Origin of the sequence: Ferrovibrio sp. (assembly GCF_002796975.1) — a bacterium.
GTDB lineage: Bacteria > Pseudomonadota > Alphaproteobacteria > Ferrovibrionales > Ferrovibrionaceae > Ferrovibrio.
Genome location: NZ_PEKV01000013.1, coordinates 13,577 through 69,141 on the forward strand (window position 1 = coordinate 13,577; position 55,565 = coordinate 69,141).

The 55,565-nt window shown below is 64.5% G+C and carries 58 protein-coding genes (3 of these 58 only partly in view); 26 read left to right on the forward strand and 32 right to left on the reverse strand.

The window, feature by feature from the left end:
- A protein-coding gene (locus CTR53_RS15470; RefSeq protein ID WP_367158984.1) for a Crp/Fnr family transcriptional regulator crosses the window boundary here: on the reverse strand, nt 1–50 show its start. It extends 628 nt beyond the left edge of the window; 50 of the gene's 678 nt are visible here — the first part of the coding sequence; its start codon is at nt 48–50; its stop codon lies beyond the left edge, outside the window.
- Nucleotides 1–369, reverse strand: the 5' portion of a protein-coding gene (locus CTR53_RS15475; RefSeq protein WP_290815269.1) for a nucleoside deaminase. It extends 42 nt beyond the left edge of the window; the window shows 369 of its 411 coding nt (coding positions 1–369); its start codon is at nt 367–369; the stop codon falls past the left edge of the window. The genes CTR53_RS15470 and CTR53_RS15475 overlap by 92 nt, the downstream gene beginning before the upstream one ends.
- Before the next feature lie 14 nt (nt 370–383).
- Nucleotides 384–740, reverse strand: a complete 357-nt coding sequence (uraH, locus tag CTR53_RS15480; protein ID WP_290815272.1) for a hydroxyisourate hydrolase — start codon at nt 738–740, stop codon at nt 384–386.
- A 10-nt stretch (nt 741–750) separates the two neighbouring features.
- The gene (gene uraD / locus CTR53_RS15485; RefSeq protein ID WP_290815273.1) at nt 751–1,272 is read right to left on the reverse strand and encodes a 2-oxo-4-hydroxy-4-carboxy-5-ureidoimidazoline decarboxylase; all 522 of its coding nucleotides are present in this window, start codon (nt 1,270–1,272) and stop codon (nt 751–753) included.
- A gap of 34 nt (nt 1,273–1,306) precedes the next feature.
- Nucleotides 1,307–2,590 carry a serine hydrolase gene (locus tag CTR53_RS15490; protein WP_290815276.1) on the reverse strand — a complete coding sequence of 428 codons (1,284 nt, stop codon included), beginning with the start codon at nt 2,588–2,590 and terminating at the stop codon, nt 1,307–1,309.
- Between the two features lie 175 nt (nt 2,591–2,765).
- Entirely contained in the window at nt 2,766–4,034 is a 1,269-nt protein-coding gene (locus CTR53_RS15495; protein ID WP_290815278.1) for a glycerate kinase, read from the reverse strand.
- Nucleotides 4,035–4,047: 13 nt separating this feature from the next.
- On the reverse strand, nt 4,048–5,322 hold the full coding sequence (locus CTR53_RS15500) for an AGE family epimerase/isomerase (RefSeq protein WP_290815280.1): 1,275 nt from the start codon (nt 5,320–5,322) through the stop codon (nt 4,048–4,050).
- Between the two features lie 134 nt (nt 5,323–5,456).
- On the opposite strand from CTR53_RS15500, the gene CTR53_RS15505 reads away from it, so the two are divergent.
- The 3 genes from CTR53_RS15505 (at nt 5,457) to puuE (ending at nt 8,909) form a co-directional block, all read left to right on the forward strand.
- Entirely contained in the window at nt 5,457–6,692 is a 1,236-nt protein-coding gene (locus CTR53_RS15505; RefSeq protein ID WP_290815282.1) for an allantoate amidohydrolase, read from the forward strand.
- 76 nt (nt 6,693–6,768) lie between these two features.
- A complete protein-coding gene (locus CTR53_RS15510) occupies nt 6,769–7,941 on the forward strand; it encodes an ArgE/DapE family deacylase (RefSeq protein ID WP_290815752.1) in 1,173 nt (390 codons plus the stop codon).
- A 2-nt stretch (nt 7,942–7,943) separates the two neighbouring features.
- The gene (gene puuE, locus CTR53_RS15515) at nt 7,944–8,909 is read left to right on the forward strand and encodes an allantoinase PuuE (protein WP_290815284.1); all 966 of its coding nucleotides are present in this window, start codon (nt 7,944–7,946) and stop codon (nt 8,907–8,909) included.
- 77 nt (nt 8,910–8,986) lie between these two features.
- Here the strand turns inward: puuE and CTR53_RS15520 are convergent, their stop codons facing one another.
- Nucleotides 8,987–9,625, reverse strand: coding sequence for a TetR/AcrR family transcriptional regulator (locus CTR53_RS15520; RefSeq protein ID WP_290815287.1), 639 nt, complete (start codon nt 9,623–9,625; stop codon nt 8,987–8,989).
- 128 nt (nt 9,626–9,753) lie between these two features.
- Here CTR53_RS15520 and CTR53_RS15525 point away from each other — a divergent pair, with 128 nt between their 5' ends.
- Nucleotides 9,754–10,479: an SDR family oxidoreductase gene (locus CTR53_RS15525; protein WP_290815289.1), complete on the forward strand. Its 726-nt coding sequence runs from the start codon at nt 9,754–9,756 to the stop codon at nt 10,477–10,479.
- Between the two features lie 21 nt (nt 10,480–10,500).
- Here CTR53_RS15525 and CTR53_RS15530 read toward each other — a convergent pair whose 3' ends face one another.
- Nucleotides 10,501–11,298 (reverse strand): GntR family transcriptional regulator, encoded by a 798-nt coding sequence (locus CTR53_RS15530; RefSeq protein WP_290815291.1) that lies wholly within the window; start codon nt 11,296–11,298, stop codon nt 10,501–10,503.
- Between the two features lie 209 nt (nt 11,299–11,507).
- On the opposite strand from CTR53_RS15530, the gene CTR53_RS15535 reads away from it, so the two are divergent.
- From CTR53_RS15535 to CTR53_RS15555, 5 genes are all read left to right on the forward strand, one after another.
- Complete coding sequence (locus tag CTR53_RS15535; RefSeq protein WP_290815293.1) at nt 11,508–12,527, forward strand: NAD-dependent epimerase/dehydratase family protein; 1,020 nt, start codon at nt 11,508–11,510, stop codon at nt 12,525–12,527.
- A 241-nt stretch (nt 12,528–12,768) separates the two neighbouring features.
- Nucleotides 12,769–13,056, forward strand: a complete 288-nt coding sequence (locus CTR53_RS15540) for a GIY-YIG nuclease family protein (protein ID WP_290815295.1) — start codon at nt 12,769–12,771, stop codon at nt 13,054–13,056.
- Between the two features lie 80 nt (nt 13,057–13,136).
- On the forward strand, nt 13,137–14,327 hold the full coding sequence (locus CTR53_RS15545) for a benzoate/H(+) symporter BenE family transporter (RefSeq protein WP_290815297.1): 1,191 nt from the start codon (nt 13,137–13,139) through the stop codon (nt 14,325–14,327).
- Nucleotides 14,328–14,377: 50 nt separating this feature from the next.
- Entirely contained in the window at nt 14,378–14,680 is a 303-nt protein-coding gene (locus CTR53_RS15550; protein ID WP_290815300.1) for a hypothetical protein, read from the forward strand.
- 619 nt (nt 14,681–15,299) lie between these two features.
- Entirely contained in the window at nt 15,300–16,091 is a 792-nt protein-coding gene (locus CTR53_RS15555; protein ID WP_290815303.1) for a hypothetical protein, read from the forward strand.
- Between the two features lie 54 nt (nt 16,092–16,145).
- Here the strand turns inward: CTR53_RS15555 and CTR53_RS15560 are convergent, their stop codons facing one another.
- The 4 genes from CTR53_RS15560 to CTR53_RS15575 all read right to left on the reverse strand — a co-directional run bounded on the left by CTR53_RS15560 (nt 16,146) and on the right by CTR53_RS15575 (nt 18,854).
- Entirely contained in the window at nt 16,146–16,787 is a 642-nt protein-coding gene (locus CTR53_RS15560; protein WP_290815306.1) for a glutathione S-transferase family protein, read from the reverse strand.
- Nucleotide 16,788: 1 nt separating this feature from the next.
- Nucleotides 16,789–17,421: a LysE family translocator gene (locus CTR53_RS15565; protein WP_290815309.1), complete on the reverse strand. Its 633-nt coding sequence runs from the start codon at nt 17,419–17,421 to the stop codon at nt 16,789–16,791.
- 249 nt (nt 17,422–17,670) lie between these two features.
- The gene (locus tag CTR53_RS15570) at nt 17,671–18,150 is read right to left on the reverse strand and encodes a GNAT family N-acetyltransferase (RefSeq protein ID WP_290815313.1); all 480 of its coding nucleotides are present in this window, start codon (nt 18,148–18,150) and stop codon (nt 17,671–17,673) included.
- A 116-nt stretch (nt 18,151–18,266) separates the two neighbouring features.
- Nucleotides 18,267–18,854, reverse strand: a complete 588-nt coding sequence (locus tag CTR53_RS15575; RefSeq protein WP_290815316.1) for a PRC-barrel domain-containing protein — start codon at nt 18,852–18,854, stop codon at nt 18,267–18,269.
- 446 nt (nt 18,855–19,300) lie between these two features.
- Between CTR53_RS15575 and purB the strand changes: the two genes are divergently transcribed.
- Nucleotides 19,301–20,689, forward strand: a complete 1,389-nt coding sequence (gene purB, locus CTR53_RS15580) for an adenylosuccinate lyase (protein WP_290815320.1) — start codon at nt 19,301–19,303, stop codon at nt 20,687–20,689.
- Between the two features lie 47 nt (nt 20,690–20,736).
- Entirely contained in the window at nt 20,737–21,618 is an 882-nt protein-coding gene (locus CTR53_RS15585) for a haloalkane dehalogenase (RefSeq protein WP_290815323.1), read from the forward strand.
- Here CTR53_RS15585 and CTR53_RS15590 read toward each other — a convergent pair whose 3' ends face one another.
- Nucleotides 21,619–22,074, reverse strand: coding sequence for a VOC family protein (locus CTR53_RS15590; protein WP_290815326.1), 456 nt, complete (start codon nt 22,072–22,074; stop codon nt 21,619–21,621).
- A gap of 87 nt (nt 22,075–22,161) precedes the next feature.
- Between CTR53_RS15590 and gcvA the strand changes: the two genes are divergently transcribed.
- Nucleotides 22,162–23,064, forward strand: coding sequence for a transcriptional regulator GcvA (gene gcvA, locus CTR53_RS15595; RefSeq protein ID WP_290815329.1), 903 nt, complete (start codon nt 22,162–22,164; stop codon nt 23,062–23,064).
- A 69-nt stretch (nt 23,065–23,133) separates the two neighbouring features.
- Nucleotides 23,134–24,018, forward strand: coding sequence for a DMT family transporter (locus CTR53_RS15600; RefSeq protein WP_290815332.1), 885 nt, complete (start codon nt 23,134–23,136; stop codon nt 24,016–24,018).
- Nucleotides 24,019–24,069: 51 nt separating this feature from the next.
- On the opposite strand, the gene argB is transcribed toward CTR53_RS15600, so the two are convergent.
- From argB to rpmH, 6 genes are read right to left on the reverse strand one after another with little or no spacing between them, the layout of a single operon-like run.
- Nucleotides 24,070–24,984: an acetylglutamate kinase gene (argB, locus tag CTR53_RS15605; RefSeq protein WP_290815336.1), complete on the reverse strand. Its 915-nt coding sequence runs from the start codon at nt 24,982–24,984 to the stop codon at nt 24,070–24,072.
- A 48-nt stretch (nt 24,985–25,032) separates the two neighbouring features.
- On the reverse strand, nt 25,033–25,683 hold the full coding sequence (yihA, locus tag CTR53_RS15610) for a ribosome biogenesis GTP-binding protein YihA/YsxC (RefSeq protein ID WP_290815339.1): 651 nt from the start codon (nt 25,681–25,683) through the stop codon (nt 25,033–25,035).
- 6 nt (nt 25,684–25,689) lie between these two features.
- Entirely contained in the window at nt 25,690–27,522 is a 1,833-nt protein-coding gene (gene yidC / locus CTR53_RS15615; RefSeq protein ID WP_290815342.1) for a membrane protein insertase YidC, read from the reverse strand.
- Nucleotides 27,522–27,779, reverse strand: coding sequence for a membrane protein insertion efficiency factor YidD (yidD, locus tag CTR53_RS15620; RefSeq protein ID WP_290815345.1), 258 nt, complete (start codon nt 27,777–27,779; stop codon nt 27,522–27,524). Before yidD ends, yidC begins: the two co-directional genes overlap by 1 nt.
- Nucleotides 27,776–28,153: a ribonuclease P protein component gene (gene rnpA / locus CTR53_RS15625; RefSeq protein WP_290815348.1), complete on the reverse strand. Its 378-nt coding sequence runs from the start codon at nt 28,151–28,153 to the stop codon at nt 27,776–27,778. Before rnpA ends, yidD begins: the two co-directional genes overlap by 4 nt.
- A 10-nt stretch (nt 28,154–28,163) precedes the next feature.
- The gene (gene rpmH, locus CTR53_RS15630; protein ID WP_290815352.1) at nt 28,164–28,301 is read right to left on the reverse strand and encodes a 50S ribosomal protein L34; all 138 of its coding nucleotides are present in this window, start codon (nt 28,299–28,301) and stop codon (nt 28,164–28,166) included.
- A gap of 318 nt (nt 28,302–28,619) precedes the next feature.
- Between rpmH and rpmB the strand changes: the two genes are divergently transcribed.
- The gene (gene rpmB, locus CTR53_RS15635; RefSeq protein WP_290815355.1) at nt 28,620–28,913 is read left to right on the forward strand and encodes a 50S ribosomal protein L28; all 294 of its coding nucleotides are present in this window, start codon (nt 28,620–28,622) and stop codon (nt 28,911–28,913) included.
- Between the two features lie 61 nt (nt 28,914–28,974).
- On the opposite strand, the gene CTR53_RS15640 is transcribed toward rpmB, so the two are convergent.
- On the reverse strand, nt 28,975–29,946 hold the full coding sequence (locus CTR53_RS15640) for an esterase-like activity of phytase family protein (protein ID WP_290815358.1): 972 nt from the start codon (nt 29,944–29,946) through the stop codon (nt 28,975–28,977).
- A gap of 67 nt (nt 29,947–30,013) precedes the next feature.
- On the opposite strand from CTR53_RS15640, the gene CTR53_RS15645 reads away from it, so the two are divergent.
- Nucleotides 30,014–35,284 (forward strand): PAS-domain containing protein, encoded by a 5,271-nt coding sequence (locus CTR53_RS15645; RefSeq protein ID WP_290815361.1) that lies wholly within the window; start codon nt 30,014–30,016, stop codon nt 35,282–35,284.
- 19 nt (nt 35,285–35,303) lie between these two features.
- Here CTR53_RS15645 and cobT read toward each other — a convergent pair whose 3' ends face one another.
- Genes cobT through CTR53_RS15660 form a run of 3 tightly spaced genes read right to left on the reverse strand, consistent with a single transcriptional unit; the run spans nt 35,304 to nt 38,891 of the window.
- Nucleotides 35,304–37,202 (reverse strand): cobaltochelatase subunit CobT, encoded by a 1,899-nt coding sequence (cobT, locus tag CTR53_RS15650; protein ID WP_290815363.1) that lies wholly within the window; start codon nt 37,200–37,202, stop codon nt 35,304–35,306.
- A 21-nt stretch (nt 37,203–37,223) separates the two neighbouring features.
- The gene (gene cobS, locus CTR53_RS15655; RefSeq protein WP_290815366.1) at nt 37,224–38,225 is read right to left on the reverse strand and encodes a cobaltochelatase subunit CobS; all 1,002 of its coding nucleotides are present in this window, start codon (nt 38,223–38,225) and stop codon (nt 37,224–37,226) included.
- A 54-nt stretch (nt 38,226–38,279) separates the two neighbouring features.
- Nucleotides 38,280–38,891 (reverse strand): DnaJ domain-containing protein, encoded by a 612-nt coding sequence (locus tag CTR53_RS15660; RefSeq protein WP_290815369.1) that lies wholly within the window; start codon nt 38,889–38,891, stop codon nt 38,280–38,282.
- A 106-nt stretch (nt 38,892–38,997) separates the two neighbouring features.
- On the opposite strand from CTR53_RS15660, the gene CTR53_RS15665 reads away from it, so the two are divergent.
- Nucleotides 38,998–39,270, forward strand: coding sequence for a BolA family transcriptional regulator (locus CTR53_RS15665; RefSeq protein ID WP_290815372.1), 273 nt, complete (start codon nt 38,998–39,000; stop codon nt 39,268–39,270).
- Between the two features lie 135 nt (nt 39,271–39,405).
- Nucleotides 39,406–39,753, forward strand: a complete 348-nt coding sequence (locus CTR53_RS15670; RefSeq protein ID WP_290815375.1) for a ribbon-helix-helix domain-containing protein — start codon at nt 39,406–39,408, stop codon at nt 39,751–39,753.
- On the opposite strand, the gene CTR53_RS15675 is transcribed toward CTR53_RS15670, so the two are convergent.
- From CTR53_RS15675 to CTR53_RS15685, 3 genes are read right to left on the reverse strand one after another with little or no spacing between them, the layout of a single operon-like run.
- A complete protein-coding gene (locus CTR53_RS15675) occupies nt 39,707–40,597 on the reverse strand; it encodes an AEC family transporter (RefSeq protein ID WP_290815378.1) in 891 nt (296 codons plus the stop codon). The genes CTR53_RS15670 and CTR53_RS15675 overlap by 47 nt on opposite strands.
- Nucleotides 40,598–40,611: 14 nt before the next feature.
- A complete protein-coding gene (aroB, locus tag CTR53_RS15680) occupies nt 40,612–41,736 on the reverse strand; it encodes a 3-dehydroquinate synthase (protein WP_290815381.1) in 1,125 nt (374 codons plus the stop codon).
- On the reverse strand, nt 41,733–42,377 hold the full coding sequence (locus CTR53_RS15685; protein ID WP_367158987.1) for a shikimate kinase: 645 nt from the start codon (nt 42,375–42,377) through the stop codon (nt 41,733–41,735). Before CTR53_RS15685 ends, aroB begins: the two co-directional genes overlap by 4 nt.
- Before the next feature lie 187 nt (nt 42,378–42,564).
- On the opposite strand from CTR53_RS15685, the gene CTR53_RS15690 reads away from it, so the two are divergent.
- The 4 genes from CTR53_RS15690 (at nt 42,565) to CTR53_RS15705 (ending at nt 46,618) form a co-directional block, all read left to right on the forward strand.
- Nucleotides 42,565–42,705, forward strand: coding sequence for a hypothetical protein (locus CTR53_RS15690; protein ID WP_290815384.1), 141 nt, complete (start codon nt 42,565–42,567; stop codon nt 42,703–42,705).
- A 2-nt stretch (nt 42,706–42,707) separates the two neighbouring features.
- A complete protein-coding gene (locus tag CTR53_RS15695; RefSeq protein ID WP_290815387.1) occupies nt 42,708–44,615 on the forward strand; it encodes a hypothetical protein in 1,908 nt (635 codons plus the stop codon).
- An 11-nt stretch (nt 44,616–44,626) separates the two neighbouring features.
- On the forward strand, nt 44,627–45,538 hold the full coding sequence (locus tag CTR53_RS15700; RefSeq protein ID WP_290815390.1) for a site-specific tyrosine recombinase XerD: 912 nt from the start codon (nt 44,627–44,629) through the stop codon (nt 45,536–45,538).
- A gap of 102 nt (nt 45,539–45,640) precedes the next feature.
- Complete coding sequence (locus tag CTR53_RS15705) at nt 45,641–46,618, forward strand: CoA ester lyase (protein WP_290815394.1); 978 nt, start codon at nt 45,641–45,643, stop codon at nt 46,616–46,618.
- A 4-nt stretch (nt 46,619–46,622) separates the two neighbouring features.
- Here CTR53_RS15705 and CTR53_RS15710 read toward each other — a convergent pair whose 3' ends face one another.
- The 3 genes from CTR53_RS15710 to CTR53_RS15720 all read right to left on the reverse strand — a co-directional run bounded on the left by CTR53_RS15710 (nt 46,623) and on the right by CTR53_RS15720 (nt 50,778).
- Entirely contained in the window at nt 46,623–48,503 is a 1,881-nt protein-coding gene (locus CTR53_RS15710) for a nucleoside-diphosphate sugar epimerase/dehydratase (protein WP_290815398.1), read from the reverse strand.
- Nucleotides 48,504–48,601: 98 nt separating this feature from the next.
- Nucleotides 48,602–49,612, reverse strand: coding sequence for a glycosyltransferase family 4 protein (locus CTR53_RS15715; RefSeq protein WP_290815401.1), 1,011 nt, complete (start codon nt 49,610–49,612; stop codon nt 48,602–48,604).
- Nucleotides 49,609–50,778: a glycosyltransferase family 4 protein gene (locus CTR53_RS15720; protein WP_290815404.1), complete on the reverse strand. Its 1,170-nt coding sequence runs from the start codon at nt 50,776–50,778 to the stop codon at nt 49,609–49,611. Before CTR53_RS15720 ends, CTR53_RS15715 begins: the two co-directional genes overlap by 4 nt.
- Nucleotides 50,779–50,934: 156 nt before the next feature.
- Between CTR53_RS15720 and CTR53_RS15725 the strand changes: the two genes are divergently transcribed.
- The 5 genes from CTR53_RS15725 to CTR53_RS15740 all read left to right on the forward strand — a co-directional run bounded on the left by CTR53_RS15725 (nt 50,935) and on the right by CTR53_RS15740 (nt 54,495).
- Complete coding sequence (locus tag CTR53_RS15725; protein ID WP_367158989.1) at nt 50,935–51,864, forward strand: nucleotide sugar dehydrogenase; 930 nt, start codon at nt 50,935–50,937, stop codon at nt 51,862–51,864.
- Complete coding sequence (locus CTR53_RS21310) at nt 51,788–52,078, forward strand: UDP binding domain-containing protein (protein ID WP_367158991.1); 291 nt, start codon at nt 51,788–51,790, stop codon at nt 52,076–52,078. Before CTR53_RS15725 ends, CTR53_RS21310 begins: the two co-directional genes overlap by 77 nt.
- Before the next feature lie 71 nt (nt 52,079–52,149).
- A complete protein-coding gene (locus tag CTR53_RS15730; RefSeq protein WP_290815407.1) occupies nt 52,150–53,259 on the forward strand; it encodes a GTP-binding protein in 1,110 nt (369 codons plus the stop codon).
- A 1-nt stretch (nt 53,260) separates the two neighbouring features.
- On the forward strand, nt 53,261–53,674 hold the full coding sequence (locus CTR53_RS15735; protein WP_290815411.1) for a hypothetical protein: 414 nt from the start codon (nt 53,261–53,263) through the stop codon (nt 53,672–53,674).
- Nucleotides 53,671–54,495, forward strand: coding sequence for a hypothetical protein (locus CTR53_RS15740; RefSeq protein WP_290815414.1), 825 nt, complete (start codon nt 53,671–53,673; stop codon nt 54,493–54,495). The genes CTR53_RS15735 and CTR53_RS15740 overlap by 4 nt, the downstream gene beginning before the upstream one ends.
- Here CTR53_RS15740 and CTR53_RS15745 read toward each other — a convergent pair whose 3' ends face one another.
- Both CTR53_RS15745 and CTR53_RS15750 read right to left on the reverse strand, forming a co-directional pair.
- Nucleotides 54,496–54,678, reverse strand: a complete 183-nt coding sequence (locus CTR53_RS15745) for a hypothetical protein (RefSeq protein WP_290815419.1) — start codon at nt 54,676–54,678, stop codon at nt 54,496–54,498.
- 56 nt (nt 54,679–54,734) lie between these two features.
- On the reverse strand, nt 54,735–55,565 hold the 3' portion of the coding sequence (locus CTR53_RS15750) for an asparaginase (RefSeq protein WP_290815422.1). 201 nt of this gene lie beyond the right edge of the window; only the last 831 of its 1,032 coding nucleotides appear in the window; the start codon falls outside the window, past its right edge — the gene reads right to left on this strand; it ends in the stop codon at nt 54,735–54,737.

Here is a 55,565-nt window from a genome sequence, read left to right on the forward strand (position 1 = left end):
GGCCAGCTGACGATACAGGAAGGCATCGTCGAAATTGATCGCCGCCGCATCGGCCTGTTCGTTGGCGTAATAGACCTTGTCGATTCGCGCCCAGTAGGTGGCTGACAGGCACATCGGGCAGGGTTCGCAGCTGGTATAGAGCACGCAGCCTTTCAGATCGAAACGCGCCAGCCGCGTGCAGGCGTCGCGGATCGCCATCACCTCGGCATGCGCGGTCGGATCGTTGGTCGAGGTCACCCTGTTCCAGCCCTCGCCCACCACCTTGCCGTCCCGCACGATCACCGCACCGAAGGGCCCGCCGGCATTGGCGCTCATATGGATGCGGCTCAGCGCAATCGCCTGCCGCATGAAAGTGTCGTGACCGGACATCGGAACCTCCGGGGTTACGAACCGCGATACGTCGAATAACTCCAGGGCGAAGCCAGCAGCGGCACATGATAATGCCCGTCGGCCTCGGCAATGCCGAACCGCAACGGCACGACATCGAGAAACGCCGGCTGCGGCAGGTGTGCGCCCAGTCCGCGAAAATAATCGCCGATGCGGAAGACCAGCTCATACTGGCCGGACTGGTAGTCGTCGCCAGTCAGCAGCGGCGCATCGGTGCGGCCATCGGCATTGGTGACCACCTCTTTCACCAGGCTGCGTGCCTCGCCATCGCCCAGGCGATAAAGCGCGATCTTCACGCCGGCTGCCGGCCTGCCGTTCATGGTGTCGAGAACATGGGTGCTCAGGCGGGCCATTCTCTGTCTCCTACTCGCCCAGCAGCGCTTCGAGGCGGATGCGGGCGATCTTGCCGACCTCGGCCAGTGCCGTGGTGAATTCGATGTCACGCGGATGGTTCACGCGCTGCTCGAAGCTTTCGAAAATCTGCCGCTTGCTGCGCAGCTTCACCGCGATGATGAAGGGAAAACCGTGTTGCTCCAGATAGGCGGCATTGAGCGCAACGATCTTGGCCTTTTCCTCAGGCGTCAGGCGGGTCAGCCCGACGCTGTCCTGCTCCGAAGTGGAATGCGCCGTCAGCGTGCCGGCGTCGGCTTCCTTGCCGGCGAGCTGCGGATGGGCGCGCAGCAAAGCCAGCTTCTCGGACTCGTTCGCGGCCCACATCGCCAGCACCATGGCGCCATGCAGGCTGTCGAGGCTGGAAAACGGCCGCTTTGCCGTGGTGCGCTCGGGCACCCAGGGCGAATGTTCGAAAATGCCGCCCAGCGCCGCGACGAAATCGGCCGCGCTCATGCGGTTAAGGTCAGCAAGACTCAGCGTGACATGCTGCATGACGCCTCCGGGATGCGGCTTCCTGTATAGCCGATCACGACCTGCGTGGGAAATACTGGCGCAGGCCGCGCCACAAGGCCGTGGTCTCAGCGCCGCCGGCATCGCGCGCATCGGGCCGCACGGCGGTATGCACCATCACCAGCCGGCGGGACGGGTCGACGAAGATGGTCTGGCCGCGCACGCCGAGCAGGGCGAAGCTGCCGTCGTTCTCCGGGAAGATCCAGGTCTGGAAACCGTAGCCGAACCACCGGCCGGTATGATTGCTGTCGAAATGCATCCGGGTCATCTCGCGCAGCCAGGCGGCCGGGATCACCTGCCGCTCGCCCACTTTTCCGCCATTGGCCAGCAGCATGCCGAGTCGCGCATAGTCGCGCAGCACAGCGTTGAAGTTCGACGAGGTATTCTCCTGGCCGGTGCGGTCGATCACCCAGCTGGCATCGGCCTCAGCACCGATCGGCTGCCAGATACGTTCCGACAGATACTCGGCAATCGGGCGTTTCAGCGCAGCCGTGAGCACCAGCCCCAGCACCTGGCTTTCTGCCGAGGCGTAATACCAGCGTGCGCCGGGCGCAGCATCGCGCGTGTTGAACTGCCGCACCGCGCCGGCGCCGCCGGTGCCGAACAGAAGCGCGCGAGAGAGTTTCGCGGAATCGTCAAGGCCGTCGTAATCCTCGCGGAACTGCACGCCCGACGACATGGTGAGCAGATGCCGGATCGGCGTGCGGCCATACTCGCTGCCCTTCAGCGCCGGCACGTATGTCTCGGCCGAATCCTCGATGGAGGCGATGGCACCGTCCTGCACCGCCAGACCGACCAGCAGGGCGCAGATCGTCTTGGCCATTGAGAAGGAAATGAAGCGATGAGTCTCGCCGCGGCCATACTGGTAGCGCTCGACATGGATGGTGTCGCCCACCGCCACCAGCAGGCCGGTGGCGGGATTGCGCGCCAGATAGCCGTCGAGATTGGCGCGTCCGCCGCCGCGCACCGGCGGAATCAGATACTGCACCGCCGGTTCGGCAGTTGCACGCCGCCACGGGCGCGGCGTCTCGGGCCGCCGCACGGTGCGGGCGTTGAAAATCTCGTCCATGCGTGAGAAGGCATCGACGCTGTAGGCCGGCTGCCACCAGGTAAACGGCGTGGCGCGCGGATACTGGCCGAGGCTGTTGGTATAGTCCTGCAGGTTGGGACCGCCGGGATTCATGCGGATGGCGGTGGCCGATGGCGTTGCGGCCTGTTGCGGCGCCTTCGCCCCACCGCTCGGCGTGCAGGCGGCCAGCGCCAGCACAAGGCCCATACCCAAGATGGAGTGACGCAACATTCCACTGCCCACTTTAGTTTGTCATGGCCGGGCTTGACCCGGCCATCCACGTCTAATTGCTTTTCAGTCAGCCGAACAGCCGAAATCTTGTTCTGCATATCACGCCAGTGAAGGCGTGGATGGCCGGCCAAGAAGCGTTTTCTGGGCCCGGCCATGACACTTTTGTGGTTGATCTTTAAAGAATCAAAATGGCGCGGAAATCGTTGACGTTGGTCAGGGTCGGGCCGGTCACCACCAGGCTGCCGGCGGCCTGGAAGAAGCTGTAGCCGTCGTTATTGGCCAGGCAGGCCTTCACGTCGATGCCCTTCATCGCGGCGCGGCCGATGCTGTCGGGCGCAAGCCAGGCGCCGGCATTGTCCTCGCTGCCATCGATGCCGTCGGTATCGGCGGCCAGCGCGTAAATACCTTCCGCGCCATCGAGCGCGACCGCCAATGCCGTGAGGAATTCCCCATTGCGCCCGCCGCGGCCCTTGCCGCGCAGGGTCACCGTCGTTTCGCCGCCCGACAGCAGTACGCAGGGCGCTTTCGCCGGCTGGCCATGACGGCGCACCTGCCGGGCGATGCCGGCCATCACCATCGCCACGTCGCGCGCCTCGCCCTCGATGGCATCGCCGAGGATCAGCGGCGTGAGACCGGCGTCGCGCGCCACTTTCGCTGCGGCCTCCAAAGCCATCTGCGGCGTGGCGATCATTTTCATGGTCGTATTGGCGAAAGCCTTGTCGCCGGGCTTCGGCGACTCATCTTTCGCGGCGGCCAGATGCTTCTTCACATTGGCCGGCAGGTCGATGCCGTATTTCTCGATCACCGCCATTGCATCCGCGTAAGTCGTCGGATCTGGCACCGTCGGTCCGGACGCAATGACAGCGGGATCGTCGCCCGGCACGTCCGAGATCAGCAGCGAGACCAGCGGCGCCGGCGCGGCAGCGGCCGCCAGACGCCCGCCCTTGATGGCGGAGAGATGTTTGCGCAGGCAGTTCATCTCCGCGATATTCGCGCCGCAGGACAGCAGCGCGCGGTTCACCGCCTGCTTGTCGGCCAGCGTCAGGCCGTCGGCGGGCAGCGACAGCAGCGCCGAGCCGCCGCCCGAGATCAGGCAGAGCACCAGATCGTCAGGCCCCAGGCCCTGCACCTTCTGCAGGATCAGCGCTGCGGCCTTTTCGCCAGCGGAATCCGGCACCGGATGCGAGGCTTCCACCACCTGGATGCGGTCGCAGGGCACGTCATGGCCGTAGCGCGTCACCACCAGGCCTTCGAGCGGGGCATCCGCCGGCCAGGCCAGTTCGACGGCGCGCGCCATGCTGGCGGCGGCCTTGCCGGCGCCGACCACCACCGTGCGCCCCTTAGGGACTGGCGGCAGATGCGGCGCGACGCAATGGGCCGGATCGGCGGCGTCGCGCGCGGCCGTGAACATCGCCTGCAGCAGGGCAACCGGATCGCCAGTCATAGTTTCACCCCTGTCATGACGTCACCTTTATTCCATAGGCTTCCGCCACTTTGAGCGCCGCGGTGGCGATGTGATAGGGCGTGGTGGCCGGCAGGTAGTCACTGTCGGGGGAGAGATCGCGGCGCAGGAATTCGCGCCAGCCGCCGCCCGGCGTCAGATAATGCTGCGCCAGGAAAGCAATGCGGCGGTCCAGCGCCGCATAGGCCGCCGGCTCCGCCATGGCGATGGCGCGCATCGCCTGCAGCTTGACGCATTCGGTCATCGGCCAGATCCGCTTGCGGTCGCTGACCACCCGGCTTTCGGTATCCAGCTGGTCATAGATGCCGCCATGCTGTGGATCGACGCCATGCATATCGGCCCAGGCCAGCAGCGGCATGGCAATCTGGCGATACTGCGTCTCGCCACTCGCCGCTGCATAATCCAGCAGCAGGCCGGCCCATTCGTAGGAATGACCGGGCTCGACAATGCGGCCATTTTCCCCGTCCGGTCGGCCGGCGGCGTCGAAATGCTCCAGCACCCGGGTGCCGTCATCGGCGCGCAGCCGCTGCATGAACAGCAGCACGATATCGCCGGCATCGCGCAGCACGCCCTCCTGCGATATGGCGGAATCGCGCGTGGCAGCATGCAGCGCCAGCAGCGCCTCCAGCAGATGCATATGCGGATTCTGCTCCAGCGCCATGTCGCGTTCGCGCCAGTCGCGACTGGCAGATTGCGCGTACCAACCCTGCGGCAGCAGCAGGTGCTGCTTCATCGCCACCAGTGTGCGCTGCGACCAGTCCAGCGCGGCGCTCTTGCCGAAGATCGCGCCATATTCGGCCAGCGCGAAGATCGCAAACGCGTGCCCGTAGGCATCCTTGCGCGGATCGGCCGGCGCCTGTGCATCCGCGCCGGTCTTCAGGCTGAAGAACCAGCCGTGATGCTGGTGGTCCCAGAACCGGCCGGTGAGATCGGCATAAAGTGCATGGGCGCGCGCGGCGTACTTTTCATTGCCGGTGATGCGCCAGGCCTGTGAAAAGAAGAACAGCTGCCGCGCCACCGCCATGCTGCGGCGGTAGCCCACCAGCACCGGCGCCAGATCGGCGGCCTGCAGCCGTTCGATATTGTGGCTGCCGGCGGCATCCCAGCCGTGGTCGAGCCAGAGCCCCGCCATGTCGACGAAGACATGACGGACGAAGCGCTGCGCGGTGCTGCGCTGCGGCTCGCTGAACGGTGGCAGGACGGACGACGACTTGGTCACGGTGCCTTCATTGCCATGTCCGGCGGCATATTTCGAGGCATTGCCGGCCACCGACGTTTCTCTCCCCGGAAATTTATCCCGAACCATTGCCGGCGTCGCCAACCCGCGCTTGGCCTCGATGGCGGCCCGGTGTTACAGTCAACAACTGTATACAATATTCCAGCGTCACGACAGGACTACAGCCCATGGCCGCCACCCGCTTCGCCGACCGCATGCTTGCGCAGCTCGACGAACTCGGCCGCATCAGCGAAAGCCCCGACTTCCTGCAGCGGACCTTTCTCACGCCCGAACACCGCACCGCCCATCTGCGCGTCGCCGACTGGATGCGTGAGGCCGGCATGGAGGTCGAGCATGATTCGGCCGGCAACGTGGTGGGGCGTTATGCTGGCACCGATCCGGACGCACCTGCCCTGATGACCGGCTCGCATCTGGATACCGTGCGCAATGCCGGCAAATACGACGGCATGCTGGGCGTGATCGCGCCGCTGGCCTGCATCGCGGACCTGCACAAACGCGGCAAGCGGCTGCCCTTTGCCATCGAACTGGTCGGTTTCGCCAATGAGGAAGGCACCCGCTTCGGCGCCAGCATGGCCGGCAGCCGCGCCGTGGCCGGCACTTTCGACGGTGCCATGCTGAAGCAGACCGACAAGCAGGGCGTCAGCATGGGCGACGCCTATCAGGCGTTCGGCCTCGATCCCGCCAAAGTCGGCGCCTGCGCGCGCAAGCCGGGCAGTATCGCCGCCTTCATGGAGCTGCATATCGAACAGGGCCCGGTGCTGGAGCATGAAGGCCTGGCACTCGGCGTCGTGACAGCAATTTCGGGTGCCAAGCGGCTGCGCGCCGAGATCACTGGCCTGGCCGGTCATGCCGGCACCGTGCCGATGGGTCAGCGTCAGGATGCTTTGCTCGCCGCCGCCGAGGCCGTGCAGTATATCGAGACGCGCTGCACCGGCACGCCGACCCTGGTCGGCACCGTCGGCGTGCTGGAGACGCTGCCCGGCGCGATGAACGTGATTCCGGGCAAGACGATCTTCTCCATCGACATCCGCGCCGCCGAAGACAGCGTGCGCGATGCCGCCATTGCCGATGTGCTGAAAGAGATCAAGGCGATCTGCGCCCGCCGCAAGCTGGAAGTCAGGATCACCGAGCTTTACGCCAGCACCTCGACACCGTGCCATCCGGCGCTGATGGAGGCCGCCGAGGCCGCGATCAAGGCGCAAGGGCTGCCGACCATGCGGCTGCCGTCCGGTGCCGGCCACGATGCCGCCACGCTGGCGCCGCTCTGCCCCATCGGCATGATCTTCATGCGCTGCACGCGTGGCATCAGCCACAATCCGCTCGAAGCCGTGCTGCCCGAAGATGTGGAAGTGGCGACCGCGGCGCTGCTGCATTTCATCGAGAATTTCAAACCCGTCCAGTGATCAGGCTTTTCCCATGACCATCGACAAGGCCGTCGTCACGGCGATCCACGATTTCGTCACCGCCGAGCAGGGCAACATGGCCGGCATGCTGGCCGAACTGGTGAAGGTGCCGTCCGACAATCCGCCGGGCGACTGCGCGCCGCATGCCAAACGCGCCGCCCAGCTGCTGGAAAGCCTCGGCTTCACCGTCGAGCAGCATCCGGTGCCGGCCGATCTGGTGCAGGCCAACGGCATGATCAGTTGCACGAATCTGATTGTGCGCAAAAAATTCGACGACGGACCCGTGGTGGCGATGAATGCCCATGGCGACGTGGTGCCGCCCGGCGAAGGCTGGAGCGTCGATCCTTTCGCCGCCGTGGTGAAGGATGGCGTGATGTATGGCCGCGGCGTGGCGGTATCGAAATCCGATTTCGTCACCTACGCCTATGCCCTGCTCGCGCTGCAGAAACTCGACAAGCCGATCAAAGGCAGCATCGAACTGCACCTGACCTATGACGAGGAGGTCGGCGGCGGCATCGGCCCGGAATGGATTCTCAAGACCGGACTCTCCAAGCCCGATTACGCTTTCTCGGCCGGCTTCTCCTATGCGGTGACGACAGCGCATAACGGCTGCCTGCATCTGGAAGTGACCGTCAACGGGCTGTCGGCGCATGCCGCGCGGCCCGACACCGGCCATGACGCGCTGGAAGCCGCCACCAAGGTGCTGACCGCGCTCTATGCCTATCGCGACACGCTGAGCGGCACATGCTCGAAGGTGGAAGGCATCACCACGCCGTCGCTGGTCGTCGGCCTGATCAAGGGCGGCATCAACACCAATGTGGTGCCGGACCGCGTGTCGCTGCGGCTGGACCGCCGCATGATCCCGGAAGAAAATCCGGAGCAGGTCGAAGCGGGCCTGCGCGACCTGATCGCCAAGACCGTTGCCGGCCTGCCCGGCATCTCCGTACAGGTCAGGCAGGTGCTGCTGGCGCGGCCGTTCGGCGGCGTGCCCGGCGTGGAAAAGCTGATCGAGATGCTGACGCGCAACGCCACCGAGGTGATGGGCAAGCCCGTGGGAACAGAAGGCATCCCGCTTTACACCGATGCGCGGCATTACTCGGCCGCCGGCGTGAAGACGGTGCTCTACGGTGCCGGGCCGCGCAACCTGCTGGAAGCCAACGGCCATCGCGCCGACGAGAAGCTGGTGCTCAGCGACCTTTATAAAGCAACGGAAGTCGTCGCCCGCACGCTGTACGAACTGCTGGGCTGAGCATGGCGAAAAAGAAGGCTGCAAAAAAGATCGATATTGTCGCGGCGGCTCTCGGCAAAAAGCCCTATCCGCGCGACCTGAAGGGCTATGGCCCGAATGCGCCTGATCCGAAATGGCCGGGCGGCGCCAAAGTCGCGGTCAGCTTCGTGCTGAATTACGAGGAAGGCGGCGAGCGCAGCATCCTGCATGGCGACCGGACGTCGGAAGCCTTCCTGCATGAAGTGCCCGGCGGTGTTCCGCGCGAGAAGATGCGCGACGAGCAGGTGGAATCGGTCTACGACTACGGCAGCCGCGCCGGCCTGTGGCGCATCCTGCGTCTGTTCGCCGAACGTGGCATCCCCTTCACCTCCTGGGCCGTCGGCATGGCAGTGGCGCGCTATCCCGAAGCGGCCGCTGCGATGCACGAGCAGGGCCACGAAGTCGCGAGCCACGGCTGGCGCTGGATCGATTACAGCAAGATACCGCTGGCGACCGAACGCGCCCATATGAAGCTGGCCATCGAAGCGATCCGCCAAGCGACCGGCGTGGCACCGCAGGGCTGGTATACCGGGCGGCTGTCGTCCAACACACTCAAACTGGTCGCCGAAGAGAAGAGCCTGGTCTACGCGTCGGATGCTTACGACGACGACCTGCCGTATTGGACGACGGTAGGGAAAAAGCCCCTGCTGATGCTGCCCTATACCTTCGACAACAACGACATGAAATTCGGCCAGCTGCACGGTTTTGCCACCGGCGCGGATTTCGAGAGCCATGTGAAGGATGCCTTCGATGTGCTCTATCGCGAGGGCAACGACGGCGCGCCCAAGATGATGACGATTGCGCTGCATTGCCGCCTGATCGGCCGGCCGGGTCGCGCGGCGGCATTGGCGCGGCTGATGGATTACATCCAGAAACACGACAAGGTCTGGATCGCGCGGCGTATCGACATTGCCGAGCACTGGAAGACGGTGCATCCGTTTAAGGGGTGATCGTCGTCCCCGCGAAAGCGGGGACCCAGTCTGACGGTTGTTCTGGGTTCCCGCTTTCGCGGGAACGACGTCGAGGATTACCTCTTCCCCACCATGCCATCCCACGCCGCCATTGCCGCTTCTACGGTGGCCAGCAGCTGCTTCTTCGTCGCGCCGTCACGCGCCTGGATCGACATGCCCTGCATAAGCGTCGTGTAAAACGTCGCCATCGCCACGGCGTCGGCGCCCTTCGGTACATCGCCCGCCGTGATCCCGCGCCGAATCCGCGCCGCCAGCATCTCGACCGCACTGCGGCGCGTCTTGGTCATCAGCCCGCGCACGCTCTTGTTCTCCGGCGCACCGACAATGGCGGCCAGCACCACCATGCAGCCCGGCGGCTTCTGCGGATTCACATAATCGCCGGCATGGAAACGCAGCATCGCCGCAAAACTTTCCTTCGCCGTTCTGCCCTGTGCCAGCAGCCGCTGCGGTTCGGCGCCCTCGGTGACCTGATAGAGATCGAGCGCTTCCCCGAACAGCGCCTCCTTGCAGTCGAAGGCTGCGTAAAGACTCGGCGCATTGATGCCCATCGCCCCGGTCAGGTCGCTTAAGGAGGTCGCCTCATAGCCGCGTTGCCAGAACACCTCCATCGCGGCCCTGAGCGCCGCGGCGCGATCGAAGCTGCGCGGCCGGCCTTTTGCCGGCTTCTGAGCTTTTGTGACCCTGCGCACGGCCATGACCGTTTCCTGCGCTCCCATTCCAATTCTGTAGCAATCGATAAATAAAGCGCTTGACCCCGGCCGGCAAGCCCCTATCCTCCGCCTCACATTCTGTATCGATTACTACACAACAAAGGAGACTCCCCATGACCGACCTCAATCTCAAAGGCAAGGCCGCGCTCGTCACCGGCGCCAGCCGCGGCATCGGCGCCGCCATCGCCAGGGCGCTGGCTGCGGCTGGCGCCGATGTGGCGATCACCTATTCCGCCTCGCCCGACAAGGCGCAGGCCGTGGTCAAAGACCTCGGCGGCAAGGCCATCGCGATCCAGGCCGACAGCGCCGATGCCAAAGCCGTGCAGGCGGCCGTGGCGCAGACGGCAAAGACCTTCGGCCGCTTCGATATCCTGGTGAACAATGCCGGCATCGTGACCTATGAGGACACGCTGGAAAATATCGACAAGGTGCTGGCGGTGAACACCCGCGCGCCTTACGTGGCCGCGCTGGCGGCCGCCGGGCAGATGAAGGACGGTGGTCGCATCATCACCATCGGTTCCTGCCTGGGCGAAAACGTGCGCCAGCCCGGCATCACGCTCTATTCGATGAGCAAGGCGGCGATGACCGGCATGACGCGCGGCCTGGCCCGCGACCTCGGCCCGCGCGGCATCACCGTCAATGTCGTGCAGCCCGGTCCGACCAACACCGACATGAACCCGGCCGACGGCGAATATGCTGCCAGCCAGGCGGCATTCACTGCGCTCGGCCGTTACGGCCGGCCGCAGGAGATTGCCGATACCGTGGTGTTCCTCGCCAGCGACGCCGCCAGCTATATCACCGGCGCGCAGATCGCCGTCGACGGCGGCACCAATGCCTGAATAAAGCCGCGGCCGGCGGTGCTATTTGCGGCTGCCGCCGGCCATCCGCGCAAACACATCCTGCAGATCGACCGGCTTGCGCCGGCCGGCGCTGAGATCGAGGCTGTCTTCCAGCCGCTGCAGATGCTCATCCATGTAGCGCACCGCGCTGGCCACATCATGCGCGGCGAGCCGGTCGAGCAGCGCGCCGTGCTCTTCATGGCTGCACAGGCTGCTGCCCGGCATTTCATAGACCGCGACGATCAGCGAGGTGCGCGAGATCAGCGCGCGCAGGAACACGAGTAAAGGTTCGTTGCGGATCAGCTTGGCGATCTCCAGGTGGAATTCGCCCGACAGCTTGATCGCCATGCGGCGATCGCGGTGCTTTTCGGCGTCATGCTCGCGTGCCACGAAGCGGCGCAAACTTGCCACCTGGTCCGGTGTGATGCGGCGCGCCAGTTCCGCGATAATCCCGGCCTCCACCACGCGGCGCGCGGCAAACACCTCGCGCGCCTCCTGCTCGCCCGGCTTGGCGACCGATGCCCCGCGGTTATGCTGCAGGGTCACCAGGTTGAGATTCTCATGCGCCAGCGCCAGCAGCACCTTGCGGATGCGCGTGCGGCTGACGCCGAAAGCCCTGGCCAGCACATCCTCGGGCAGCTTGGTGCCCGGCAGGATGATCTGGTCGACGATGGCGGTATAGACGCTGTCGTAGATGGTGGCGTCGTCCACCGCCCTGCGACCCGGCTTTTTCCCCGTCGCCGATACGGCTGCAGTTCGGGGCAGCCGCGGCACTGCCATTGCTTCGGCCGGCGTGATCTTACGGTCGGCCCTGGTCATGGCCGCGCCGCGCTGAGTTTTTGCCGCCTGACTCTTTGCTCCGGCCCGCGCCATGCCTGTCCCCCGGACAATCCCCGGAAGCGATCGTATACGATTGCCGGTTTTCCGGCTATATCGCCGACGTCCCGCCACCCGGCCGCTGTCCTGGGGAACTGGCTGTTCCGACAGGCGTTTCCACAGTCTCGTTTGCGTAGATCGGGACGGCCCGAATGCCCACATTCCTTGTCACCGGCGGCTGCGGCTTCATCGGTTCCCATCTGGTGGACCTGTTGCTGCGTCAGGGCCACCGCGTGCGCGTGCTGGACGATCTTTCCACCGGCCGCACCCATAACCTGGCGCCGGAAGCCGAACTGATGATCGGCGATGTCGCCGATGCCGCCATCGTGGCGCTGGCCATGAAAGGCGTGATGGGCTGCTTTCATCTCGCCGCCGATACCAGCCTGCAAACCTCCGCCGAGGACTGGCTCCGCAGCCATCGCACCAATCTCACCGGCACGATCACCATCTTCGAGGCCGCGTGCAGCCGCGCCGTGCCGGTGGTCTATGCATCTTCGGCCGCGGTCTATGGCGACAGCGGCGATCAGCGCCTGTCGGAAATGGCGCCGGCGCGACCGCTGAACGCCTATGGCGCCGACAAGCTGGGCTGCGAGCTGCACGCCCGCATCGCTGCCAGCCTGCATGGCGTGCCGACAGCCGGCCTGCGCTTTTTCAATGTCTACGGCCCGCGCCAGGATCCAGCCTCGTCCTATACCGGCGTGATCAGCATTTTCGCCGCCCGCGCCATGGATGGCGAACCGATGCAGCTGCATGGCGATGGCGAGCAGCTGCGCGATTTCATCTTCGTCGCCGATACGGCCGCGCATCTGGTGGCGGCGATGGACCGCCTGCTGGAGCGCCAGCGCGACCGCCGCCCGGCCGCCGCCGGCGTGTTCAATGTCTGCACTGGACAGCCGACGCGTATCCGCGAACTGGCCGCGATGATCGCGCGGCTGAGCGGCCGGCCGCTACGCCTGCAGTCGACGCCTGCCCGCGCCGGCGATATCCGCCGCTCGCTCGGCGATCCGTCGGCCGCGATCCGTCATCTGCGCATCGCTGCAACGACGGCGCTGGAAGACGGCCTGCGCCAGACCTTGAGCCGCCTGCAGCCGCCGACGCCGACGAATATCCCCGGCCTCGAACCGGTCACGCCCTTCGGCGTGCACTGGTCGAGCCGCCTGCTGTCGCAGTGACAGCTGCCGCCGCCGCCGCGTTTCGACATCCGTAACGGCAGCCTGCCGGGACAAATACGAGGGTATGTAGCTCCCTCGTATGTAGCTCCCTCTTAGTCCGTCATGGCCGGCCTTGTGCAGCAACATAACCGTCACCCTCGGCTTGCCCCGAGGGTCCATCCCGTACGATCTCCATAGGCATTACCCCCTTCCGTCATGGCCGGCCTTGTGCCGGCCATCCATCCCGTGCCAGCGTCAGTGTATGGCGGGCGGGTGGCTGTACATCATGACCAACGGACCAAACGGCACGCTCTATGTCGGCGTGACGGCCGATCTCAAACGGCGCGTGCATGAACATCGCACGGGCGACGCCGGTGGCTTCACCAAACGCTATCGGCTGACGCAGCTGGTCTACGCCGAAGCGCACGACACCATTCAGTCCGCCATCCAGCGCGAGACATCGATCAAGCGCTGGCCGCGCGCCTGGAAGCTGCGCACCATTCACGCCCTGAACCCAGACTGGCGCGATCTCTACGACGATCTGACCTGACCCATTCGTCTGATGGATGGCCGGGACAAGCCCGGCCATGACGGTGGTGTTGAAGGCGGTGCCTCGCCTAGTATCCATCCATGTCCTCTTCCCCCTCCCTCGCCCCCGCCCCGATCACGTCAGCCGTAGCCGCCGGGCTGCTCTCCGCCTTCGTCGGCTTTGCCTCGTCCTTTGCCGTCATCCTGCAGGGGCTGATCGCCGTGGGCGCGACGCAGGCGCAGGCGGCATCCGGCCTGATGGCGCTCAGCCTCGCCATGGGCGTCTGCGCCATTCTCCTCTCCTTACGCACGCGCATGCCGATCAGCATCGCCTGGTCGACGCCGGGCGGCGCGCTGCTCGCAGCTTCGGCCGGCCATGAAATCGCCGGCGGCTTTGCCGGCGCGGTCGGCGCCTTTCTCATCTGCGGCGCGCTGCTGACATTGGCCGGCCTGTGGAAACCGCTCGGCCGCGCCGTCGCCGCGATTCCGTCGCCGCTGGCCAATGCCATGCTGGCCGGCATCCTGCTCAGCCTCTGCCTTGCGCCAGTGAAAGCCGTGGCTGCGCTGCCGGTCGCGGGCCTGAGCATCGTGATCGTCTGGGCGCTGGTGGCAAAGTGGAAACGCCTCTATGCGATGCCGGCCGCCGTGCTGGTCACGCTCGGTTTCATTGTCGCCGGCGGTGAGTTGAACACCCTCGACATCGCCACCCTGTGGCCGCAGCCGATCCTGGTGCCGCCGCAATTCTCAGTGAGTGCGCTGCTCGGTATCGCGCTGCCGCTGTTCATCGTCACCATGGCATCGCAGAACATCCCCGGCATCGCCGTGCTGCAGGCCAACGGCTACAGGCCAGATCCGGCGCCGCTGTTCCGCGAGACCGGGATTTTCTCGGTATTAGGCGCGCCCTTCGGCGGCCATGCCGTCAACCTCGCCGCCATCACAGCGGCGATCTGCGCCGGACCCGAGGCGCATCCAGATCCGGCCCGGCGCTGGGTCGCTGCCGTCGTCGCCGGTGTCGGCTATATCGTCTTCGGCCTGCTGGCGACGGCAGCGACGGCGGTGTTCAGCGCCGCGCCGCCTCTCTTGATTCAAGCTGTCGCGGGGCTCGCCCTGCTCGGCGCTTTCGCCAATTCGCTGGTGGCCGCGTTGTCCGATCCCGAAAGCCGCGAGGCCGCCGCGATCACTTTCATCGTTGCCGCCAGCGGCCTGACGCTGTTCGGCATCGGCGGCGCTTTCTGGGGGCTGATCGCCGGCGGCGCCATCCTGGCGCTGACGCGGTGGCGGCGCAAAGCTTAAGGAACCTCGGCCGCTCGAACGGGTTTTCTTCTGTAACAAGGAGGCCCGCCATGTCCAGACAGACACCCCCGCCGATTCCGCAACCGAGCCAGTTCACGCTGGAGCCCGGCGATCACGGCCGCGGCACCGGGCCGCTGCATACCGAACCGCTGGTGAAGAATTCGCCGCAGCGGGAACGCGTCGGCCCCGGCACCTATGGCAACGACCAGTTCGCCGCCGAGCATCACGACGATTTCGTGCAGGACCGCGAACTGCCCGAGGGTTTATGCGATCCGCAGGGTGGCCCACTGCGGCCGACCAGGAAGCCGAAGGAAGCGCGCTACGGCCGCCATGGCGGTCAGGGCAAGGGCTGATCCGGACTACGTCCTTACAGCATCCTTATGAGTAAACTCATATCATAGCTCTGATGCGATATTCATATAATATACTGAAATATAATAATTATTTTTAGAACATCCTTGAAAATCCCTTTACCGTGAGAGCTTTTATGAGGAATGCGGGCTCTTCCTCGTTATTTTATGCGCGCCTACGCGCTCAACACGAAAACGACTTGACCGTTATGAGGAATCGGGTTATCAGCAGAATAGAGCCGAAAATCAAACGGCTCTGGCGGGAGGACACCCGCTCAGAGCCGCCGATTGTAAGTCTTGGTGCTAAGAACGACCCTCAGTCACCAAGGTGGAAGCAGGGCCAAGAGAAGGCCACTACTCTCACGTACGCACGTAGAGTATGGCACACTCCCCGCGTCTTTTCAAGGGTTTAGCGGATTAGGAGGTCACCATGCCCCCCAAGAAAAAGCGCAAAAAGCCGGGAACTCCGGATCGTCGCTATGGGATCGGTACGCGTCGCTACTATTTACGTCTCTGACGTGTAGCACCAAAACGATCTGCGTTGAGACCGGGACGCCGGCTTGGCGCTTCTTTAAACGCCTTAAGCGCGGGGTTGAGAACCCCGCGCTCCTTGGGGGATAAAATGCCGATAGAAAGAAAGACCAAACCTGCCGCCGCCGAGCCAAAAGCCGGACGTGAAGTGTCCGCAATCGGCTTCCCATACCTCGACCTCGATAACGCAATTTCGGTGGCTCGAGCAATGATAGAGAACGGTGGCGTTCCCTGCACTCGAGACCAACTGGCCGGTGCAATGAAGCAAGTTCCCAGCAGCGGCAATTTCGTTATGAAACTCGCCGCAGCCCGACTTTTCGGGCTGATCGAAGTCAATCAGGGAAAAAACCATCTGACTCAGAATGGCTTCGCCATTGTTGATCCAGAACGTCAAAAAGCGGCTAGAGCCGAGGCATTTCTAACCGTGCCTCTTTATCGCCGTGTTTACGAGGAGTTCAGAGGCAAGCAGTTACCCCCTCGTCCATTGGGATTGGAACAAGCATTCGTTAATTTTGGGGTTCCGGCTAAGCAAAAAGATAAAGCTCGATGGACCTTTGAGAAATCAGCAAGACAAGCTGGCTTTTTTAATGCTGCTGAAGATCGACTGGTTGAACCGATCTTGGCATCGACTGGTTCTGAAAAATCATCTGCCGCCGCCGAACCAAATAAGAAAAGCAATATTTCTGAGAGTTCCACTACTTCGGGGGCGAATCTTGACCCGCTCATTGAGGGCTTGTTGAGACGCTTGCCTGATCCCGGTTCGGATTGGGATTACAACAAGCGGGTCCAATGGCTGCGGACATTGATTGCCAATTTGGATGTCGTATATCCCTCTGTTGATGACAGTAAATACATTGCTGTATCAGTGGAAGTTGACGAGTAAGAGACTTAGCTCCTGCCGTCATGGCCGGGACAAGCCCGGCCATGACATTGATTTTTAAACGTCAGTTACGGCGCGTGTGTCGGACATGCTTTTGCGCGCCGCCATCCGCCCCCACCAGGCTGAGAGCTTCGGATGCGCGGCCATCATGCTGCGGCCTTCGTCCGTCATCGCCAGGCAGGCCAGCATCGGCGCCGCGTGAAGATCGGCGAGGCTGAGCGCGTCGCCGCAGAGATAGTCCTGATCGTTCAGGATACCGGCCAGCACCGCGTGACAGGCCGCCGCCTTCGGCAGGCTGGCCGCGATCTTCGCTTCATCCGCCGTCTCGCCGCGCTTCGGCTTCGACACACGCTCGACGAAAATGCCCCAGACGCCGCGCGGGTAGAGATAGCTGTCGCAGACCGAGATCGCCTGGGTCATGCGGGCGCGCTGCTGTATATCGCGCGGCTGCAGGGCCGGACCGGGAAAGGCCTCGTCGACATAGCGCAGGATCGCGCCGGTCTCGAACAGGGCGAAGCCGTCATGCTCGAAGGCCGGCACCTTGCCGAAGGGCTGCCGCACCAGATGTTCGGCCGGCGGGCCGCCCGGCGCAAAGACATGCACCTCTTCGAAACGATGCGCGACGCCCTTCTCGATCAGCGCCAGACGGCAGCTGCGCGTGTAGACGCTATAGGCGGCGCCGAAAAGCATAACCGCCATTCTATCGCTTTGCTTCCAGCGCCATGCGCACCGCTAGCCCGGCCAGCACGGTGCCCATCAGCCAGCGCTGCACCAGCAGCCAGAGCGGACGACCGGCCAGGAAGCCGGCGATGCTGCCCGCCGTAATCGCGATCACCGCATTGACGCTGATGCTGATGCAGATCTGGATGAAACCGAGCGTGATCGACTGGCCCAGCACATTGCCCTGTTCCGGGTCGAGGAACTGCGGCAGCAGCGAGAGATACAGCATGGCGATCTTGGGATTGAGCAGGTTGGTGATCAGCCCCATGGTAAAGAGCTTGCGCGGGCTGTCCTGCGGCAGCTGCTTGACCTGGAACGGCGAACGGCCGCCGGGCTTGATTGCCTGCCAGGCGAGGAACAGCAGATAGGCCGCGCCGCCATAGCACAAAGCCTCGTAGGCATAGGGCACCACCAGCAGCAACGCCGTGATGCCGAAGGCCGCGGCCAGCATGTAGAAGACGAAGCCCAAAGCGACGCCGCCCAGCGAGATGATCCCCGCCATGCGGCCCTGACAGATCGAGCGCGAGATCAGGTAGATCATGTTGGGGCCCGGCGTCAGCACCATGCCGAGGGAGACGGCGGCGAAGGCCAGCAGGTTTGCGGTGGTGGGCATGGAGAGACTCGTGCGGCTGGGGTTTGTGCCCGCATCCTAGCCGAGCGGCCGCCGTGCTTCAGCAGCGGAATTGTCGGGGGACATTCAAATGATTCGTCGCTCCCGCGCCCGGCGGCTTTGCCGCCATGCATATCCTTTCGCGCAAAGCGCGACATGCATATCCTTTCGCGCAAAGCGCGACGGGAGGAGCCCGGTCGATCCGTCTGCTGGATTCCCGCTTTCGCGGGAATGACGAGTCTCCCAAAAGCGCTACAACACCCGTGCGAAAATTCCCAGGCCATCCGCATTGATATCGCGGTCGATCGCCTGCCAGCCGCGCTTTTCGTAGAAAACCTGCGCAGGCGGCAGGGCCGAGAGATAGAGCCGCGCGATGCCGAGCGCCGCCGCACGCCGCTCGATCTCCGTCACCAGCGCCGCCCCCAGCCCCGCCCGGCGATGCTGCGGTTCCACCCACAGCGCGGCCAGCCAGGGCACCATATCCGTGCGACCGGACACCGCCACGTAGTCGGGTTCGTCGCAGGCGATCAGCGACACCGTGCCGGCAAAGGTGCCATCCGCTTCGGCCGCCAGCGTGAAGGGCAGCGCACCGGCGGCGAGATGCCGGCGGAACCCCGCCTGCAGAGCGGCGAGCGGCGTGCCCTTGTGCTGCCAGAACGCGGCCCAGACGGCGGACGCCACCGGATCGATCAGGTCGCTGCGGTCGCGCAGGTCATGGATCGTGCAGATCATGCCCTGGCATAACACGGAAAGACCGGAAACGAAAAACGGACGGCCCGGCATACTGCGCCGGACCGCCCGCTCTCTGCCTCAAACCCCGCCGCAGAAGCGGGTTTTTGAAAGCGCCGTTACTTCGCCACCGCGCCGCTGTCGTTGAACAGTTTGCCGCGCAGGTTCTTGTCGGAATATTCGTATTCCGGCATCGCCTTGAGCTGATCTTCGGTCAGCGTGGTGCGCAGCGTGTCGCCGCCATCGGCCACGGTCAGCGCACTGGGCGCCACCGCCACCGCGCGCTCGCCCAGGCCCATGAAGCCGCCGACGCCGACGCCGACGATCAGGTTCCGCACCTTGCCGGCCGCGTCGAGCTGGACCGCCTGCACCTCGCCGACCTTTTTATTCTCGGCATTCTTCAGGTCGGCGCCGATCAGTTCCTTGGCATCGACACCGGCCATGGCGCCGCCGGTCGCATCCGGCGCTGCCGACATGGTCGTGCTGCTTCCTGGCATGCCGGAGGTGCCGCTGCCCATGCCCCCACTGCCCATACCTTTGTCGCCCATGCTCGGCGGACTGGTCGCAGGACCGGTCTGGTCGGTGGCGGCCGGCGGGGTGCCGGCGCCCGGTGCGGTGCCGGGACTGCGATCGGTCTGCGCGAAGGCGGCACCGCCCAGGCCAAGCCCGAGCACGGCTGCTGTCAGGGTCAGATGTCTTGCTTTCATAGTCGCCTCCATATGTGTGAACCGGATCGCCGGTCGCTTCGGCAGCGACGCCGCGTTCCTGGCCAACCCCGTCGATGCCGCACAGGTTCCCTTGCCCAAGCAGGGTTGAAAGCCGGATCATGTTTTCTATATGTTCCTATAGTTGCATTGGCAGTCGCCCTGGACAAGGAGAAGGCGTAACAAGCTAAAATAAGGGTGCTATAAGCCTGCAATAAGCCCCAAATAAGAGTGGGATAAGCCGGTCTTGAGCCCGGACAAAGCCGCCACAGGCTTGTACCAGCACGCCGTAGATATCCCTAAATTACTGATTAAACTTCATAAAGCTGCGGCAAACCGCGTTCTTGATCGCCTGCCGCGAAGCCGCTACACCAGCCGCGGCCATCCGGCCGGCTTTCCGCCCGAGTCCTTTCTGATCCGCTGTCCGCCCCTTCTTTGCTGAGGCTTCGATGATCCCGCGTTACACCCGTCCCGAAATGGCCGCCATCTGGGAACCGGAGCAGCGGTTCCGCATCTGGTTCGAGATCGAGGCGCATGCCTGCGACGCCCAGGCCGCACTCGGCGTGATCCCCAAGGCCGCCGCCAAGGAAGTGTGGAAGAAGGGCAAGTGGAAGGTTGATCGCATCGATGAGATCGAACGCGAGACCAAACATGATGTCATCGCCTTCCTGACCAACCTCGCTGAATATGTCGGGCCCTCTGCCCGCTTCGTGCACCAGGGCATGACCTCGTCGGATGTGCTCGACACCTGCCTGAATGTACAGCTGGTGCGCGCCGCCGATCTGCTGATCGCCGGCACCGACCGCGTGCTGGCCGCACTGAAAGACCGCGCCTTCGAATTCAAGCTGCTGCCCACCATCGGCCGCAGCCACGGCATCCATGCCGAGCCGACCACCTTCGGTCTCAAGCTGGCCGGCTTCCATGCCGAGTTCCAGCGCGCGCGCAAGCGCCTGGTGGCGGCGCGCGAGGAAGTCGCCACCTGCGCGATTTCCGGCGCGGTCGGCACGTTTGCCAATATCGATCCCTTCGTCGAGGAATGGGTCGCCAAGAAGCTCGGCCTGCAGCCGGAGCCGGTCTCGACGCAGGTGATCCCGCGCGATCGCCATGCGGCTTACTTTGCGCATCTCGCCGTGGTGGCGTCTTCCATCGAGCGGCTCGCCACCGAGATCCGCCATCTGCAGCGCAGCGAAGTGATGGAAGCGGAGGAGTTCTTCTCGCCCGGCCAGAAGGGCTCGAGCGCGATGCCGCACAAGCGCAACCCGGTGCTGACCGAGAACCTGACCGGTCTGGCGCGCCTCGTCCGCTCGGCCGTGGTGCCGGCGCTGGAGAATGTCGCGCTGTGGCATGAGCGCGACATCAGCCATTCGTCGGTCGAGCGCGGCATCGGGCCCGACGCCACCATCCATCTCGACTTCGCGCTGCATCGCCTCGCCGGCGTGATCGAGAAGCTGGTGGTCTATCCCGACAACATGATGAAGAACCTCGACCGCTTCGGCGGCCTGGTGCATTCGCAGCGCATCCTGCTGGCACTGACGCAAGCCGGGTTGAGCCGCGAGGATTCGTATCGTCTGGTGCAGAAGCATGCGCTGAAAATCTGGCAGCATGGCGGCGACTTCCTGCAGGCTTTGCTGGCCGAGAAGGAAGTTACGGCCAAGATCAAGCCCAGGCAGCTGACGGCGCTGTTCGACCTCGGCTATCACCTCAAGCATGTCGACACCATCTTCGCCCGGGTCTTCGGCAAGGAGGGCGTCACGCCCGGAGTCAGGAAGGGTAGCCTCCGTAAGGGCAAGGCGAAGAAAGCCGCCCCGAAGAAGAAGGCAGGGAAGAAGAAGCGTTGACTTATGTGATCAGGCGGCCTCTCCTTTGGAAAAAAGGGAGAGCCGCCATGATAGAAGCCCTGCGCACGCCCGAGGAGAGGTTCGAGAACCTGCCAGGCTATGCCTTCCGGCCGCATTACCTCGAGCATACCAACGGCTTGCGCATGCATTACCTCGACGAGGGCAGGCATGCCGGCAAGACCTTCCTCTGCCTGCATGGCCAGCCGACCTGGAGCTATCTCTATCGCAAGATGATCCCGGTCTTCACCGCGGCGGGGCATCGCGTGGTGGCGCCGGATCTGTTCGGCTTCGGCAAATCCGACAAGCCGCGCGACGATGCCACCTACACTTTCGATTTCCACCGTGACAGCCTGATCGCGCTGATCCGCGCGCTCGACCTGCATGACGTCGTGCTGGTCTGCCAGGACTGGGGCGGGTTGCTCGGGCTCACATTGCCGATGAAAATGCCAGAGCGCTTCACCGGCCTGCTGGCGATGAACACCGCATTAGGTACCGGCGACATGCCGCTGACGCAAGGGTTTCTGGACTGGCGCGCCTGGAACAACAAGAACCCGGATATGGCGATTGCCAAGCTGATGCAGCGCAGTTGTCCGCAGCTGTCCGACGCCGAAGCCGCCGCCTATGAAGCGCCCTATCCCGACCAGGACTACAAGGGCGGCGTGCGGCGTTTCCCCAATCTGGTGCCGGATGCACCCAATGCGCCGGGTGCTGCAACGTCACAGCGCGCGCGCGACTTCTGGAAGAACGACTGGAATGGCGTGAGCTTCATGGCCATCGGCATGACCGATCCGGTGCTCGGCGCACCGGTGATGTATGCGCTGCAGAAGCTGATCAGGAATTGCCCGGCACCGCTGGAATTGGCCGACGCCGGGCATTTCGTGCAGGAATGGGGCGAGCGCGTCGCCACCGAAGCGCTCGGAAGGTTCTAGTTACTTCGCAAAGATCGCCGAATCGTTGGCAAAGGCCTTGAACTCGAGCGCATTGCCCGAGGGATCGAGGAAGAACATGGTGTGCTGCTCGCCCACCTCGCCCTCGAACCGCACATAAGGCTCGATGATGAAGTTCATGCCGGCTTCGGTCAGCTTCTTCGCCAGCGCCTTCCAGTCCGGAATGGAAAGAATGACGCCGAAATGCTTGGCCGGCACCTGGTGGTCGTCGACCGAGCTGTAGGCCTTGATGGCGCATTCTTCCGGCGCCAGATGCGCCACCAGCTGGTGGCCGTAGAAATCGAAATCGACCCAGTGTTCCGCCGAGCGGCCTTCGGCGCAGCCGAGCAGTTCGCCGTAGAACTTGCGCGTCACCGCAATGTCCTTGACCGGGAAGGCAAGATGGAACGGACGTAGCGTGGAGGCGGCCTGCTTCTGAACCGGGGCAAGGGCGTTCATTATGAGTTATCCTCGTTTCTGGGGGGCTTAAACTGGGCGAGATACTAGCCGCTGGCACTGGACCGGCAACCGATTTAAACTCGCAGCATGATGAGTTTTTCTCATACTGATATTGCCCGGACTTTGCCCTCGCTGAATGCCCTGCGCGCCTTTGTCGCCGCGGGCCGGCATCTGAGTTTCACGCGCGCCGCCGACGAACTGCATGTGACGCAGGGCGCAGTGAGTCGTCTGGTGAAGCAGCTGGAGGAGGATCTGGGCGTCAGCCTGTTCAGCCGCGGACCGCGCGGGCTGGAACTGACCGAAGCCGGCGCCGCCTATCTGCCGCCGCTGACCGATGCTTTCGAGCGCATGCTGGCCGCGACTAGGCTGATCGCGCGCAGCACGCGGCCGGCCAATCGTCTGGCCATCACCATGCTGCCGACCTTTGCGATGCGCTGGTTCATGCCGCGGCTGGCGGATTTCCATCAGCTCAATCCCGAGATCGCAGTGGATGTCACCAGCGCAGACCGGCTGGTGGATTTCGCCGCCGAACCGGTCGATGTCGGCATTCAATACGGCAGTGATCGCTGGCCCGACGACCTGCATGCCGAATTCCTCTTCGCCGAAACCGTCACGCTGGTGGCGAGCCCTGCCCTGCTGAAACGCAAGCCGCTGCACAAGCCGGACGACGTGAAGCGCCACACGCTGCTGACGCATTCGACGCGACCCGAAGCCTGGGCCGAATGGTTTGCCGCTGCAAACCTCAAAGGCCAGGCGCCGCATGGCCCGGCCTTCGAGCATTTCTTCATGTCGATCGAGGCTGCCGTGAACGGGCTCGGCCTCGCGCTGGTGCCGGATTTCTTCGTCGCATCGGAACTGCGCGACGGACGACTGGTCGAGCCGCTGCCAAACCTGCGGCTGCAGCGACCGGGCGGTTATTACCTGCTCTGCCTGAAGGGTCGCGAACGCGAGCCGGCGGTCCGCGCCTTTCGTAACTGGCTGTTCAGCTGAAACTGGACAGTCGCTGCAACTGCCTTATATCGCCCTGCACCTCACTCTCCGTCTCGCGCTTTAGAAAACATGCCCCTCAGCACCTCACGCTCCTATCCGCTGCTGCTCCTGCTCGCCACCGGTACGACGCTCGGCATGGCACCGCCCTTTGCGCGGATCGCTGCAACAAGCGGTATTCCAATGATCGGTTTCGCTTTCTGGCAGAACCTGATCGGCGGACTGCTGCTGCTCGCCCTCGCCGTACTGACCGGTGCGCGGCCGCCGCTGAAGCATCTGCGCTTTTATGCGATCAGCGGCCTGATCACCCTGGCGCTGCCCAGCGTGCTGATCTTCCTCGCCGTCGCCCGCATCGGCGCCGGCCTGCCCAGCATCGCCTATGCCTTCCCCGCCATGCTGACCTATGGCTTCGCGCTGGGCTTACGCATGGAAAAGCTGATCTGGACCCGTGCCGCCGGTATTGCGCTCGGCCTGGTCGGCATTTTGATGATCCTGCTGCCGCGCTCCGGCCCGATCCGCGATGCCGATCTGCCCTGGATGCTGCTGGCGCTGGTGGCGCCGGTGTCGCTGGCGGCCGGCAATATCTATCGCACGCGCTACTGGCCCAAGGATGCGCCGCCGCTGGCGCTCGCCGCCGGCACCTTGCTGGGCGCAGCCTTCTGGCTGCTGCTCGCCGGTCTCGCTTTTAGCGGTGGCCTCTATCTGCCATCAAATGCTGCGTCGGCAGACTGGGTTCTCGCGGCAGCCGGGCTATTTGCCTGTCTCAGCTTCATCCCCTATTTCGAACTGCAGCGCGTCGCCGGGCCGGTTTACCTGAGCCAGATCGGCTATGTGATGGCCGCAACCAGCCTCGGGATCGGGCATTTCGTCTTCGGCGAACGCTATGGCCTGCTGGTCTGGATGGCCGTGATTGTGATCGTTGCCGGCATCCTGCTGGTCAATCGCAGGAAGGTATAAAAAAAGCCGCCAGTTTGCACCGGCGGCTTTTCAGAACTTCGACGCTGACGCTTACGGCGTCTTCTCGATCATGGTGCCGACGCCATGCGCGGTGAAGAGTTCGAGCAGCAGCACATGCGGGATGCGGCCATCCAGGATATGCGCGGCATTCACGCCGCCGCGCACGGCATCCAGGCAGGTTTCCACCTTCGGGATCATGCCGCCCGAGATCGTGCCGTCGCCCATCAGCACCAGCGCTTCCTTGGCCGTGAGGCTCGGGATCAGCTTCTTGTCCTTGTTCAGCACGCCGGCCACGTCGGTCAGCATCAGCAGCTTGCTGGCGCCGACAGCGGCGGCAATCGCGCCAGCCGAGGTGTCGGCGTTGATATTGTAGGTCTCGCCATTCTCGCCGATGCCGATCGGGGCAACGACGGGAATGACATTGGAATTCTGCATGGTGCGCAGGATGTCCGGATTGATCCGCGTCGGCTCACCGACGAAGCCGAGATCGAGCAGCTTCTCGATATTCGAGCCGGGATCGCGCACGCTGCGGCGCAATTTACGCGCCTCGATCAGGCGGCCGTCCTTGCCCGAGATGCCGATCCCGGTGCCGCCGGCGCCGTTGATGGCGGTAACGATCTGCTTGTTGATCGAACCGGCCAGCACCATCTCGACGATCTCGACGGTGGCCTGGTCGGTGACGCGCAGGCCATCGATGAATTCGCTCTTGATCTTCAGCCGCTCCAGCATCGCGCCGATCTGCGGCCCGCCGCCATGCACCACGATGGGATTGATGCCGACCTGCTTGATCAGCACCACGTCGCGCGCGAACTGATGCGCCAGTTCCTCGTCGCCCATGGCATGGCCGCCGTATTTGATCACCATGGTATGGCCGGCGAAGCGGCGCATATAGGGCAGCGCCTCGGACAGAACCTTGGCGGTCTGCTGCAGATGCTGTTCCAGCGGTTGCGGCCCGGTCGTCTTCATGGCTGTGCGTCTCGGCGTTTTCTGTGGTTCAGAAGGTTATAAAACGCGTCAGGCAAGCGCTGCAAGCTCGGCCCGCAGCTCCGGGATGCCGGAGCCGTTCTCGCTGGAGGTGACGCGGATGATCGGATGCGCCGCCACATGACGTTTCAGCGTCTCTGCCGTGGCAGCCTTGACCTCGGCCAGCGCCTGCGGCCCGGTCTTGTCGGCCTTGGTCAGCACGACCTGGTAGATCACGGCCGACTTGTCCAGCAGCTTCATGATGTCTTCGTCGCCGGGCTTGAGGCCATGACGGCTGTCGACCAGCAGGCAGACACGCTTCAGTTCGGTACGGCCCTTCAGATAGGCGCGCGTCGTCTCGGTCCAGGCCGCGGCCTTGGCCTTGCCGACCGAGGAATAGCCGTAGCCCGGCAGATCGACGAGGCTGAGGATGCCGCCGAGATCGAAGAAGTTGAGCTGCTGGGTGCGGCCCGGCGTATTGGACACGCGCGCCAGCGTCTTGCGCCCGGTGAGCGCGTTGACCAGCGACGACTTGCCCACGTTGGACCGCCCGGCAAAGGCGATTTCCTGTCCGCGCGCCGGCGCCAGCTGGGGCACCGTCATCGCGCCGGCGAAGAAATCGCAGGGTCCGGCAAACAGCAGCCGGCCGCGCTCCAGCGCGGCCGGCGTGAAGCTTTCGTCGACGGCCGGCAAATCGGCCATGAGATGCTACTTCTTTTTCGACTTGGCGGCCGGTGCAGGATCGGGCTTCTCGGCGCCGCCGCCGATCTTCACGCCCATGCGCTTCATGATCACATACTGCTGCAGGATCGACAGCGTGTTGTTCCAGCTCCAGTAGATCACCAGGCCGGCGGCGAAGCTGCCGAGCATGAAGGTGAACACCAGCGGCATCAGCGCGAAGATCTTCTGCTGCACCGGATCGGGCGGCGTCGGATTCATCTTCATCTGCAGGAACATCGAGATGCCCATGATGATCGGCCAGACGCCGATCGAAAGGATATGCAGCGGGCCGAGATGCGGCACATCCCAGGGCAGGAAGCCGAAGCCGTTCAGCCAGGAAGTCGGATCCGGCGCGGACAGATCGTGGATCCAGCCATAGAAGGGCGCATGACGCATTTCGATGGCGATGTAGAGCACCTTGTAGAGCGAGAAGAATACCGGGATCTGCAGAAGGATCGGCAGGCAGCCGGCGGCCGGATTGACCTTTTCCTTCTTGTACAGCCCCATCAGTTCCTGCTGCATCTTGGCGCGGTCTTCGCCGTATTTCTCGCGCAGCTTCTGCATCTCGGGCTGCAGCTTCTTCATCGAGCTCATCGCCACGTAGGATTTGTAGGCGAGCGGGAAGAACAGCAGCTTGACGATCACGGTGACCGCCAGCATGGCAAGACCGATATTGCCAAGCACACCCTTGAGATATTCGATGCTGTAGAACATCGGCTTGGTCAGGAAGTGGAACCAGCCCCAGTCGATGGAGAGCTCGAACTTGGCGATCTTGTGCGTTTCTTCGTAGCGGTCGATCAGCTTCACTTCCTTGGCGCCGGCAAACAGCAGCGAGGTGGCGCTGACGCTCTTGCCGGCTTCGAGCTGCTGGCCGCCGCCGAGATAGTCGGCCTGGTAGCGGTCGACGCCGTTGGCCGGCCTGGCATGGGTGAAGCGCGCCTTCACGCTCTGCTCGACGCCCGGCACCAGCACAGCCTGCCAGTATTTGTCGGTGAAGCCGACCCAGCCGCCGACGCTGTCATACTCACGCGCCTTGTCGTCGCTGAGATCTTTGTAGCTCAGTTCCTTCAGCGTGCCGCCATCGGACGCCTTGTCGCGGAACACGCCGACCGGGCCTTCATGCAGGATGTAGAGGCCGTCGGTATGCGGCGTGCCATGGCGTGACACCAGCGCATAGGGGAACAGCGTGACGGCATTGCCGCCCTTGTTCTCCACGGTCTGCGTGACGGTGAAGAGATAGTTGTCGTCGATCTCGATCTTGCGGCTGAACACCAGGCCCTGGCCGTTATCCCAGGTCAGCGTCACCGGCTGCCCGGGCTTGAGCACATCCTTGTCGGCGGTCCAGCGCGTCTGGCCGGTCGGCAGCGCCACGGCGCTGCCCGCGGCAGTCCAGCCGAATTCGGCGTAATAGGGCGACGGGCCGCCGGTCGGCGAGAGCAGATGGATCGGCTTGGAATCCTTCGCGATGGTCTCGCGATATTCCGGCAGCACCACATCATCGATACGGCCGCCGACCAGATTGAGCGAACCGAACAGGCGCTTGCCCTCGATCTTCACGCGCGGGCTTTCGGCCAGCGCCTTGTCGCGCGAGGCCGCCTGCTCAACCTGTTGCGCCAGGCTGGGCAGCGCCGGCAGGCCACTGGCATCGGGCGCACCCGGAACGCTGCCCGGGGACGCCGAGACAGCGGTCTGGCTCTGCTGCTGCGTGATCTGCTGTTCGCGCAACCGGTCCTGCTTCGGCTTTTCCACAAAAAACTGGAAGCCGAGCATGATCGCCACCGACACGGCGATCGCGATGATGAGATTCTTCTGGTCGGACATCAGACTGAGCCTTGCTGTACGGAGGAAATTTCAGAAACCGGCGGGACCGGATCGTAACCACTGCCACCAAAGGGATTGCAACGGGCCAATCGTCGCACCGCGAGATAACCGCCACGCACCGCACCATGCGAGTCGAGCGCTTCGAGCGCATAGCAGGAGCAGGTCGGCTGATAGCGGCAGTTATGCCCGACCCAGGGCGACAGCACGAGTCGGTAAGCCTGGATGGGTAAAGCGAGGAAACGGGCAGCCGGCGTCATGCAGATCCCGTCTGGTTCACAACAGACTGGTCCGACCACAGCCGCAGCTTCTTCAACGCGGTTTCGAGATCGCGACGCAATGCCGAATAGTCGCGCTGCGGCGTAGCCTGACGCGCCACCAGCACATAGTCGTGGCCGGCGATCGCATATCTGGGCAGGATTTCGCCGGCCAGCGCCTTGAGGCGGCGGCGGGCGCGGTTACGGGTGACAGCATTGCCCACTTTACGCGAAGCAGTGAAGCCGACACGGCAACAGCCGGTCTCCCCGGGCGCGGCCTGCAGCAGCAGTCCCGGCAGCGCTATGCGCCGCTCGGCCGCCTGCACCCGGAGATAATCCGCGCGGCGGCGGAGTCGCTCGACACCGCCCGACGCCATCGCGGGTTAATTACGCCGAGAGCTTGCTGCGGCCCTGGGCGCGCCGGGAGGCGACAACCTTGCGGCCGCCCACGGTGGCCATGCGGGCGCGAAAACCATGGCGGCGCTTGCGCACCAGCTTCGAGGGTTGATAAGTCCGTTTCGACACAGCGGCTCTCCGTCTGACTTCCCATCTTCCGCGGAAAACCGCCAAAAAGATGGTTCAACATAAACACGTCGGGGGCCCGCAAAGGCCCCCGGAAAATCGGTCCCGCTGTATACGGGGTCGCCTGCACAGAGTCAACGCGGGATTTGGCAGGGATTTGGCCGGCTTTTCCGCCATTTTGTCGCAGCCAGGCAAGGCCGGACCGGGATCGTGCTTTTACGGTCAATACACAGGTTGACGCCCCAGTTGACTACGGGGGGCCCAGTCCCTATAACCGGCCACCAAATTTACGACCAACACTTGGAAAGTTAGAGGTTCATCATGGCCCGTCGTTGCGAAGTGACCGGCAAGGGCGTTCAGTCCGGTAACAACGTCAGCCACGCCAACAACAAGACCCGTCGCCGGTTCCTGCCGAACCTGCATGTCGTGTCGCTGATCAGCGAAGCGCTGGGTCGCGATGTGACGTTGCGCGTTTCGAGCCATGGCCTGCGCTCGGTCGAGCACAATGGCGGCATCGACAACTGGCTGATCAAGACCAAGGACGAGCTGCTGTCGAGCGACGCCCTGACGATCAAGCGCAAGATCAAGAAGGCGCTGGCCGCTAAGGCTGCCTAAGCTTTCTGAAAAGAATTTCGTAAAACGCCCGTCGGGTTCTGCCCGGCGGGCGTTTTGCATTTCAGGGTGCGAGACGGAAGACCATGAGCAGCGTGCGCTGCAGGACATTCTGGTTGTCATCCGACATCACATAGAGCCACAGGCTGCCATCGGGCATGCGGCGCAGATCCAGCGCCTCCATGTTGTCGACCGAATACGGCGCCGCCCATTCCGCCAGCAGTTCGGGCTGGAGCTGGCTGGCCTCGAGCGAGGCGGCGGGAATGCGCTGCAGCCGCGCCTTCGGGCCGATGATCGGCATGTAGAAACGCTCCAGCACGATCACATCGCCATTGTCGAGCGCGACCGCATCCGTGGGCTTGAAATCGTCGCGCGCCGGCCAGACGAGATCGTGCCATGCGCCTTTGCGCCACAGCCAGGCCGCACTGCCCGCAGTGCTGTTGACGGCCGGCATATCCTCGCTGAACAGCAGCAGATCGCCGTTGGTAAATGCTGCGACCGCTTCGATGCCGCCATTGGCGGGCTGCTGCGCAACACTTGGCGGCACGTCCAGTGTACCGGTCGCAGCGCCGCCCGGCTGATCATAGAACCACAGGCGATGCGCACGCTCGAACGACACCAGCCAGCGCCCATCGGGCAGGCGACGCAGCCCCTCGGCATCGCTGAGCACCTTGCGGGTGACAGCAGTGCCGTTGGCATCGCGCAGCGGCAGGATCTGCGCCGCGCTGACGTCAGTCGGCACACCCTTGTCATCACGCCGGAAGTCGAGCCGCAGCCAGTGGCCGGTATCGGCAATCGCCCAGAGCCCCGCCCCGTCGGCATCCGCTGCAATGCCGGAATAGCTACCGAAACTGCCGTCTTCGCTGGCCAGGATCAGGCCGCCGAGATAATCCAGCCGGCCCAGTTGCGATTCGCTGGCGGCGGTCGGGTTGAGTTCGAGTACCGCTGTACGCACCGCCACCGGATCGGCCCGGCCCTGCGCTCCGGGCAGCAGCCAGAACAGGCCGGCAAAGCCCAGTAGAATCAGCCTGTTCAAACGTTTAGCTTTGCCCGCGGACGTCATCATTCGCTATGCTTTCCAGGCGGAGGATCGAAGGTCAACCATGGCCGACAAGACAGCAGGTGCATCCCATATGGCCGAACGGCGCGCGAGCGGCATGATGCACGCCCCGGTGCTGTTCGTGATCGCCATGCTGGTCCTGCTCGGCGGCATGCTCGGTCTGCAACTCTACCGCCAGTATAATGACGAAATCGCGGCAGGTCGCGCCACTGCGCGTTCGCTGGCCAATCTGCTGGAAGAACATACCAGCCGCAGCTTCGGTGCGGTCGACATCTTCCTGCTCAATTTTGCCGAAACGCTGAGCGGCATGGCCGGTACCTCGCCGGTCGGCAGCCTGTCGGCGCTGCGCGAGCGCATGAATGCGCGGCTGAGCGAACTGCCGCAGGCACGCGCCTATATCGTGCTGAATGAGAACGGCGACTCGATCCTCGACAGCGCCGCGGTCGTGCCGCGCCATTTCAATGGCGCCGACCGCGACTATTTCCGCATCCATGCCGAACGCCCGCATGCCGGACTGTATGTGGGTGAACCGATTCTGAGCCGCATCAGCGGCATGTGGGGCATCAGCGTCAGTCGCCGCATCAACAAGCCCAACGGTGATTTCGGCGGCGTGATCTCGGTCAGCGTCGAGCCGGAATACTTCCTCGCCTTCTTCCGCGATGCCGCCATCGGTGCCGGCAATTCAATGACGCTGTATCATGCGTCAGGGACACGCATTGCCCGCGTGCCGGAAAGCGGCCCCGGCATAGGCACCTCGGCCGCGTCTCTCTCGCTGTTCAAGCCGCCCTACAGCCAGCAGTCGCGCAGCGACCTGCTGACCAGCGGCGGGCTGGACGGCGTGGTGCGCTATCTCGCCGTCAATCGCATCGTCGGCTATCCGTTGGTGGTCGGCGTCGGCCTGGCGCGTGACAACATCCTGTCCTCCTGGAACAGCAACCTGCTGTTCAGCGTCCTCGCTCTGATCGCGGCGACCGGCGCAGGCATCGCCTTTCTGGTGGTGCTGCATCGCCAGACGCTGAGCCGCCGCTTCGCCGAGCAGCGATTGTCGGATGCCATCGGCAGCCTGTCGGACGGGTTCCTGCTCTACGACGAGCAGGACCGGCTGGTGCGCTTCAACCAGCAGACCGTCGCCATGCTGCCGGCGCTCGAACTTTTCTCCGGACGCGGTCCGACGCCCTTTGCCGATGTGATGATGGCACTGGAGGACGATTTCGGCCCGCCGCCCTCGGCCGAGCGCCGTGCCGGCCGTATCGCCTATCGCCACAAGATGCTGTTCGAGGAGAAGCGCGGCTATCAGTTCGAGCGCCGCACCTCCGACGGCCGCTGGCTGCGCTTCACCGTGAATCCGACGCAGGAAGGCGGCGCGGTCGACATCATCACCGACATCACCGCGCTGAAGCAGGCCGAGCAGCGGCTGAACGATGCCATCGAGGCCCTGGCCGAGGGTTTCGCGCTCTACAGCCGCGATGGCGTCCTGATGAAGGTGAACCAGCGCTACTATCAGCTGACCGGGCATGACGTGAGCCTGGTACGGCCCGGCGTGAGCAACCGCGAGATCATGGAGAGCATCCTGGCGACCGGGCGCACACTCGGCCGCGCAGCGGAAGCGCAGGCCTATGTCGCCGCGCTGCAGGCGGATTTCGACAATCCCTCCGGCCTGCCCTTCGACATCCAGCCACGGCCGGGCTACTGGCTGCGCACCGTGCGCCACCGCACGTTGGACGGCGATGTGATCGCCATCGTCTCCGATATCTCCGACCTCAAGCAGGCCGAGCAGCGCCTGCGCGACGCGATCGAAAGCCTGTCGGATGGTTTCGTACTCTATGGCCCCGACAACCGGATGGTGCTGGCCAATCGCAAGCTCTATGAACTGACCGGCCACGATCCCGCCCTGGTGAAACCCGGCGTCAGCCATGACGACATCATCGACATCGTGATCCGGCGCCGCCAGGAGAGCTGGCCGGAAAGCAATCTCGACGGCTATGCCGAGATGCTGCGCGCCGAACAGAACAATCCGACCGGCCGGCCGGTCGACCGCGAGTTCCTGCCGGGCCAGTGGCTGCGCAGCGTGCGCCACCGCACTGCCGACGGCAGCACAATTTCAGTGGTCAGCGATATCACCGACCTGAAGCAGACCGAGCAGCGCATGCGCGATGCCATCGAGGCGCTGTCGGAAGGCTTCATCCTGTTCGGGCCGGACAAGCGGATGATCATGGCGAACCGGCGCTATTACGATGTCTTCGACCTGCCGCCGGACAGCCTGCTACCCGGCACCACCATTGACGAAGTGGTGGATGTCGCCGCGGCGCGACGCAAGCAGTCCTGGCCGGATTTCGATCACCGGGGCTACATCAGCGCGGCGCGCACCGACTATCACAACCCATCGGGCAAGCCGGTGGACGGCGAGTTCCTGCCCGGTCGCTGGTTACGCAACCTGCGCACCAGCACGGCCGATGGCGGCGTGATCCTGGTCGCCAGCGACATCACCGACCTCAAGCTGGCCGAAGCCCGCCTGCGCGATGCCATTGAGACACTGACCGAAGGCTTCGTGCTCTACGACAAGGACGGCTATCTGGCGATGGCCAACAGCCGTTACTACGAGATGACGCGGCACGATACCAAGGTGGTGCGGCCGGGCACGCATTTCAGCGAGGTTATGCGCATCACCGCGATGCGGCAGGCCGATTACGATCCGAAATTCGACCTGGAAAGCTATATCGAGAATCTGACGCGCGAATTCCGCAAGCCGACCGGCCGGCCGGTCGACGCCCAGCCCTTCCCCGGCGTCTGGCTGCGCATGCAGCGGCGCCGTACCGTAGATGGCGGCATCATCACGGTATTCAACGACATCAGTGACCTGAAGCGTGCCGAGCAGCGCCTGCATGATGCGATCCAGTCGATCAGCGACGGCTTCGTGCTCTACGACGCCGACGACCGCATCGCGATGTTCAACGCACAATTCATCGATCACAATCCGGGCCTGTCGCGGCTGATTCAGGTGGGTATGACCTTCGAGGAGCTGCTGCGCGCTGCCATTGCCGGCGGCGCCATCGACCTGCGCGGTGCCGAGCAGGAAAACTGGATCGCGAAGCGGCTGGAGCAGCACAGGAATCCGGGCAAACCGATCGAGCGCCACCTGAAGGACGGCCGCTGGCTGCTGGTGCACGAACAGCGCACCGCCGATGGCGGCATCGTTGGCATCGGCACGGATATCACCGCAGTGAAGGAAGCCGAGCGCCGCCTGTACGACGCCATCGATTCGGTGAATGAAGGCTTCATCCTCTACGACAAGGACGATCGCGTCGTGCTGTTCAATCAGCGCGTCATGGATCATTACGGCGAACTGGCCGATGTGATCCAGCCCGGTGTCAGCTTCGAAGAGATCACCCGCATCGGTGTCGAGCGCGGCATCTTCCTGACCGGCGGCATGAACCCGGAGGCCTGGATCCAGCGCCGCGTCGAGGATCATCGCAATTCCAACATCGCGCATGAGCGCCGCCTGACCGACGGCCGCTGGCTGCTGGTGCGCGAGCAGCGCACCGCCGATGGCGGCATCGTTGGCACCGGCACCGATATCACCGCCGTGAAACAGGCCGAACGCCAGATGTATGACGCCATCGAGAGCATCTCCGACGGCTTCGTGCTTTACGACAAGGAGGAACGGCTGATCCTGTGCAATTCGCGCTATCGCGAATTCTACCGCGAGATCGCGGATCTGCTGGTGCCGGGCTCGCGCTTCTCCGACATCCTGAAGGCCAGCCTGCAGCGCGACATGGTCGGCATGGACGAGACCTTCCTGGACGACTGGCTGAACGAGCGGCTTGAACTGTTCCGGCGCGGCAGCGGCAGCACTGAAACCCGGCTCGCCACCGGCCGCTGGGTGCGCAACACCGAGCGCCGCACCTCCGACGGCGGCGTGGTCGGTATCCGCACCGATATCACCGCACTGAAGGAACAGCAGGAAATCCTGCACCGGAATATTGCCGATCTGGAGGCCGCCAAGCGCCAGGTGGAACAGCAGTCGTTCCACATGCGCGAACTGGCCGACCGTTACGCGGAGGAAAAGGAACGCGCCGAGGAAGCCAGCCGGGCGAAATCCGAATTCCTTGCCATGATGAGCCACGAAATCCGCACGCCGATGAACGGCGTGCTGGGCACCATCGGCCTGCTGCAGAATACCGACCTGTCGAAGCATCAGTACAAGCTGATCACCACGGCGCGTGAATCGGCCGAGCATCTGCTGACGCTGATCAACGACATCCTCGACTTCTCCAAGCTGGAAGCCGGCCGCATCGACCTGGAGGACATCGATTTCGACCTGCATCACCTGGTCGAAAGCGCCATCTCGATGATGAATCCGCGCGCAGTGATGAAAGGTCTGCGCATGTCGAGCGAGATTGCGACGGCCACGCCACGCTACCTGAAAGCCGACCCAGGCCGCCTGCGCCAGATCCTGTTCAACCTGGCCGGCAATGCAATCAAGTTCACCACCAAGGGCGAGGTGCGCATCCTGGTCGACAGCCGGCCGCTGGATGACGGCCGGCACATGCTATCGGTCAAGGTACGCGACACCGGCATCGGTATCGCTGCCGACCAGATCGAGCGCCTGTTCAGCCGCTTCAACCAGGCCGACAGTTCGATTGCGCGGCGCTTCGGCGGCACCGGGCTGGGTCTGGCGATCTCCAAGCAGTTGGCCGAACTGATGGGCGGCAGCATCGGTGTGGACAGCGAAGCTGGCCAGGGCAGCACCTTCTGGTTCGAGCTGCCGCTGGAAGAAGGCCAGACGGTGCAGATCGAGGCGCCGGTGCAGGCCGACGGGCCGGCGACGCTGCGCAGCCTGCGCATTCTCGTCGCTGAGGACAACCAGGTGAACCAGATGGTGATCGGCCTGATGCTGCGCCAGCTCGGCCACCAGGCCGATATCGTCACCAACGGCATCGAAGCCTGCGAGCAGGTGCAGAAGGCACCCTATGATCTGGTGCTGATGGACATGCAGATGCCCGAAATGGATGGCATCACCGCGACCGCCACGATCCGCAAGCTGCCGCATGCGGCGGCGAAGCTGCCGATTGTCGCGCTGACCGCCAATGCCATGGAAGGCGACCGCGAGCGCTATATCAGCGCCGGCATGGACGACTATGTCGCCAAGCCGATCGCCCTGCCGCTGCTGATCGCTGCCATGAACCGCGTGATGGGCGCCAGCGATGCGGCCGCGGTCGCCGATGGCGGCGCGGCGCCGGGCCCGGCGCCGCTGGATGAAAAAGCCAAGGCCGGTCTGGGCAACCTGCTGGCGTCCCTGAAAAAGCTGAACTGAGAAATACGGATTTAAACGATCAGGCCGCGCGACCGGTTTTCTTCGGCCGGCCAAGGCTTTTGCCCTTGCCGGGCACACCCTTGCCCTGTTCTGGCGTCTCGTCGAACAGTTCGGCGAGCTTTTCCATCATCACGCCACCGAGCTGTTCGGCATCCACGATGGTGACTGCGCGCTTGTAATAGCGCGTCACGTCGTGGCCGATGCCGATGGCGGTGAGTTCGACCGGTGAGCGGCGCTCGATCCAGTCGATGGTCTCGCGCAGATGTCTGTCCAGGTAGTTGCCCGGATTGACCGACAGCGTGGAATCGTCCACCGGCGCGCCATCGGAGATCACCATCAGGATGCGGCGCTGTTCGGTGCGCGCCAGCAGGCGGTCATGCGCCCAGAGCAGCGCCTCGCCGTCGATATTCTCTTTCAGCAGGCCCTCGCGCAGCATCAGGCCAAGATTGCGACGGGCACGGCGCCACGGTGCGTCGGCACCCTTGTAGACGATGTGGCGCAGGTCGTTCAGGCGGCCGGGCTGTGCCGGCTTGTTGTCGGAGAGCCAGCGTTCGCGGCTCTGGCCGCCCTTCCAGGCGCGCGTGGTGAAGCCAAGGATCTCCACCTTCACCGCGCAGCGTTCCAGCGTGCGGGCCAGAATATCGGCACACATTGCCGCCACGGTGATCGGGCGACCGCGCATCGAGCCGGAATTGTCGATCAGCAGCGAGACGACGGTGTCGCGGAAATCCGTGTCGCTTTCCTGCTTGTAGCTGAGCGGCAGCGTCGGATTGGCAACCACGCGGGCAAGCCGCGCGGCATCCAGCATGCCTTCCTCGAGATCGAAATGCCACGAACGCGACTGCTTGGCCAGCAGGCGGCGCTGCAGGCGGTTGGCCAGCTTGCCGACCACCGACTGCAGGTGATTGAGTTGCTGGTCGAGATGATGGCGCAGCCGCGCCAGTTCCTCGGTATCGCAGAGATCGTCGGCGCCGACCACTTCGTCGAACTGCTTGGTATAAGCCTTGTACAGGGCTTCGCGATTATGGCCCATCATGTCCGACGACGGCGGACGACGGCCCTTGCCGGCTTCCTCGCCCGATCCTGCGACCTGCTCCTCCATGCCGGCTTCGGCTTCCATCTCGACGGACTCGCCGCCCGAGGCATCGGCCGCATCGGCCTGGTCCATGCCGGAAGATGCCGCCTCGCCCTGTTCGGAATCGGACCCGTCCGACTGGCTCTGCGGCTGCTGGCCCTGGCTGTCCTGGTCCTCGCCTTCATCCTCGTCGTCGAGATCGCCGTCTTCGTCATCGACGAGTTCGAGATCCTTGATCAGCTTACGCGCGACTTTCGCGAAGGCCCGCTGGTCGTTCAGGTTGGCGATCAGGCCGTCGAGATCGGGGCCGCCCTTCTCCTCGACCCATTCACGCCACAGCGAGACCATCTTCTGCGCCTGCGCCGGCACCTTTTCACCGGTCAGGCGCTCGCGCGCGATCAGGCCCAGCACATCGGCGAGCGGCGCCTCGGAGCGGTCCTTGACCTTGGCATAGCCTTTAGAGCGGCAGCGTTCGTCCAGCGCTGCGTTCAGGTTCTGCGCCACACCGGCCATGCGCGTGGCGCCAATGGCTTCCACACGGGCCTGCTCGATGGCGTCGAACACGGCGCGCGCCGTGCCGCCCTGCGGCAGCAGACGGGAATGCAGGCTGTCGTCGTGATGGCGCAGGCGCAGCGCCATCGAATCCGCCAGGCCGCGAATCTGTGCCACTTCGGCCGCAGGAAGATCGCGACCCGGCACCGGTAGGCGCGCGCGCTTGCCGCGCAGGCCCGGCGTTTCCGGCCCGAAGCTGACCTGCAGGTCGCGATCCTTCGAGATCGCGCGAGTCGCTGCGGTCAGCGCGCGCTTGAACGGCTCGATCGGGCTTTCCGGCTTGTTGGCCACGCCGTAACGCTCCTCTCCGGCTTACGCCAGATCGGCCTTGGCTGCGGTTTCCGGCAGTTCCTCGCCGAAGCTGCGCTGGTAATACTCAGCCACCAGCGGGCGCTCCAGCTCGTCGCACTTGTTGAGGAAGGTGAGACGGAAGGCGAAACCGATGCTGCCGAAGATGCGCGCATTCTCGGCCCAGGTGATCACGGTGCGCGGACTCATCACGGTCGAGATGTCGCCGTTCATGAAGCCGGCGCGGGTGAGTTCGGCCACCGCCACCATGTTCTGGATCGTCTTCTTGCCCTTGTCGCCGGTATAGGTCGGCGACTTGGCCAGCACGATGGCGGTTTCGTCTTCGGCCGGCAGATAGTTGAGCGTGCAGACGATGCTCCAGCGGTCCATCTGGCCCTGGTTGATCTGCTGTGTGCCGTGATAGAGCCCGGTGGTGTCGCCGAGGCCGACCGTGTTGGCGGTCGAGAACAGGCGGAAGCCCTTGTGCGGGCGGATCACGCGGTTCTGATCGAGCAGCGTCAGCTTGCCTTCGACTTCCAGGACGCGCTGGATCACGAACATCACGTCCGGACGGCCGGCATCGTATTCATCGAACACCAGCGCCACCGGCGACTGCAGTGCCCAGGGCAGAATACCTTCGCGGAATTCCGTCACCTGCTTGCCGTCGCGCAGCACGATGGCGTCCTTGCCGACGAGGTCGATACGGCTGATATGGCTGTCGAGGTTGACGCGCACGCAGGGCCAGTTCAGTCGTGCGGCGACCTGCTCGATATGCGTCGACTTGCCGGTACCATGGTAGCCTTGGACCATGACGCGGCGGTTGTAGGCAAAGCCGGCGAGGATGGCGAGCGTGGTCTCGCGGTCGAAACGGTAGGTCGAATCCAGATCCGGCACGTGCTCGGTCGGCTGGCTGAACGCCGGCACCTTCATGTCGCTGTCGATCCCGAACACGTCGCGCACGGAAATCGTGGTATCCGGCAAATCGTTCGCCGGCATGGAAACAGGCTTGGTCTGAAGGGCCGTCATCGTCACTCTCGGGTTCTTTTGGGCTTATTATTACGCCGTGGGGAGATTGTTCGCCTAAGTATAGCCGCGCGATTGCAGATAGGCATAGGCTTGAGTGATGCTTTTCAGCCGCTCCTCGGCGTCTTTGTCGCCGCCATTGGCATCCGGGTGATAGCGTTTCACCATTGTTTTATATTGCTTTTTCAGCACACCCTTCCCTAAGGGCAGATCGAGTCCGGCCAGGTCGAAACCCAGCGCGACCAGGGCTTCGCGCTCGCGCGGCGGCAGGCGCAGCTCGGCTGCGCTTTTGGGTCGCGCCTCACCCATCCGCAGCCCCACATCGGCCAGGATGCCAAGGTCGTCCTTGACCCAGACCTGCGGATCTTCGGTCTGCGGCTTGGTGCCGATCCGCCAGGTCGGCCGATGTCCCAGCGCATCCTCGCGCTGGTATTTCTCGATATCGGCATCGGTCATGCCGCGGAAGAAATCCCAGCCCAGATTGTACTGACGCACATGCTCAAGACAGAACAGCCAGCGCCCGTCGCGCGATTCCCGGCTTTTCGGCGCCGGAAACCGGCCTTCCTCGTTGCAGCTCGGATGGTCGCAGCGCCGCAGCCCCTGCCGGCCGAAGGCGGCTTCGGCTTCCAGTCCGAGGAAAAATTTCTGCTGTGCTCGTGCGCGCGGCATGACCGCTAAAGTATGGGTCTGGGGCGCAGCACTGGCAAGGCCAGAGGCGACGTCTTACGCTGTCGCAAAGCTGCAATTTTCTTGAGCCGACGAGGAGTTTTTCATCATGTCGATCGCCGCGCGCATTCGCGCCAAGCTGACCGGGGCACTCAACCCGGTCCGGCTCGAACTGGTGGATGAATCCGCGCATCACGCCGGCCATGCCGGGATGCAGGGACTGGCGGCGCAGGAAACCCATTTCCGCCTCGCCATCGAGGCCGAAGCCTTTCGCGGCCAGTCCCGGGTCCAGCGCCAGCGCGAGGTTTACCGCCTTCTGGCGCAGGAATTCGAGGACGGGTTGCATGCCCTGGCGGTCACTGCGAAAGCGCCCGGCGAGTAGTAAACCGGCAAACCGAGCTGAGCCGTACTGCGGCCAACAGGTTGATTCGCAAATGCAACTTCACGAGTCGATAATATCTCAAAGTTACAACCTTTTCCTTTGATAATTCAAAAAATATCCATTATAGGTTGCGATATGCCGACGACACGCCGCTCGCAACACACCGCCCTGCATGGCTCCAGTCTGGTGACGCGCAACCTGCGTCTGGGACGCGGACGCACCAGTATCCGGCTGGAACAGCTGGAATGGGCGGCGCTGGATGCGATCTGCAACGCCGAGGGCGTCGACCGCCATCATTTCGCTATGCAGGTGGATCGCGATCCGCAGCGGCGGGAAAAAACCCTCACTTCCCGTGTGCGCAGCGCCATCCTCGCCTATTTCGTGGCACGGTCGGGCCTGATCGTGCTGCAACCCGGCAACGGGCTGATGGCCGGCCTCAGCCCAGCACAAACGCCAGCAGAGCGGGAAGAGTCGCGAAACTGAGCAGGGTGGAAATCACCACCAGGCTGGCCATGGTCTGCGGATCACGGTTGTAGCGCACCGCGAAGATATAATTCACCACCGCCACCGGCATCGCGCACTGGATGATGAAGACGCCGCGCGCGACGCCTTCAAGTCCCAACAACGCGCTCAGGCCGAAACCGGCGACCATGCCGATGGCCAGCCGCAGCGCCGACAGGAGCAGGCCGCGTTTCAGGTCGTTGACTTTCAAGGTCGCCAGCGACACGCCGAGCGTGAACAGCATCAGCGGAATGGCGATGCCGCCGCCGACCTGCAGACTGCGCATGATCCAGAGCGGCGGATGGATTTGCAGCAGATTGCCCGCGATGCCGATCAGCACGGCCCAGATCATCGGCGAGCGCAGCACGGCGCCGAGGTTGCCGCGCCCGGCCAGGATCGACTGACCGACGGTGAAATTGCTCAGGGAGCAGACGGCGAAATAGATGATGCCGAGTGCCAGACCCGGCTGGCCGTAAGCGAACAGACTGAGCGACAGCCCTGCATTGCCGGCATTGGGAAAAGTCAGTCCGCTAACATAGTCGCGCACCGAGAGATTCATGAACCGCAGGATGACAGCGTTGACTGCCATGAAAACGGCCATTGCCACCAGCGTGGCAAAAGCCATCGTGCCGATCATCGTACGCTCGATTTCGGCGACCAGCAGCGAATGGATCACCAGACATGGCGTGCCGAAATTCGTCACCAGCAGGCTGATCTGGTCGACCTGATACGGCTTGCCGCGCTTGGCCCAGACCCAACCGGAACCAGCCAGCACCACCAGCGGCGCAATGACCGAAAAGATTTCCGCGAGTAAAGCAAGTTGCATGAAGGACTGACTGTTCAGGCCGCGGCGAGCTGTTCGGCGAGCAGGGTCTCGACCGCCTGCGGCTGCACGTCTTTGCGCTCCACCGCGCGACCGATCGCTTCGGCGAGAATGAAGACCAGCCTGCCGTCGCGCACCTTCTTGTCCTGCTTCATATGTTCCAGCAGCATGGCAGGTTTGAATTGTTTCGCGCCATCCACTTCGGCGAGCCGCGCCGGCAGACCGCTTTCGGTGAGATGGTTTTCGACCCTCGGCGCCAGATCGGCCGCGCAAAGCCCGAGCCGTGCCGACAGATGGAAGGCCAGCGCCATGCCGACCGCGACGCCCTCGCCATGCAGCAGGCGCTGCGAATAACCGGTTTCGGCTTCCAGCGCATGGCCGAAAGTGTGACCAAGATTGAGCAGCGCGCGTTCGCCTTCTTCGCGCTCGTCCGCCGCCACGATGCGTGCCTTGTGCGCGCAGCAGCGCGCCACGGCCTCGGTGCGCAAGGCCAGATCGCCGGCCAGCAGTTTCCCGCCGTTCTGTTCCAGCCAGGTATAGAATTCGGCATCGCCGAGCAGGCCGTATTTCACAACTTCCGCATAGCCGGCCCGCAATTCGCGCGGCGATAGCGTATCCAGCAGCGCCACATCGGCCAGCACCAGTTTGGGCTGATGAAATGCGCCGATCAGGTTCTTGCCCTGACGGCTGTTGATCGCGGTCTTGCCGCCGACGGAACTGTCGACCTGCGCCAGCAGCGAGGTCGGCACCTGGATGAAATCCATACCCCGGCGCAGCACGCTGGCCGCGAAGCCTACGAGGTCGCCGATCACGCCGCCGCCGAGTGCGACCAGGTGATCGCGCCGTTCGATCTTCAGCGCCAGCAGCGCCTCGCACAGATGTTCGAACCCGGCATAGGATTTCTGCGCCTCGCCCGGCGGCAGGATCACGACCTCGCAGCCGATATTCTTCAGCGCCAGCGCGCGCCTCAGCGTGTCGAGATGCGTCGCCGCCACATTCTGGTCGGTAACGATCACCGCAAACGGCCGGCGCAGCAGCGGCGCGATATGCTCGCCCGCGCGCTCCAGCAGGCCGCCACCGACCTGGATGTCATAGGCGCGCTGGCCAAGATCGACGCGCACGGTCTTATGCGGAATGTTCATTCTGTCGGACCAATCTTGCCATCTTCGACATGCGCTGCCTGGCGATAGGCCTCGGGCAGCACCTGGAGAATTTCCTCGACCACAGCTTCGTGCGGACCGTCGAGACTCGTGACGGTGAATTCGGCCTCGGCATAGACCGGATAGCGTTCGCGCATCAGCCGGTCGAGCGTGCCGCGCAGATCGCCGTTGGCCAGCAGCGGGCGGTTGGTGCGGCGCGCGCAGCGCTTGACCAGCACATCCAGCGAGGCCTTGATCCAGATCGAATGGCCGCGTTCCTGGATGCGGGCACGCGTCTCGGCATTCATGAATGCGCCACCGCCGGTGGCCAGCACGATACGCGGCTGGTCGAGCAGGCGGGCAATCACCTTGCGTTCGCCCTCGCGGAAGGCGGACTCGCCGTGTTCGGTGAAAATTTCGGGAATCGTGGCGCCGGCCGCCTTCTCGATTTCGGTATCTGCATCGATGAAATCGAAGCCGAGCCGGGTCGCGAGCCGGCGGCCGACTGAACTCTTGCCGGCGCCCATCAGGCCGACCAGCACCAGGCTGCGCAGCGCCGCCGCGCCCGTCCCGGCACCCGTGGCGCCAACGTCCGCGGCGGCGGACGAAGCAGCCATGGCGGAAACGGTCTCGGTGCTGGTCACGCTGAATTCCGTAATACTGGCGCTGTGATGCCCAGACGGGCCAAACGGCCGGATTTGCCTTTGCTGCCCGCCAATTGCCTGAAACCGGCAGCGCCGATACAATAGAGCAATCGAGTCATATTTCCAGCACGCGTGCCGCAGCCGGACCGGTTGCGGGCCGGTTTGTGCAAGTCGGGAGAGTATCTGAATGGCCCGTATGTCGATGATCCTGGGGCTGATCCTGATCCTGCTGGTGGGCGGCGGCGTCGCCTTCCTGGCGACCTGGGACATTCCCGCCCCCCGTTCCAAGGTCGAAAAGGTCATTCCGGCCGACCGGCTCGGGAAATAGCCATGTCGTCGCGGGGGGGCCGTTCCACCAGGGCCATCTTGCTGGCCGGCGGCCTCACCCTGGCGCTCTGGCCTGCCGTGCAGGCCCAGCCGATCCGCCTGACGCCTCCAGGTGGTGGGCAGGCGGCTGGACAGGAACCGGCTGGGCAGGAACCGGCACCGCAGCTCACGCCGCCGGGACAGACCAATACGATGCCGGCCGGCAGCATTCCGGCTCCGGTGATGCCTGCCGCCCCCCGACCGGTGCTCGGCGAAACCGCCGGCACTGCACCGCAGACCGGGCCGGGCGCAGAAGGCGGTCACGGCCAGAAAGCCCCCGAATTCGTCATCCAGCCGCTGAAGGCGCCCGATCCGTCCTCGGCCGGCCTGCTGGATGACGGCAATGGCGGTCTCGGCACTGCCATGTGGCAAGGCTCAAACCGCGCCCAGGCCGTACAGGCGCTCGGCGTGCTGCCCGCACCGGTGTCAGGCCCAGCGCTCCGTGACCTGCAGCGCCGGCTGCTGCTGAGCGTCGCCGAGGTTCCGCCCGGCAACGCCGCCACGCCCAGTATTCTCGGCCTGAGAGTTGCGCAGCTCTATCGCCTGGGCCGTCTGGCCGAGGCCGAGCGGCTCGGTTCGCTGCCCTCGCGCGACCTGAAAGATCCGATCTTCCGCGAGTTGCCCTTCGATCTTGAGCTGCTGAAGAACGATCTGGCGAAAGCATGCGAGATCGCGACCACCGGCCTGCGCGAGGACGCCTCGCCCTTCTGGCAGAAGGCCACCGTACTGTGCCGCTACAGCGCCAAGAACATTGCCGGCGGCGATCTGGCGCTGAGCCTGTGGCGCGATGGTGGCGGTAATGATCCCGCCTTCAACACGCTGGCCGCTGCGTTGCGCGGCGACGCGCGCGCCAAGGTCGACACGCTGGGCGGCGCCACGCCTCTGCATTTCGCCATGCTGCGCGCCGCCGGACGGCCGCTGCCCAAGGATACGCTGGATGCTGCCACGCCGGCTTTGCTGGTGGGGCTGGCCGGATATGACAAGGCCGATGCCGAAACGCGGCTGACGGCGGCCGAACGCGCCGTGCAGTATGGCGCACTGACGCCCGAACTGCTCGGCGAGGCTTATGCAGCCGCCGAAATCCCCGAGGCCCAGCGCAATGCACTGCTCGCCAGTGTCGCGGCCGGCAAGGACAAGAGTGTGCGTGGCGCAGCCCTGCTGTATCAGGCCACCAAAAACGCGACCGATGCCAAGACCCGTGCCGAGCTGGTCAAACGCGCCTATGACCTGGCGGTGGCGCGCGACCTGCTGCTGGTGACAGCCGCGGTCTACAAGCCGCTGCTGAACAACCTGGTGCCGAACGAGAATAGCATCGCCGCCGCACCTGCGGTGATCCGCATGGCGCTGGCGGCCAATGAGCCCGGTACGGCGCGGCTGTGGCGCAACATCCTGCTGGCGCTGCCGCCGGAACGCGACAATGCCGGCGAGATTGCTGCCGAAGCCTGGCCGCTGCTGCTGATTGCCGGCGAAGACGGTGACTGGCGCGACAGCCGTTACGAAGCCTGGATGACGGTGCAGGCCGATCTGCCGCCGGCCGAACGCGCCAGCCGCGCCGCGCAGTTGCTCACGCTGGCAGAAGCCGCCGGCATTCATGTGCCGCCCGAAAAATGGGACACCCTGCTGACTGCTGCGGCCGGTAACGACCGCCGCGGTTCGCCCTCGGTCGCCGTGTGGCGCAACCTGCAGCGCGCCAATGCGGCCAAGGCGAAAGCCGAAACCGCGGCGCTGGCGCTGGCCATGCTGGGCGGCAAGGGCGGCCTGGAGATCGACGGCCAGGGTCTGGCCAGTGCACTCGGCGCATTGCGCGACCAGGGCCTGACGGCGGAAGCGAAGCAGATCGCGCTGGAAGCGGCGCTGCTGCGCGGCCTGTAATCCAGCGCGTCATGGCACGCGCCAGCCGCCACTTCGACAGTTTCCTGGAAATGCTGAGCGCCGAGCGCGGCCTGGCGCAGAATTCGCTGCTGGCCTATCGCAACGACCTGGCCGATTTCAGCGGCTTCCTCACCGGCCGCGGCGAGAGTGCCGAAACCGTCGGCACCGAGGCGCTGCGACTCTATATGCAGGGCCTTTCAGATGCGGGCATGACGGCATCCACCGCCGCGAGACGCCTGTCGGCCTTGCGGCAGTTTTTCAAATTCCTGGTGCAAGAGAATATCCGCAACGACGATCCGGCCGACCTGCTGGATGCGCCGAAACGCGCGCGGCCATTGCCCAAACTGCTGAGCGAGGATGAAGTCGACGCATTGCTGACCGAAGCGCGAGGCTTGCGCGACGATCCGGCCGAAAGCGCGCGGCTGACCGCGCTGCTGGAAATCCTTTACGCCACCGGACTGCGCGTCAGCGAACTGGTCGGCCTGCGCTGGCCGCCCTTCGGAGACGATGCACGTTTTCTCGTCATTCGCGGCAAGGGCAACAAGGAGCGGCTGGTGCCGCTGTCCGAACCGGCGCGGCAAGCCATTGAGGCGTATGCCGGCTGGCGCAGCGATTTCATCGAAGGCAAAACCTCGCCCTGGCTGTTTCCCTCGCGCAGCGAGAGCGGCCATCTGACGCGCCAGCGCTTCGGCCAGCTGCTGAAGGAGTTGGCTGGCGAGGCCCGGATCAATCCGGCCAAGGTGTCGCCGCATGTGTTGCGCCACGCCTTTGCCAGCCATCTGCTGGCGCGCGGCGCCGACCTGCGCGCCGTGCAGAAGATGCTGGGCCACGCCGATATCAGCACCACGCAGATTTACACGCACGTGCTGGAAGCCCGGAAACAGGCCTTGGTGCGCCAGCATCACCCCTTGGCTAAAGTCTAGATTTCACGGGGATTTCCGGCTTACCCCAACGTCAGGCTTGCCAAATCCTCGCGCGCCAGTTAGCAGGTGCAACATAGAGAAAGACAGGGAGTTAGGCGCGCCATGAGCTTCAAGACGATCACCCCCGCCCCCGCCCGGCTGAACCGCTGCGAACTGGCAGTGCCCGGCAGTAGCGTGAAGCTGTTCGAGAAGGCGGCGAAATCTGCTGCCGACGTGATCTTCCTCGATCTCGAAGACGCCGTGGCGCCCGACGACAAGCCGCAGGCGCGTAAGAATATCGTGCAGGCACTGCAGGATATCGACTGGGGCCGCAAGACCATGTCGGTACGCATCAACGGCCTCGACACCCATTACATGTATCGCGATATGGTTGAAGTGATCGAGGGCGCCGGCGACAAGCTCGACCTGGTCATGGTGCCCAAGGTCGGTACCGCCGCCGACATCTATGCCGTCGACATGCTGCTGACCCAGATCGAAACCGCCAAGGGATTCAAGAAGCGCATCGGCATCGAGGCGATCATCGAGACCGCACTGGGCATGCAGAATATCCACGAGATCGCCGCCGCAAGCCCGCGCATGGAAAGCCTGCATTTCGGCGTCGCCGATTACGCCGCCTCGACGCGCGCCCGCACGACTTCCATAGGCGGGCCAAACCCGCTCTATGGCGTGCTGACCGACAAGGACGGCGATAAGCCGCGCGATTATTTCTGGGGCGACATGTGGCATTACGCGATTTCGCGCATGGTAGTGGCCGCACGCGCCAACGGATTGCGTCCCGTCGATGGCCCGTTCGGCGATTTTTCGGACAACGAAGGCTATACCGCGCAGGCCAATCGCGCCGCCATTCTCGGCTGCGAAGGCAAATGGGCGATCCATCCGGCGCAGATTCCCTTGGCCAACGACGTCTACACGCCCCCAGAGGCCGAAGTGACCAAGGCGCGCCGCATTCTGGAAGCGATGAAAGAGGCGCAGGCCAAGGGCCAGGGCGCCGTGGCGCTGGACGGCAAGCTGATCGACATCGCCTCGATCCGTCAGGCCGAAGGTATCGTCAAGCAGGCCGAACTGATCGCGAAGGGGTAGTTCCTCAGGCCGCCGGACGGTCGAGCGGGGCGGCGTCGCCGCTGCCCTGACCGTTCGGGGCATGCTGGAATTCCGGCACCAGCGCAGCGATCCCGGTAACCAGCGCCGCCGTGTCGCGCCGCTCAGCATGATGGATCAGCGCGGCGATGGCACCCTCCAGTTCGGCACGGTCGATGATGCGCGGCGCCGCCAGCATCACGCCTTCCTGCGGTGTCGGCACGGTCGTCTCGGCGCTGTGCAGCACTTCCTCATACAGCTTTTCGCCCGGACGCAGGCCGGTGAAGACGATCTTCACATCCTTGTCCGGCTCGCGGCCGGCCAGGCGGATCATCTGTCGCGCCAGATCCTGGATGCGGACCGGCTCGCCCATGTCCAGCACGAAAATCTTGCCTTCGGCATGGACGATATCGCCAGGCATCGCCGCAGCCTGCAGGATCAGTTCGACCGCTTCGCGCGTGGTCATGAAGAAGCGCGTCACGTCGGGATGCGTAACCGTCAGCGGGCCGCCATGGCTGAGCTGGCGCTGGAACAACGGCACCACCGAGCCTGACGAGCCGAGTACGTTGCCGAACCGCACCGTGACATACTGGGTGGAGTTGCGCCGCGTGGTGACGCGTTCAAGGTCGAGACTCTGGCACACCATTTCGGCAATGCGCTTGGTCGCACCCATCACATTGGTGGGATTCACCGCCTTGTCGGTGGAGACCATCACCATGACGGCAACATTGTGCCGCTGACAGGCCTGCGCCACCACCTGCGTGCCACGCACATTGGTCAGCAGTCCCTCGCCGGCATTGGCCTCCACCAGCGGCACGTGTTTATAGGCCGCAGCATGTAAAACAATATCCGGGTGCTGCGCCGCGAACACAGATTCCACGGCATCCGGATCGCGCACGTCGCCCAGCACCGCCACGCGCGGCAGCAGCGGAATGCGCTCGGCCATTTCCATGTCGATCTGGTACAGCGCATGCTCGCTCTGCTCGAACAGCACGATGGCAGCGGGCTGCAAAGCCGCCACCTGGCGCACGAGTTCCGAGCCGATGGTGCCACCCGCGCCAGTGACCAGCACACGGCGGCCCGCGATCAGGCGGGTCACCGCGCTGCGATCCAGCACGCGCTGCGCCCGGCCCAGCAGGTCTTCCACGTCGATCGACTGCACCTGGCCGACTTCGCCTTCCTTGCGGAATTCGGTCATGCGCGGCAGGCGCGCCACCGTGATGCCGAGCTGCGATGCCGTCTCCACCAGCTCCCGGATGATGCGGCCATCCAGCCGGTCGTCAGCAATGATGGCCCGGCGCGGCCGGTCCATTTCACGCATGTTGCCTACGATGGCGGGCAGATCGGCCAGCCGGCCGAGCACACGGATGCCACGCATGTCGCGGCCGTGCCGGCCAGCGGAATCGTCGACGATCCCGACCACGCGGTAGGAGGCCTGGCTGCGTTCCATCTCGCGAATAAAGGTATCGGCAGCGAGGCTGGAACCGATCAGCACCACCGGCACACGCCTGTCGTCGCCACTCCACAACACGGTGGCCAGGCTGCCATCCTTCCAGCTGCGATACAGGATGCGCGGACCGGCCAGCAGCAGCATCAGGATGAAGAACTGCATCACCAGCGCGCTGCGCGGGTAATCATCCAGGCGGGTGAAGACGAAGAGCAGCGGCAGGAAGACCAGCAGCGACAGCAGGCTGCCGCGCAGGATCGCCAGCATGTCGCGCAGCGAGGCAAAGTGCCAGATGCCGCGATAGAGCCCGGTATACTGGAAAACCACGCCGGCCACTGCGGCGAAGATCAACGTCGGCTGCCAGGCTTCCGCCGGCGACCACGCGATATCGACGATCCAGAACCGCAGCCAGATCGCCAGCGGCAGCGACACTGCTGCCATGACGATATCATGCGCTGCCACCAGCAGAACGCGGGGGTTCAGGCGCGGAAAAAGAGCGAATCGCGGGTGGTCCGTCATCGGTGACGGCATCCTAGCCCCTAGGCCGGCTCAGCGAAATGCCTGCAAAGGGCAGCGGTGGCCACAAAGGCGATCAGAATGGCGGCCAGGGCCGCTGTTGAGCCGTGAAGGCTGACCACGGCAAGAACAAGCAGGAGAAAATTCAACACCGCAATCCGCCCGGCGACAGCGGCGTGGTTGCCCAGCTTGCGCGCGCCCTGCTGATAGAAATGGCTGCGATGGGCCTGCCAGATTTTTTCACCGCGCAGCAGCCGGCGCAGCAGCGTGTATGTCGCATCGACCCAGTAGAACATCGGCAGGATCAGCGCCGCCGCCCAGTTGCCTGAGAGCGCCAGCATCAGCAGCAGGCCGCCCAGCAGATAGCCCGCCGGGACGCTGCCGACATCGCCGAGGAAGACTTTCGCGCGCGCGCCCCAGTTCCAGGGCAGGAAGCCGATGGCCGCGGCAGCGACGATCAGGCCGGCGGCCATGACGGTTGCGTCATGCAGCAGCAGCGCGACCGATGCCGCCCCCAGTCCCACGGCGATCATCTCGACGCCGGAGATGCCGTTGATGCCGTCCATGAAATTGAACAGGTTGGTAAACCAGAGCCATGCGAACAGCAGCACGATCCGCTCGAGCCAGACCGGAACGAAGCCCTGCGTGATGGTGGCTTCCCCCGGCAGCATTGCCAGCACCAAGCTGACGCAGGCTGCCTGTATGCCCAGACGGATGCCGACCGGCAGCCCGCCGCTGCGATCGTCCAGCCACGACACCAGCGCGAGGACGGCCGTCCCGAGCATGGGCAGCAGCATCGCCGCATCGGGCCGAAGCGCCAGCCAGACGGCAAGGCCGAGCAGTATCCCTGTCGTGGTGGCGATGCCGCCGCCGCGCGGCGTGACCTCGATATGGCTGGAACGGTCGTTGGGGACATCCATGATCGCACGCCGCTGCAGCCAGCCGATCAATGGCTTCAGCAGCAGGAAAACGAAAAGCCCGGTACCGGCGGCCACGACCGCCAGGATCGGCCAGTCGGCTGCCGCGCCAATCACAGGCTTGCCCCCTGCATGCGCAGCACGCGGTCATAGGCGTTCAGACTGGCATCGACGAAATGCTCGACGGAGAATTCCTCTTCGGCAATCGCCCGCCCGCGGGCCGCCAGCCGTTGCCGCAGCACGGAGTCTTCGAGCAGCCGACGTATCGCTGCCGCTACGGCAACGCCGTCACCAACAGGCACCAGCAGGCCGTTCCCTTCATGTCGCACCACTTCGCGGCAGCCTGGCGCATCGGTGGTGACAATGGCGCGACCGATGGCTGCCGCCTCGATCAGACCGCGCGGCAGCCCTTCGCGATAGGACGGCATGACGATGACATGCGCGCGCGCCAGCGTCGCCGGCATGTCCTCGGAGAAGCCCCAGTATTCGACCGCGCCACTGTCGATCCAGGCCTGAAGCTGCGCTTCACCAATATCGGTCTTGTTGTCGGGATCGCGACGGCCGATCAGCACGAAACGCGCCGTCACGCCGGCCGCACGCAACTGTTCCGCGGCGGCAACGAATTCTCGCACACCCTTGTCGCCTAGCAGGCGCGCCGGAAACATTACAACAGGCGGATGTTCGGCATCGATGGCGGGTTCGGGTTGCGCGGCGAAGACCTGCATGTCGACGCCGCAGCCACGGATCATCGCGGTGCGATCCTGTGATACCAGCCGGCGTTGCTCGAAGACCACAAGGTCGTCGGGATTCTGGAAAATTGTCACGCTGTTACCATGCGCCAGCGCGAGCCTGTACAGCCCCTCGACCAGACGCCGCAGCAGGTCGGTCTTTGTACCCGAAAGCCCGGGAGCTTTTTTCGCTGTCCGGATGAAGACATAGCCCAGCCCGGTGATGGCATGAACCACGGCCGGCAGGGCCAGCAGGCGTGCTGCCACGCCGCCCCAGACCACCGGCTTGACCGAAACCAGATGCAGCAGGTCAGGGCGCAGGCGCAGGCACAACCCGAAAAGCACCAGCAGAAGCCTCAGTTCAGCGAGTGGATTCTGCCGGCTGCGGATCAGAGGGATCGGATGGAAGGTAAAGCCCTCAGCCGCGAGACTGGCGGCAATGGCCGAATCGTCGGGGGCCGCGACGTGCACCGCCCAGCCACGCTGCCGCATTGCCCGGCCGACCGGCAACCGGTGGGTGGTGAAAAACAGGGCTTCCTGGACGACGATGAGCAACCGACGGGCCATCCCCGCGCTCTACCGGCTGCAGCGAGGCGGGTCAAGTCACTGAAATCCCTTCCATCGCCGGCACCGGTCGAAGCCCCCACTTTATTGACAGTTGGGGGCCAGACGGTTACCCCCTACTGGCAGTTTCCACTGAAAGTCCCACCGGTGTCTCACCCCCATTCCTCTCCGTCTATTGCTGTCATCGGCCTAGGCTATGTCGGCCTGCCGCTGGCCGTGGCCCTGGCCCGGCACTTCCCCGTTCTGGGCTTCGATATCGACCGCAGCCGGGTGGACGAACTGGGCCGCAGCGAAGACCGGACCCGGGAAATCGAGCCGGAAATTTTGCGCAGTTCCAGTCTTAAGCTAAGCGCCGATCCGGCCGCCCTGCCCGGCCATGCCATCTATATCGTGACCGTACCGACCCCGGTGGACGACAGGAATGTCCCCGATCTCGGTCCGGTCCGCTCGGCCTCGCGCACCGTGGGTGCGGCGCTCAAGACCGGTGCCCGGCCGGGGGCCATCGTCGTCTACGAAAGCACCGTCTATCCCGGCGTGACCGAGGATATCTGCGGCCCGCTGCTGGAACAGCTGTCCGGCCTGACCTGCGGCAAGGACTTCTTCCTCGGCTATTCGCCCGAGCGCATCAATCCCGGCGACAAGGTGCATACGGTCGACAAGATCACCAAGGTGGTGGCCGGCCAGACACCGGACGTCGCTGCCACGCTGGCCGGCATCTATGGCAAGATCACCTCGGGCGGCATCCATCTGGCGCCTACGATCAAGACGGCCGAGGCCGCCAAGGTGATCGAGAATGCCCAACGCGACATCAACATCGCCTTCATCAACGAGATCGCGATGATCTTCGGTAAGCTGGGCATTTCCACCTACGACGTGCTGGAAGCCGCCAGCACCAAGTGGAACTTCCTGAAATTCCAGCCCGGCCTGGTCGGCGGCCACTGCATNNCTTCTGCTCGGCCTCACCTTCAAGGAAGACGTGCCCGACCTGCGCAATTCCAAGGTGGCCGATCTGGCCGGACGTCTGAAACACCTCGGCCACCCTGTCACCATCCACGATCCGCTGGCCGACCCACATGAGGCCCAGCACGAATACGGCCTGATGCTGGCGCCGCGACTGGACCAACTGGCCGGTTTCGACGCGGTGCTGGGTGCCGTACCGCATGCCGCCTATCGCAATTTCGCCGATGCCGAACTGGCGCGGCTGGTCAAAGCCGGCGGCCTGGTGGCCGACCTGAAGGGCATGTGGCGTGAGCGCAAGCTCCCCAATGGTCTGAAATATTGGACGCTTTAACGGTCATTCCGTGAACGCACTGGACTTCTGACCGATACTGCCCGAAATATCCTGTTCATCAGGAGCGCAAGATGTCCGAACAGGTCGACCGCCGCATTCCGGTTTCCGTCATCACCGGCTTTCTCGGAGCCGGCAAGAGTACGCTGCTCAACCGCCTGCTGCGTCATCCCGATATGGGCGAGACAGCGGTGATCGTGAACGAGTTCGGCGAGATCGGGCTGGACCACGCGCTGATCGCGTCGAGCAAGGAAGACACCGTTCTGCTCAGCTCGGGCTGCCTGTGCTGCACCGTGCGCGGCGATCTGGTGAACACCTTCCGCGACCTGACCGCGAAACGTGATGCCGGCGAAGTGAAGCCGTTCAAGCGCGTGGTGATCGAGACCACCGGCCTCGCCGATCCCGCACCCGTGCTGCACACGCTGATGAGCGATCCAGTGGTGGCTGAGCGCTGCCGGCTGGAAAGCGTGGTGACGCTGGTCGATGCCGTGAATGGCAGCGGCACGCTGGATCATCATACCGAAGCCGTGAAGCAGGCTGCGGTGGCCGACCGGCTGGTGCTGACCAAGGTGGACCTGGCCGAACAGAAAGCCGTGCAGCATCTGCGCCATCGCCTGCAGCATCTCAATCCCGGGGCGCAGGTTTTCACTGCGATCGGCGGCGACATCGCGCCGAACCAGCTGTTCAATGCCGGGCTCTACGATCCGAAGACCAAGACCTTCGATGTGCAGAACTGGCTGCGCGCCGAAAGCTACGGCGACGATCACCACCACCATCACGATCATGAACACCATGATCACGGCCATCACGACCACGAGCATTTCCACACCGTCGAGGGCAAGCTGGACGTCAATCGCCACGATGCCTCGATCCAGTCTTTCTGTCTGACCTTCGACGAACCCTTCGAATGGAACACGCTGGCGACCTGGCTCGACCTGCTGGCGGCCTATCGCGGCGACAATCTGCTGCGCGTCAAGGGCCTGGTGAATGTCGCCGGCGTCGACCGCCCGGTCGTGATCCATGGCGTGCAGCACCTGTTCCATCCACCGGCCACCATTCCGGCCTGGCCCGACGACAGCCGGCAGAGCCGCATCGTCTTCATCACCCGCGACGTCGGCCGCGAGGTGATCGAACAGACGCTGAAGGCGCTGCAGCAGGCCGAGCCGCCGGCGCCGCAGGCCTGACATGGCTGCCGCCGCCGACTTCCCGCCTGCCACCCCGGCCGCTGATTTCGCCGGGCTGATTGCACTCGGCCTGGCCTTTACCAAGGTCGTGCGCGCGGAAACCGAGGCATTGCGCGGTGGCGAGCGCGGCGGCTTCGAGGCATTGACCGCGCGCAAGTTGGAATATTTCGAGTGCCTGAAACAGAGTCTGGCCGCGCTGGAGCCACAGCGCGCCAAGGCGAGTGCGGCTGATCGCCAGCGCTGGCTCGAGGTCGCAACCGATTGCGAGGCCGCCCTGCAAGAGAACGCCAAGCTGATCGCCGGCGAGCAGTTGCATGCTGCTGCGATGATGGACATGCTGCGCCAGCAGATGCGGCAGCGGCAGACCAGTTCGGTCGGTTACGGCCGGGACGGCAGGCTGAAACCGCGCATATGACATCGCCGACCGACCGCACCGGCCCCGGTGCTAAACTGGATCCTGGTCTTGATGCGTTGATCCGCAGTCTGCAGCGCACCGCGCCGGACCGCGTCTTCTCGGCCCACTACAACGGCGAACGCCTCTGGGTGAAAACAGTGGCGCGCCCGCGCCTGCGCTCATCTGTCCTGATGCAGAAGGTCGTCGCCACTGTCTTTGCCCTGCCGCTGCTGCGGCCGGCGCGCAATCGCGGCGGCGCGGGCGGGCTGATGGATGAAGCCGACGCCCTGCGCAAAGTGGCGGCAGCCGGCTTTCCGGCGCCGCCGGTGATTGCCTGCACGCCTGACTGGCTGGTGCTGGGCGATGCCGGCGAAGCGCTGGAAAGCAAGCTGAACTCGCTGCGCGACCGCGCACCGGACGACTGCTGGCGGCTGATCACGGCGGCCAGCATCCTGCTCGGCCGGTTGCATGCAGCAGGCCTCTGGCACGGCGGCGCGCAGATCCGCAATTTCAGCTGGCACGGCGATACTCCCGGCCTGCTGGATTTCGAAGATCACCAGCTTCCCGGCATGACACTGGCCGAGAAACAGGCACGCGACCTGCTGCTGTTCGTCTATTCGCTGACGCGCTACGACCGCGATGCCACCCAGCCGCGCCTGCCGGCGGTAGCGGCCCATCTGCTGGGCCATGCCACGCCGGAGGTGCGGGCCAGCATCCGCAAATTGCGCCGGCGCATGGCCTGGCTGCTGGCGCTGGCACGCTGGCTGGCACCGCATGCCGGCCGCGACGTGCGCCAGGCGGCCGCAGCGGATGCGGCCCTGGCGGCAGCGCTGAAAGACTGATTACAGCCGCTTTTCCATGAACGGGCTGAGCGGATCGAGGCGGTAAACGACGAACGGTCCGATATCCAGATAGCCAGCGCTGCGACACAGCCCGATGGCTTCCGGTAGATGGATGCCGGTCTCGAGCCGGCAGCAGCGCAATGATCTCCAGTTGGGACTTTCGATGACGATGGAGGCGGTCAAAATATACCCCTCCACTATCGTCGTTCCCGCTTTCGCGGGAGCGACGAGAATAAGAATCAGAAAGTGGGCAAACCGATGCTGCCCACGTTGATGCCGCGCCAGTTGTTCAGCGGCTGTTCGACCAGCGGACGGATCTGTTCGCGGCCCGCATCGTCCAGCAGTTTCAGATGTTCGAGCAGGCCGCCGAGCGCGGTCTGTGCCGCACGCGCCGTACCGTCCAGCACCTTCAGCGCAATCGCCACGCCCAGTTCGGCCGAAGCCGCCGTATAGACCCCCTCGGCGCCGGTCTTGGCGATGAAGCGTCCCTTGCCGGCCTGCATCACAGCCGTGCAGAAACGCCCGCTGCCGGCCACGAAGAAGGGCTCGGCAGCCACTGCGGCGGCCAGACGCTTCGCGGCCCTGGCGCGCTCCGGAGCAAGGCCGGTGCCGGTGACGTAACGCGCGAAGCCCCAGGCGAGATTGTGCAGCGGGATCGCCATCGTCGGCATCGAGCAGCCGTCGGTGGCGAAATCGCCGGCCGGAATCTTCACCTGGCAGACATCCTCGATGGCCGCTGTGACACGGCGCTGCACCGGATGCTCCGGCAGCACATAGCCGCGGATATCCTCGCCCAGATGCGTGGCGACCGAGACCATGCCGGAATGCTTGCCCGAACAGTTGTTGTGCAGGTTGGACGGCGCCTTGCCGTCGCGGGCGATCTGGCGCGCGGTCTCTTCGTGGTAAGGCCAGTGCGCGCCGCATTCCAGGTCTTCCGGCTTGCGGCCGATACGGGCCAGCCAGGCCGCCGCAGTCTCGGTATGGCGCGTTTCGCCGCCATGGCTGGCGCAGGCCATCGACAGTTCGCTCTGGCTTAAGGAGAAAGCATCGGCCGCGCCGCTTTCCACCAG

Bases quoted from the DNA above. Each gene is read 5' to 3' on its own strand.
- CTR53_RS15740 (WP_290815414.1), top strand. From the start codon at position 53,671: ATGACATCGCCGACCGACCGCACCGGCCCCGGTGCTAAACTGGATCCT.
- CTR53_RS15495 (WP_290815278.1), bottom strand. From the start codon at position 4,034: ATGACTGGCGATCCGGTTGCCCTGCTGCAGGCGATGTTCACGGCCGCG.
- yidC (WP_290815342.1), bottom strand. From the start codon at position 27,522: ATGTCCGACCAGAAGAATCTCATCATCGCGATCGCCGTGTCGGTGGCG.
- CTR53_RS15540 (WP_290815295.1), top strand. From the start codon at position 12,769: ATGGCGGGCGGGTGGCTGTACATCATGACCAACGGACCAAACGGCACG.
- CTR53_RS15730 (WP_290815407.1), top strand. From the start codon at position 52,150: ATGTCCGAACAGGTCGACCGCCGCATTCCGGTTTCCGTCATCACCGGC.
- CTR53_RS15600 (WP_290815332.1), top strand. From the start codon at position 23,134: ATGCCCCTCAGCACCTCACGCTCCTATCCGCTGCTGCTCCTGCTCGCC.
- CTR53_RS15665 (WP_290815372.1), top strand. From the start codon at position 38,998: ATGTCGATCGCCGCGCGCATTCGCGCCAAGCTGACCGGGGCACTCAAC.
- CTR53_RS15710 (WP_290815398.1), bottom strand. From the start codon at position 48,503: ATGGCAGCAGTGTCGCTGCCGCTGGCGATCTGGCTGCGGTTCTGGATC.
- CTR53_RS15530 (WP_290815291.1), bottom strand. From the start codon at position 11,298: ATGACCAGGGCCGACCGTAAGATCACGCCGGCCGAAGCAATGGCAGTG.
- CTR53_RS15545 (WP_290815297.1), top strand. From the start codon at position 13,137: ATGTCCTCTTCCCCCTCCCTCGCCCCCGCCCCGATCACGTCAGCCGTA.
- CTR53_RS15560 (WP_290815306.1), bottom strand. From the start codon at position 16,787: ATGGCGGTTATGCTTTTCGGCGCCGCCTATAGCGTCTACACGCGCAGC.
- CTR53_RS15735 (WP_290815411.1), top strand. From the start codon at position 53,261: ATGGCTGCCGCCGCCGACTTCCCGCCTGCCACCCCGGCCGCTGATTTC.
- CTR53_RS15520 (WP_290815287.1), bottom strand. From the start codon at position 9,625: ATGGCCGTGCGCAGGGTCACAAAAGCTCAGAAGCCGGCAAAAGGCCGG.
- uraD (WP_290815273.1), bottom strand. From the start codon at position 1,272: ATGCAGCATGTCACGCTGAGTCTTGCTGACCTTAACCGCATGAGCGCG.
- uraH (WP_290815272.1), bottom strand. From the start codon at position 740: ATGGCCCGCCTGAGCACCCATGTTCTCGACACCATGAACGGCAGGCCG.
- gcvA (WP_290815329.1), top strand. From the start codon at position 22,162: ATGATGAGTTTTTCTCATACTGATATTGCCCGGACTTTGCCCTCGCTG.
- CTR53_RS15510 (WP_290815752.1), top strand. From the start codon at position 6,769: ATGGCCGGCATGCTGGCCGAACTGGTGAAGGTGCCGTCCGACAATCCG.
- CTR53_RS15675 (WP_290815378.1), bottom strand. From the start codon at position 40,597: ATGCAACTTGCTTTACTCGCGGAAATCTTTTCGGTCATTGCGCCGCTG.
- CTR53_RS15565 (WP_290815309.1), bottom strand. From the start codon at position 17,421: ATGCCCACCACCGCAAACCTGCTGGCCTTCGCCGCCGTCTCCCTCGGC.
- CTR53_RS15690 (WP_290815384.1), top strand. From the start codon at position 42,565: ATGGCCCGTATGTCGATGATCCTGGGGCTGATCCTGATCCTGCTGGTG.
- CTR53_RS15575 (WP_290815316.1), bottom strand. From the start codon at position 18,854: ATGAAAGCAAGACATCTGACCCTGACAGCAGCCGTGCTCGGGCTTGGC.
- CTR53_RS15670 (WP_290815375.1), top strand. From the start codon at position 39,406: ATGCCGACGACACGCCGCTCGCAACACACCGCCCTGCATGGCTCCAGT.
- CTR53_RS15590 (WP_290815326.1), bottom strand. From the start codon at position 22,074: ATGAACGCCCTTGCCCCGGTTCAGAAGCAGGCCGCCTCCACGCTACGT.
- CTR53_RS15490 (WP_290815276.1), bottom strand. From the start codon at position 2,590: ATGTTGCGTCACTCCATCTTGGGTATGGGCCTTGTGCTGGCGCTGGCC.
- CTR53_RS15700 (WP_290815390.1), top strand. From the start codon at position 44,627: ATGGCACGCGCCAGCCGCCACTTCGACAGTTTCCTGGAAATGCTGAGC.
- rpmB (WP_290815355.1), top strand. From the start codon at position 28,620: ATGGCCCGTCGTTGCGAAGTGACCGGCAAGGGCGTTCAGTCCGGTAAC.
- yihA (WP_290815339.1), bottom strand. From the start codon at position 25,683: ATGGCCGATTTGCCGGCCGTCGACGAAAGCTTCACGCCGGCCGCGCTG.
- purB (WP_290815320.1), top strand. From the start codon at position 19,301: ATGATCCCGCGTTACACCCGTCCCGAAATGGCCGCCATCTGGGAACCG.
- yidD (WP_290815345.1), bottom strand. From the start codon at position 27,779: ATGACGCCGGCTGCCCGTTTCCTCGCTTTACCCATCCAGGCTTACCGA.
- CTR53_RS15570 (WP_290815313.1), bottom strand. From the start codon at position 18,150: ATGATCTGCACGATCCATGACCTGCGCGACCGCAGCGACCTGATCGAT.
- CTR53_RS15705 (WP_290815394.1), top strand. From the start codon at position 45,641: ATGAGCTTCAAGACGATCACCCCCGCCCCCGCCCGGCTGAACCGCTGC.
- rnpA (WP_290815348.1), bottom strand. From the start codon at position 28,153: ATGGCGTCGGGCGGTGTCGAGCGACTCCGCCGCCGCGCGGATTATCTC.
- CTR53_RS15645 (WP_290815361.1), top strand. From the start codon at position 30,014: ATGGCCGACAAGACAGCAGGTGCATCCCATATGGCCGAACGGCGCGCG.
- CTR53_RS15535 (WP_290815293.1), top strand. From the start codon at position 11,508: ATGCCCACATTCCTTGTCACCGGCGGCTGCGGCTTCATCGGTTCCCAT.
- CTR53_RS15550 (WP_290815300.1), top strand. From the start codon at position 14,378: ATGTCCAGACAGACACCCCCGCCGATTCCGCAACCGAGCCAGTTCACG.
- argB (WP_290815336.1), bottom strand. From the start codon at position 24,984: ATGAAGACGACCGGGCCGCAACCGCTGGAACAGCATCTGCAGCAGACC.
- CTR53_RS15660 (WP_290815369.1), bottom strand. From the start codon at position 38,891: ATGCCGCGCGCACGAGCACAGCAGAAATTTTTCCTCGGACTGGAAGCC.
- CTR53_RS15505 (WP_290815282.1), top strand. From the start codon at position 5,457: ATGGCCGCCACCCGCTTCGCCGACCGCATGCTTGCGCAGCTCGACGAA.
- CTR53_RS15695 (WP_290815387.1), top strand. From the start codon at position 42,708: ATGTCGTCGCGGGGGGGCCGTTCCACCAGGGCCATCTTGCTGGCCGGC.
- aroB (WP_290815381.1), bottom strand. From the start codon at position 41,736: ATGAACATTCCGCATAAGACCGTGCGCGTCGATCTTGGCCAGCGCGCC.
- puuE (WP_290815284.1), top strand. From the start codon at position 7,944: ATGGCGAAAAAGAAGGCTGCAAAAAAGATCGATATTGTCGCGGCGGCT.
- CTR53_RS15585 (WP_290815323.1), top strand. From the start codon at position 20,737: ATGATAGAAGCCCTGCGCACGCCCGAGGAGAGGTTCGAGAACCTGCCA.
- cobS (WP_290815366.1), bottom strand. From the start codon at position 38,225: ATGACGGCCCTTCAGACCAAGCCTGTTTCCATGCCGGCGAACGATTTG.
- CTR53_RS15525 (WP_290815289.1), top strand. From the start codon at position 9,754: ATGACCGACCTCAATCTCAAAGGCAAGGCCGCGCTCGTCACCGGCGCC.
- CTR53_RS15555 (WP_290815303.1), top strand. From the start codon at position 15,300: ATGCCGATAGAAAGAAAGACCAAACCTGCCGCCGCCGAGCCAAAAGCC.